54 protein-coding genes (1 of these 54 cut by a window edge) are annotated in these 56,851 nt (G+C 57.6%); 35 read left to right on the top strand and 19 right to left on the bottom strand.

The genetic code is table 11. The features are described 5' to 3' along the window. Positions 1-193: 193 nt before the first annotated feature. Positions 194-1,147: a nickel/cobalt transporter gene (locus AC27FC_RS18315; RefSeq protein ID WP_033144444.1), complete on the top strand. Its 954-nt coding sequence runs from the start codon at positions 194-196 to the stop codon at positions 1,145-1,147. Positions 1,148-1,180: 33 nt separating this feature from the next. Here the strand turns inward: AC27FC_RS18315 and proP are convergent, their stop codons facing one another. Further along, positions 1,181-2,683 carry a glycine betaine/L-proline transporter ProP gene (gene proP, locus AC27FC_RS18320; protein ID WP_029740241.1) on the bottom strand — a complete coding sequence of 501 codons (1,503 nt, stop codon included), beginning with the start codon at positions 2,681-2,683 and terminating at the stop codon, positions 1,181-1,183. A 648-nt stretch (positions 2,684-3,331) separates the two neighbouring features. Between proP and kdgT the strand changes: the two genes are divergently transcribed. Further along, entirely contained in the window at positions 3,332-4,324 is a 993-nt protein-coding gene (gene kdgT, locus AC27FC_RS18325; protein WP_033144443.1) for a 2-keto-3-deoxygluconate transporter, read from the top strand. Positions 4,325-4,368: 44 nt separating this feature from the next. Here the strand turns inward: kdgT and AC27FC_RS18330 are convergent, their stop codons facing one another. Together AC27FC_RS18330 and crfC are read right to left on the bottom strand one after the other, a co-directional pair. After that, positions 4,369-5,244, bottom strand: a complete 876-nt coding sequence (locus AC27FC_RS18330; protein WP_069303543.1) for a diguanylate cyclase regulator RdcB family protein — start codon at positions 5,242-5,244, stop codon at positions 4,369-4,371. Beyond that, positions 5,241-7,586, bottom strand: a complete 2,346-nt coding sequence (gene crfC / locus AC27FC_RS18335) for a clamp-binding protein CrfC (protein WP_033144441.1) — start codon at positions 7,584-7,586, stop codon at positions 5,241-5,243. The genes AC27FC_RS18330 and crfC overlap by 4 nt, the downstream gene beginning before the upstream one ends. Positions 7,587-8,181: 595 nt before the next feature. Here crfC and AC27FC_RS18340 point away from each other — a divergent pair. The 16 genes from AC27FC_RS18340 to phnP all read left to right on the top strand — a co-directional run bounded on the left by AC27FC_RS18340 (position 8,182) and on the right by phnP (position 19,941). After that, positions 8,182-8,517 (top strand): zinc ribbon domain-containing protein YjdM, encoded by a 336-nt coding sequence (locus AC27FC_RS18340; protein WP_023310096.1) that lies wholly within the window; start codon positions 8,182-8,184, stop codon positions 8,515-8,517. A gap of 80 nt (positions 8,518-8,597) precedes the next feature. Continuing rightward, entirely contained in the window at positions 8,598-9,041 is a 444-nt protein-coding gene (yjdN, locus tag AC27FC_RS18345) for a VOC family metalloprotein YjdN (RefSeq protein WP_045889388.1), read from the top strand. A 173-nt stretch (positions 9,042-9,214) separates the two neighbouring features. Continuing rightward, on the top strand, positions 9,215-10,003 hold the full coding sequence (gene phnC / locus AC27FC_RS18350) for a phosphonate ABC transporter ATP-binding protein (RefSeq protein WP_033144439.1): 789 nt from the start codon (positions 9,215-9,217) through the stop codon (positions 10,001-10,003). Positions 10,004-10,027: 24 nt separating this feature from the next. Further along, complete coding sequence (gene phnD / locus AC27FC_RS18355; RefSeq protein ID WP_196355189.1) at positions 10,028-11,044, top strand: phosphonate ABC transporter substrate-binding protein; 1,017 nt, start codon at positions 10,028-10,030, stop codon at positions 11,042-11,044. Positions 11,045-11,161: 117 nt separating this feature from the next. Beyond that, on the top strand, positions 11,162-11,941 hold the full coding sequence (phnE, locus tag AC27FC_RS18360; RefSeq protein ID WP_094935045.1) for a phosphonate ABC transporter, permease protein PhnE: 780 nt from the start codon (positions 11,162-11,164) through the stop codon (positions 11,939-11,941). A 20-nt stretch (positions 11,942-11,961) separates the two neighbouring features. Beyond that, the gene (gene phnF / locus AC27FC_RS18365) at positions 11,962-12,687 is read left to right on the top strand and encodes a phosphonate metabolism transcriptional regulator PhnF (protein ID WP_487160256.1); all 726 of its coding nucleotides are present in this window, start codon (positions 11,962-11,964) and stop codon (positions 12,685-12,687) included. Beyond that, a complete protein-coding gene (gene phnG / locus AC27FC_RS18370; protein WP_033144437.1) occupies positions 12,688-13,140 on the top strand; it encodes a phosphonate C-P lyase system protein PhnG in 453 nt (150 codons plus the stop codon). Continuing rightward, entirely contained in the window at positions 13,137-13,721 is a 585-nt protein-coding gene (gene phnH, locus AC27FC_RS18375; RefSeq protein WP_032662532.1) for a phosphonate C-P lyase system protein PhnH, read from the top strand. The genes phnG and phnH overlap by 4 nt, the downstream gene beginning before the upstream one ends. Then, positions 13,721-14,785 (top strand): carbon-phosphorus lyase complex subunit, encoded by a 1,065-nt coding sequence (locus tag AC27FC_RS18380; RefSeq protein ID WP_073001678.1) that lies wholly within the window; start codon positions 13,721-13,723, stop codon positions 14,783-14,785. Before phnH ends, AC27FC_RS18380 begins: the two co-directional genes overlap by 1 nt. Then, positions 14,778-15,623 carry an alpha-D-ribose 1-methylphosphonate 5-phosphate C-P-lyase PhnJ gene (gene phnJ, locus AC27FC_RS18385; protein ID WP_033144435.1) on the top strand — a complete coding sequence of 282 codons (846 nt, stop codon included), beginning with the start codon at positions 14,778-14,780 and terminating at the stop codon, positions 15,621-15,623. The genes AC27FC_RS18380 and phnJ overlap by 8 nt, the downstream gene beginning before the upstream one ends. Next, positions 15,620-16,375 carry a phosphonate C-P lyase system protein PhnK gene (phnK, locus tag AC27FC_RS18390; protein ID WP_196355186.1) on the top strand — a complete coding sequence of 252 codons (756 nt, stop codon included), beginning with the start codon at positions 15,620-15,622 and terminating at the stop codon, positions 16,373-16,375. The genes phnJ and phnK overlap by 4 nt, the downstream gene beginning before the upstream one ends. Before the next feature lie 9 nt (positions 16,376-16,384). Further along, on the top strand, positions 16,385-17,065 hold the full coding sequence (gene phnL, locus AC27FC_RS18395) for a phosphonate C-P lyase system protein PhnL (protein ID WP_196355185.1): 681 nt from the start codon (positions 16,385-16,387) through the stop codon (positions 17,063-17,065). Continuing rightward, complete coding sequence (phnM, locus tag AC27FC_RS18400) at positions 17,062-18,198, top strand: alpha-D-ribose 1-methylphosphonate 5-triphosphate diphosphatase (protein ID WP_069303539.1); 1,137 nt, start codon at positions 17,062-17,064, stop codon at positions 18,196-18,198. The genes phnL and phnM overlap by 4 nt, the downstream gene beginning before the upstream one ends. Continuing rightward, positions 18,195-18,746, top strand: a complete 552-nt coding sequence (gene phnN, locus AC27FC_RS18405) for a ribose 1,5-bisphosphokinase (RefSeq protein ID WP_143346412.1) — start codon at positions 18,195-18,197, stop codon at positions 18,744-18,746. The genes phnM and phnN overlap by 4 nt, the downstream gene beginning before the upstream one ends. Continuing rightward, positions 18,739-19,173 (top strand): aminoalkylphosphonate N-acetyltransferase, encoded by a 435-nt coding sequence (gene phnO, locus AC27FC_RS18410; protein ID WP_033144430.1) that lies wholly within the window; start codon positions 18,739-18,741, stop codon positions 19,171-19,173. The genes phnN and phnO overlap by 8 nt, the downstream gene beginning before the upstream one ends. A gap of 9 nt (positions 19,174-19,182) precedes the next feature. Beyond that, positions 19,183-19,941: a phosphonate metabolism protein PhnP gene (gene phnP / locus AC27FC_RS18415; protein ID WP_094935049.1), complete on the top strand. Its 759-nt coding sequence runs from the start codon at positions 19,183-19,185 to the stop codon at positions 19,939-19,941. 52 nt (positions 19,942-19,993) lie between these two features. On the opposite strand, the gene yjdP is transcribed toward phnP, so the two are convergent. Next, on the bottom strand, positions 19,994-20,317 hold the full coding sequence (gene yjdP, locus AC27FC_RS18420) for a DDRRRQL repeat protein YjdP (protein WP_033144428.1): 324 nt from the start codon (positions 20,315-20,317) through the stop codon (positions 19,994-19,996). Between the two features lie 69 nt (positions 20,318-20,386). Continuing rightward, positions 20,387-22,669 (bottom strand): ATP-binding protein, encoded by a 2,283-nt coding sequence (locus AC27FC_RS18425; RefSeq protein WP_033144427.1) that lies wholly within the window; start codon positions 22,667-22,669, stop codon positions 20,387-20,389. Positions 22,670-22,900: 231 nt separating this feature from the next. Between AC27FC_RS18425 and AC27FC_RS18430 the strand changes: the two genes are divergently transcribed. The 6 genes from AC27FC_RS18430 (at position 22,901) to AC27FC_RS18455 (ending at position 29,070) form a co-directional block, all read left to right on the top strand. Beyond that, entirely contained in the window at positions 22,901-24,421 is a 1,521-nt protein-coding gene (locus AC27FC_RS18430) for a sugar ABC transporter ATP-binding protein (protein ID WP_039262390.1), read from the top strand. After that, positions 24,418-25,413 carry an ABC transporter permease subunit gene (locus AC27FC_RS18435; protein ID WP_032662554.1) on the top strand — a complete coding sequence of 332 codons (996 nt, stop codon included), beginning with the start codon at positions 24,418-24,420 and terminating at the stop codon, positions 25,411-25,413. The genes AC27FC_RS18430 and AC27FC_RS18435 overlap by 4 nt, the downstream gene beginning before the upstream one ends. 32 nt (positions 25,414-25,445) lie before the next feature. Continuing rightward, positions 25,446-26,387: an ABC transporter substrate-binding protein gene (locus AC27FC_RS18440; RefSeq protein ID WP_021242935.1), complete on the top strand. Its 942-nt coding sequence runs from the start codon at positions 25,446-25,448 to the stop codon at positions 26,385-26,387. 121 nt (positions 26,388-26,508) lie between these two features. Further along, positions 26,509-27,195: a D-lyxose/D-mannose isomerase gene (locus tag AC27FC_RS18445; RefSeq protein ID WP_047059282.1), complete on the top strand. Its 687-nt coding sequence runs from the start codon at positions 26,509-26,511 to the stop codon at positions 27,193-27,195. A gap of 10 nt (positions 27,196-27,205) precedes the next feature. Further along, positions 27,206-28,066, top strand: coding sequence for a ketose 1,6-bisphosphate aldolase (locus AC27FC_RS18450; protein ID WP_033144425.1), 861 nt, complete (start codon positions 27,206-27,208; stop codon positions 28,064-28,066). Then, positions 28,066-29,070, top strand: a complete 1,005-nt coding sequence (locus AC27FC_RS18455) for a carbohydrate kinase family protein (RefSeq protein WP_039262394.1) — start codon at positions 28,066-28,068, stop codon at positions 29,068-29,070. The genes AC27FC_RS18450 and AC27FC_RS18455 overlap by 1 nt, the downstream gene beginning before the upstream one ends. On the opposite strand, the gene AC27FC_RS18460 is transcribed toward AC27FC_RS18455, so the two are convergent. Beyond that, positions 29,067-29,798, bottom strand: a complete 732-nt coding sequence (locus tag AC27FC_RS18460; RefSeq protein ID WP_487160257.1) for a response regulator — start codon at positions 29,796-29,798, stop codon at positions 29,067-29,069. The genes AC27FC_RS18455 and AC27FC_RS18460 overlap by 4 nt on opposite strands. Positions 29,799-30,054: 256 nt before the next feature. Between AC27FC_RS18460 and fdhF the strand changes: the two genes are divergently transcribed. From fdhF to AC27FC_RS18475, 3 genes are all read left to right on the top strand, one after another. Continuing rightward, positions 30,055-32,202: a formate dehydrogenase subunit alpha gene (gene fdhF / locus AC27FC_RS18465; protein ID WP_487160258.1), complete on the top strand. Its 2,148-nt coding sequence runs from the start codon at positions 30,055-30,057 to the stop codon at positions 32,200-32,202. Between the two features lie 323 nt (positions 32,203-32,525). Continuing rightward, positions 32,526-32,678, top strand: coding sequence for a Hok/Gef family protein (locus AC27FC_RS18470; protein WP_032644722.1), 153 nt, complete (start codon positions 32,526-32,528; stop codon positions 32,676-32,678). A 121-nt stretch (positions 32,679-32,799) separates the two neighbouring features. Beyond that, positions 32,800-33,474, top strand: a complete 675-nt coding sequence (locus AC27FC_RS18475) for a tetratricopeptide repeat protein (RefSeq protein ID WP_064672981.1) — start codon at positions 32,800-32,802, stop codon at positions 33,472-33,474. 83 nt (positions 33,475-33,557) lie between these two features. On the opposite strand, the gene gltP is transcribed toward AC27FC_RS18475, so the two are convergent. Then, entirely contained in the window at positions 33,558-34,871 is a 1,314-nt protein-coding gene (gene gltP / locus AC27FC_RS18480; protein WP_023310067.1) for a glutamate/aspartate:proton symporter GltP, read from the bottom strand. A gap of 423 nt (positions 34,872-35,294) precedes the next feature. On the opposite strand from gltP, the gene acs reads away from it, so the two are divergent. The 3 genes from acs to actP all read left to right on the top strand — a co-directional run bounded on the left by acs (position 35,295) and on the right by actP (position 39,349). Beyond that, positions 35,295-37,253 carry an acetate--CoA ligase gene (gene acs / locus AC27FC_RS18485; protein WP_048976116.1) on the top strand — a complete coding sequence of 653 codons (1,959 nt, stop codon included), beginning with the start codon at positions 35,295-35,297 and terminating at the stop codon, positions 37,251-37,253. A gap of 135 nt (positions 37,254-37,388) precedes the next feature. After that, on the top strand, positions 37,389-37,703 hold the full coding sequence (locus AC27FC_RS18490; protein ID WP_023310065.1) for a DUF485 domain-containing protein: 315 nt from the start codon (positions 37,389-37,391) through the stop codon (positions 37,701-37,703). Next, positions 37,700-39,349, top strand: coding sequence for a cation/acetate symporter ActP (actP, locus tag AC27FC_RS18495; protein ID WP_033144419.1), 1,650 nt, complete (start codon positions 37,700-37,702; stop codon positions 39,347-39,349). Before AC27FC_RS18490 ends, actP begins: the two co-directional genes overlap by 4 nt. A 32-nt stretch (positions 39,350-39,381) precedes the next feature. On the opposite strand, the gene AC27FC_RS18500 is transcribed toward actP, so the two are convergent. Both AC27FC_RS18500 and AC27FC_RS18505 read right to left on the bottom strand, forming a co-directional pair. Continuing rightward, the gene (locus tag AC27FC_RS18500) at positions 39,382-40,071 is read right to left on the bottom strand and encodes an LrgB family protein (RefSeq protein ID WP_023310063.1); all 690 of its coding nucleotides are present in this window, start codon (positions 40,069-40,071) and stop codon (positions 39,382-39,384) included. Further along, positions 40,064-40,474: a CidA/LrgA family protein gene (locus AC27FC_RS18505; RefSeq protein WP_021242769.1), complete on the bottom strand. Its 411-nt coding sequence runs from the start codon at positions 40,472-40,474 to the stop codon at positions 40,064-40,066. The genes AC27FC_RS18500 and AC27FC_RS18505 overlap by 8 nt, the downstream gene beginning before the upstream one ends. A gap of 102 nt (positions 40,475-40,576) precedes the next feature. Here AC27FC_RS18505 and AC27FC_RS18510 point away from each other — a divergent pair, with 102 nt between their 5' ends. Further along, positions 40,577-41,464: a LysR family transcriptional regulator gene (locus AC27FC_RS18510; RefSeq protein ID WP_023310061.1), complete on the top strand. Its 888-nt coding sequence runs from the start codon at positions 40,577-40,579 to the stop codon at positions 41,462-41,464. 502 nt (positions 41,465-41,966) lie between these two features. On the opposite strand, the gene AC27FC_RS18515 is transcribed toward AC27FC_RS18510, so the two are convergent. From AC27FC_RS18515 to soxR, 4 genes are all read right to left on the bottom strand, one after another. Further along, a complete protein-coding gene (locus tag AC27FC_RS18515) occupies positions 41,967-43,613 on the bottom strand; it encodes a Na+/H+ antiporter (protein WP_033144417.1) in 1,647 nt (548 codons plus the stop codon). Between the two features lie 150 nt (positions 43,614-43,763). Beyond that, positions 43,764-45,113 (bottom strand): guanine/hypoxanthine transporter GhxP, encoded by a 1,350-nt coding sequence (gene ghxP, locus AC27FC_RS18520; protein WP_023310059.1) that lies wholly within the window; start codon positions 45,111-45,113, stop codon positions 43,764-43,766. A 294-nt stretch (positions 45,114-45,407) separates the two neighbouring features. Next, the gene (locus AC27FC_RS18525) at positions 45,408-46,079 is read right to left on the bottom strand and encodes a glutathione S-transferase family protein (protein ID WP_069303531.1); all 672 of its coding nucleotides are present in this window, start codon (positions 46,077-46,079) and stop codon (positions 45,408-45,410) included. 368 nt (positions 46,080-46,447) lie between these two features. Further along, positions 46,448-46,906, bottom strand: a complete 459-nt coding sequence (soxR, locus tag AC27FC_RS18530) for a redox-sensitive transcriptional activator SoxR (protein ID WP_023331806.1) — start codon at positions 46,904-46,906, stop codon at positions 46,448-46,450. Between the two features lie 98 nt (positions 46,907-47,004). On the opposite strand from soxR, the gene soxS reads away from it, so the two are divergent. Then, positions 47,005-47,331 (top strand): superoxide response transcriptional regulator SoxS, encoded by a 327-nt coding sequence (gene soxS / locus AC27FC_RS18535; protein WP_013095071.1) that lies wholly within the window; start codon positions 47,005-47,007, stop codon positions 47,329-47,331. Between the two features lie 6 nt (positions 47,332-47,337). Here soxS and AC27FC_RS18540 read toward each other — a convergent pair whose 3' ends face one another. After that, entirely contained in the window at positions 47,338-48,903 is a 1,566-nt protein-coding gene (locus AC27FC_RS18540) for an EAL domain-containing protein (RefSeq protein WP_029740210.1), read from the bottom strand. A gap of 645 nt (positions 48,904-49,548) precedes the next feature. Between AC27FC_RS18540 and AC27FC_RS18545 the strand changes: the two genes are divergently transcribed. Continuing rightward, a complete protein-coding gene (locus AC27FC_RS18545) occupies positions 49,549-49,830 on the top strand; it encodes a YjcB family protein (RefSeq protein WP_008503385.1) in 282 nt (93 codons plus the stop codon). A gap of 62 nt (positions 49,831-49,892) precedes the next feature. Here AC27FC_RS18545 and ssb1 read toward each other — a convergent pair whose 3' ends face one another. Further along, on the bottom strand, positions 49,893-50,423 hold the full coding sequence (gene ssb1, locus AC27FC_RS18550) for a single-stranded DNA-binding protein SSB1 (protein ID WP_029740211.1): 531 nt from the start codon (positions 50,421-50,423) through the stop codon (positions 49,893-49,895). 251 nt (positions 50,424-50,674) lie between these two features. Between ssb1 and uvrA the strand changes: the two genes are divergently transcribed. After that, the gene (uvrA, locus tag AC27FC_RS18555; protein ID WP_042718374.1) at positions 50,675-53,497 is read left to right on the top strand and encodes an excinuclease ABC subunit UvrA; all 2,823 of its coding nucleotides are present in this window, start codon (positions 50,675-50,677) and stop codon (positions 53,495-53,497) included. A 3-nt stretch (positions 53,498-53,500) separates the two neighbouring features. Here the strand turns inward: uvrA and AC27FC_RS18560 are convergent, their stop codons facing one another. The 4 genes from AC27FC_RS18560 to tyrB all read right to left on the bottom strand — a co-directional run bounded on the left by AC27FC_RS18560 (position 53,501) and on the right by tyrB (position 56,511). Beyond that, positions 53,501-53,854 (bottom strand): MmcQ/YjbR family DNA-binding protein, encoded by a 354-nt coding sequence (locus AC27FC_RS18560; RefSeq protein ID WP_094935051.1) that lies wholly within the window; start codon positions 53,852-53,854, stop codon positions 53,501-53,503. A 2-nt stretch (positions 53,855-53,856) separates the two neighbouring features. Continuing rightward, on the bottom strand, positions 53,857-54,273 hold the full coding sequence (locus AC27FC_RS18565) for a secondary thiamine-phosphate synthase enzyme YjbQ (protein WP_094935052.1): 417 nt from the start codon (positions 54,271-54,273) through the stop codon (positions 53,857-53,859). Between the two features lie 113 nt (positions 54,274-54,386). Continuing rightward, positions 54,387-55,100 carry an acid phosphatase AphA gene (gene aphA, locus AC27FC_RS18570; protein ID WP_032662578.1) on the bottom strand — a complete coding sequence of 238 codons (714 nt, stop codon included), beginning with the start codon at positions 55,098-55,100 and terminating at the stop codon, positions 54,387-54,389. A gap of 217 nt (positions 55,101-55,317) precedes the next feature. Further along, positions 55,318-56,511, bottom strand: a complete 1,194-nt coding sequence (gene tyrB / locus AC27FC_RS18575) for an aromatic amino acid transaminase (protein ID WP_064672985.1) — start codon at positions 56,509-56,511, stop codon at positions 55,318-55,320. 206 nt (positions 56,512-56,717) lie between these two features. Between tyrB and AC27FC_RS18580 the strand changes: the two genes are divergently transcribed. Next, positions 56,718-56,851: the beginning of a DUF2589 domain-containing protein gene (locus AC27FC_RS18580; protein WP_023334176.1), read on the top strand. 424 nt of this gene lie beyond the right edge of the window; 134 of the gene's 558 nt are visible here — the first part of the coding sequence; its start codon is at positions 56,718-56,720; the stop codon falls past the right edge of the window.

The raw sequence follows: 56,851 nt of genomic DNA on the forward strand, positions 1-56,851 counted from the left end.
TCTCAGCAGGCCGCAACCGCTAAATGTCAGAAAAATGACTGACTGCTGCATTCCACAGCAAAACCCCGCCTTATACCCTTTTATGCACAAAGTTATCCACAATCATGAGCGGATCGCGATGCGATCCCACGAATTGAGCTAGAAGATCAACTATACTAGCGGCAAATATTCTCCTCAGTGCAGGCCCACCCTCATGACCACACAACGCCTCGCCCGCGACTGGCGTCTCCCTACAGCAGGGGTGATGCTGCTGGCACTCCTCTTTGCCGGTTTTACCCTGCATGCGCACTGGAACGCCTTTATCCAGTGGTGTCTCGCCACGCAAATTACGCTGCACCGCTATCTGGTGATGTATCTGCTGCAGCTTAATAACCACCAGTACAGCGGCGGATTATGGCTGTTAACGGGGGCTTTCCTTTATGGTGTCCTTCACGCCATTGGACCCGGACACGGAAAGTTCATCGTGACGACCTATCTGACCACCAATAAGGAAAGCGAACTGGCCGCCCGGGTTGTCCCCTTCCTGGGTAGCCTGATGCAGGGCGTCAGCGCCATTCTGTTTGTCTTTATTCTGGCGGTGGGGTTTAACCTCGCCTCAGGGGATATCAGTACCAGCCGCTGGTACGTGGAGAAGATAAGCGCAGTGCTTATTGGCGCATTCGGTGCTTTTGTCATTTACCAGGCGCTGAAGAGCCTGCGCCCGCGCAGGATGACTATCTCCGCCATCAAGCCGCTTCATCAGCACGATGAACACTGTGGCTGCGGACATCACGGCGTAGGTACAGATCTGACGCAGGGCGACTGGAAAACGCGCCTGGGCGTCATTCTGGCGATTGGCGCACGTCCGTGCAGCGGGGCGATCATGATTCTGATGTTTTCGAACGCGCTGGGCATTGTCACCTGGGGGGTAGCCGCGGTCATGACCATGTCTTTGGGCACCGCACTTTCTATTGTGGGGCTTTCCCTGGCTGTACGTTACGCCCGCGAGCGCACGGTGACCTGGTTCGGAGAGAGCGCCTCATTGAGATGGCTCGTACCGGCAGTCAAAATAGCCGGAGGGATAGTCCTGATCCTGTTTGCGACGGTGCTGTTCCTGACGGTGATCCCCGTCAGCGCCAATGGCGACTACATCGCTGCCGGATGCTAATAAAAGAAAACCCGCCGTTGGCGGGTTTCTTTATTACTCATTGATGCGTGGATGCTGGTCCACCAGTCGGGAGCGTTTTTTCTGCAGCTCTTCAATCTCTGCGTCAATATCCTCAATCTTCTGCTCTACGTTATCGTAGTGCTCGCGCAGGATCTCTTTCGCTTCCTGGATGTCAGACGCCGCAGGTGTTGCGCCTTTCAGAGGGCGATTCGCCGTCTCCTTCATGGTAAGACCTGTAATCAAACCAATCACCGCAATCACCATCAGGTAATAAGCCGGCATCATCAGGTTCTGCGTGCTCTCGACCAGCGAGGCGGCAAGCGTCGGGGTCAGACCGGCAATCAGCACCGAGATGTTAAAGGCCGCGGCCAGCGCGCTGTAGCGAATATGCGTCGGGAACATCGCGGGCAACGTGGAGGCCATCACCCCGATAAAGCAGTTAAGGATCACCGCCAGCATCAGCAGACCGGCAAAAATCAGCCCCAGCACATCACTGTTAATCAGAATGAATGCCGGAATTGCCAGAGCAAACAGCGCAACGCTTCCCAGGATAATGAACGGTCGACGACCAAAACGGTCACTCAACAGGCCCATAATCGGCTGCACAAACAGCATACCCACCATGATGGCGATAATAATCAGCACACCGTGATCTTCCGAGTAGTGCAGGTTATGCGACAGATAGCTCGGCATGTAGGTCAACAGCATGTAGTAGGTCACGTTGGTCGAAATCACCAGACCAATACAGGTCAGCAGGCTGCGCCAGTGCTTAGTGGCAATCTCTTTGAACGACACCTTCGGACCATCCTGCAGCCCTTCGCGGTCACCCTGTTCCAGTTTTTCGACGTGCTGCTGGAAAGCAGGCGTCTCTTCCAGCGCATGACGCAGGTAAAGACCAATAATCCCCAGCGGCAATGCCAGGAAGAACGGGATACGCCAGCCCCAGTCGAGGAAGTTATCTTCGCCAACCACGGTTGAAATCAGTACCACTACGCCCGCGCCCATGACAAACCCGGCAATCGAGCCGAAGTCCAGCCAGCTCCCCATAAATCCGCGCTTACGGTCCGGGGAATACTCGGCGACGAAGATCGAGGCACCGGTATATTCACCGCCGACGGAGAAGCCCTGCGCCATCTTACAAATCAGCAGGAGAATGGGTGCCCAAATGCCGATGGTGGCGTAAGACGGTATAAGGCCGATACAGAATGTACTGATCGACATAATGACGATGGTGATGGCCAGGATCTTCTGACGACCATATTTATCGCCGAGCATACCGAAGAACAGACCGCCCAGCGGGCGAATCAGGAAGGGAACGGAGAACGTACCCAGTGCGGCGATCATCTGCAGGCTGGGATCGGCCCCGGGGAAAAACACTTTACCTAACGCATAGGCCACAAAGCCGTAGACACCAAAATCGAACCATTCCATCGCATTACCGAGCGAGGCTGCGGTAATGGCTTTACGCAGCTTTGCGTCATCAATAATGGTGACGTCGCGAAGCGTGATGGGTTTAATCTTTTTCCTTCTCAGCATAGCTATCCTCGTTGACTCGGCCCTGTCTGTTTCACAGTTCAGTTAGCGTTCTGTGAACCATGGGATCCGCTCCATGCGAATCGCCTTATTCAAGCGTAGCAGGTTTACTTACATTGACGTTTTACGTCGATACAACCGAACCTGTTGACGCCTGCCTGGGCAGTTAATGACCTTTTTACCCTACCAGCGTTTATATTTGTGATCAACTTCACACATATTTTCGTGTCTGGTCAGCTCAGGCAAATTTTTGTCAAGGAGTGCCAATAAGTACTTCCTTATCCCACCTAAAGAACATCCTCCCGCACGTCATTATTTCTTTCGTAACAGAAAAACAAACCACATTAATTCACATCAGGTTTACATAAATTTTCATCAGCAGGAACCGGCCTCAGGTTTTACATTGAATATGTGATAAAGATAACTAAAACGATGTTTTATTTTCATTGAATCAATATTCCAATGATCGCATCATAAATCCGAATTCAGCGTTTTACGTGTTTAAGGAAAAGGTTAATTGAGAGCACGCATTTAATTTTGTTGCAGGGCTTTCGAAAAAACACCACAAGCAATACGAGCAATCAATTGAATTTATTGACTAATTTTTAACACCTATCCCCCGTACTGCGGGATCCGATGTGAGGTTTGTCTATGAAGATTAAAGCCACGATAGAACGTATACCCGGCGGCATGATGCTGGTTCCGCTGGTACTGGGCGCGATCCTGAATACCCTTGCTCCCAATACCGGAGCTTATTTTGGCGGTTTCACAAAAGGCATGATAACAGGCACGGTTCCCATTCTTGCCGTCTGGTTTTTTTGTATCGGCGCATCCATTAATTTACGGGCAACGGGGACAGTATTACGGAAATCCGGCACGCTGGTGATCACCAAAATAGCCGTAGCCTGGGCAGTGGCAATGATATGCGCGATGTTCATTCCGGAGAATGGAATTCAGACCGGGTTCTTTGCGGGTTTATCGGTCCTGGCGATTGTCTCGGCGATGGATATGACCAACGGCGGATTGTACGCCAGCCTGATGAATCAGTACGGGACGAAAGAAGAGTCCGGCGCATTTGTGTTGATGTCTCTGGAGTCCGGCCCATTGATGACGATGCTGATCCTGGGGTCTGCTGGCCTGGCCTCGTTTGAACCCCACCACTTTGTCGGCGCGATCCTGCCCTTCCTGGTCGGTTTCGCCCTTGGCAATCTCGACCGCGATCTGCGTGATTTCTTCAGCAAAGCCACGCCGGTGCTGATCCCGTTCTTCGGTTTCGCACTGGGGAACACCATCAACCTGAAGGTCATTCTCGATACCGGCCTGCTGGGCATTGTGCTGGGTGTCGCCGTGATCGTCATCACCGGTATTCCGCTGATTATTGCTGACCGCGTCATCGGAGGAGGAAACGGCACGGCCGGCGTCGCCGCCTCTTCAGCCGCCGGTGCTGCAGTCGCAAACCCGGTGATTATCGCCCAAATTAACCCGGCCTTCGAACCGGTCGCCGCTTCAGCGACGGCGCTGGTTGCCGCGAGCGTGATCGTCACCGCGATTCTGGTCCCCATCATCACGGCGCTGTATGCGAAACGCTACGGGAATATGCAAGAGACCCTGCCTGAACCGAAGCCGATAGAGATGAATCATTAACACACCGCACCGTTCCCTCTCCCAATGGGGAGAGGGGGAGAGATTTAGCCAAAAATCTCTTCCACCATCCCGTCCACCAGCCGTTTTGCCGAACAGAGTCTCGGCATGCCCAGCGCGACGGTCTGCCAGTTTTGCGTCACTGACCAGCTCACCGGATGTTGATCCGCCTGACACCAGTCCCCCAGCCACCCCAGCATGTCTTTATGATCGATTAACCCCGGAGAGGCTGGCGTTGTCAGCCACTGGTGATAGAAATGGCGGGTCGTGGGTGACGCATTGATGCCCTGTGCCAGATAGTTAGACGCCATGCTGCGCAGGTTATCCTTAAGCATTGCCGCCACATCTTCATTCGCGAGGCGGCATGCGTCACCAAATGCCCCCCAGCGCAGCTCTTCCAGGACGATAAAACAGCGCCCGGCCAGCGACCAGCCATCATAATGCCCGGCCCGCCAGCGGGTAAAAATCTGCTCGCTATGCTCACCCGCCTGCACCGTCAGCCCGCGCTGGGTTAGCGCCTTCTCTTTATAGGCGGCGCGTTGGGTAAAATGAGAAGCGAGTTCAGCGTACTGCTGCATCAGACCGGGGGACTGCTGGGCGCGCGGGTGCGTCTGCTGGCGCAAAGCAATCAGTTTCTCTGCCATCAGAGTCAGCGCGAGATGACCCGGGTCAAGCATGCCGGCCAGTTTTTCCGCCAGCCCCAGGCGCAGCGCCGCATTTTCATTGAGCATACCCGCCATCGCCCAGGGGCGCAGCCGGGTATGCGTCATGATTTCTTGAGTCAAACGCTCACGAAACTGAAGCTGTTGTGGTCCCAGGTGAGGATGACGCGCCGCGTCCACTCCCTGAACCAGATCGACCATAAATTTTGGATTAATACACTCCAGCGTTCGCCCGGGGCCGTCCAGTAGTGGTGTTGTCATGGTTGCTCTGCCGCGAATAGAGTTTGAATATCATCGCGTAACAGTCGGGTATCTTCCTGTATCCACGCCGCAGTCGTAATACTTTGCTTCAACAGCTGGCAGAGCGCTCGGGTTGAATGCTCATTCTGTTGACGCACTGCGAGGCTATCACGCAAGCTTTCCTGTAACCCGGTCAGGCACAGCGAGAATTCTGCAAAGAACGTCGCCATTCCTGCCGTAACAGAGACATCGACCTGCGCGGACAAAGCTTTACGTATTTGTTCACAAAACAGCTCAATATGTTGCTTAAATTTGTCATGTAGCTGCGCAATATCGATAACATATCGCGTGCGCGTTTCCACATACTCATCCCAGCCCCAGCCCGGATTATTGAGCCAGCGAGAGACCGTTTCTCGCATGCTGCTCCCGCCTGATGACGGGCCTGCCTGGCTGTCATCCTGCGCTATCGCGTCGTTAAACAGCGCCCGCGTATTGAAGTTGAGCTGGTGAGCCTGAAACGCCGGGAAACTGATTCGCGCCCGAAAACCCGCATGGCTCAGATGCTCTTTAATACGCGTTTCGATGGGGCGCATGGCTTCGTTCAGGGAACGCGCCAGCGTAGATTCAAGCTGGTCGAAGCGTAACGCCAGCTCCCGGCAGATTTTCGTCTGTGCATCCAGCATCACCAATTCGCAGGAGGAGCGAATTTTACTCAGCGCGATCTGCGCCTGCCCTTCATCGTCCAGAACCAGCTGCTTCAGCTCGTCACCGTGAGGGTTCTGCCGATCGATGCCTGCTAAATCAAGAATATGCTGAGCGCTGAACACCTCGCCAATCGCCTGGTTAAGCGCGGTTTTTTGCGCTCCCATAAAGTCCGCGGTGGCGTTCAGCGCCTCCTCAACTTCATGTTTCACCTCATCGCTCACCACGCTCTGACGCGTCTGGAGAAGCGCCATGTCCTCTTCCAGACGTGCGATATTCAGTTCCAGAGCCTCAAAGGCAACCGTCAGCCCCTGATAGCGGAAGTCGAGGTACTCCCGGGCATTTTGTGCGTAGTTGAGCAGCTTATGCGAGGCCGAACGCAGCGCGTAAAGCGAGGCATTGGCATAGGCGGCGTAAATCAGTTTGCGTATCGGTTGTTCGAAAAGCGAATCTTCCCAGAGCAAATCGGCAGCATGACGAATATGGTCGATATCGTCCAGGTCCGCCGTACGCCAGCGTCGCCCAAGCGCCGCTTCGGCAAAGTCCTGTACCCAGGGTTGCTCCTGATGATCCGGCAGTTGTCCGTGGGTACTCATCTCGTAGCGAGCGCGGTTCGCCAGATAGGCCCACATGGACGAAACGGGGTAGATCTGGCCAGGCGAAATATTGCCTTTCATTAAGGTGCCGGAGATCATCGCCCGGATCTGCTCTTCATCGTCGCTATTGCGATCTTTCTGATCGAATTTATTGACCAGCGCATACAGCGGCACGGATTTTCCCGCCGCGGAAATAGCCTGGCGGACTTCTTCATCAGAGATGGATTTAAGCTGGGTATAATCCATCACGGCCAGCACCGCCGACGCGCGGGACAACTGCTCGCTGAGCATTTTTTGCAGGTGCGGCTGTCCGGCCTCATTCGGCCCGGGCGTATCGAGCAGCGTCAGCTGTCCGAGGTGAGCATCCAGACCCGCAAGATGCACGAACTCCACTTCAATCACCGGAATATGTTCGATAGCCGCATACTCAGAGAACGGAAACTCCACCCCTAACGCCTGGGAAAGCCTCACCAGGTCGTTGAGGCTTTTCAGACAATGAAATATCGGCTGCGCGCCCAGGTGATGCTTCTCAAAAGCCTCTCCTTTTTCAATGCGCTCCAGCAGCGTATTCATGTCTTTATCAATTTCCAGATGCTGGGCGAGCTTTCCGCGATCGTAATCGCATAGCTTTTTCTGAAGCAGTTGAATCAATTCATCAATGGGCGAGGCATGTGAGAAATGCAGCACCGGCTCCTTCTGACCCGGCGTGTGGCGAATCAAGGTAGGAAGCGCCGTCATCGGACGATTGCGGTTCGGCAACACTTCGGTCCCCACAATCGCATTAATGGTGGTCGATTTCCCCGCTTTCATAGTGCCAACAATAGCCAGGACCATTTCCAGCCGGGTTATTTTTCGTAATTCATTATTCAGCATCGCCTGCTGCGCTTCGACACCGCGCGCGCTAAAATGCAAAGGTAAAACGTTGTTCTTTTCACCCGTAATAGCAGCCGCGGTGCTCTCCAGCATAGCAGTCGGCATTGATTTCAACGTATCAAGGTTTTGCCGGGCGAGCTGTAGCAAACGCTCAGCTTCCTGGCTTAATTCAAAAATGGTCTGTGTGTGCATGATAAAAGCCTTTCCTTAACGCAAATTTATTACTTTTATTAAGCCACTGGTATTAATTATGTTGTTCAGGCTTATATGATCACGTGTGGAAAACATGTCCGCCGAAATATAACTGATTGATGATAATCAGAAATAATTCGCTATCCTTGCATGGCGTGTATAGCTCCCCTCCTGGCCTGACGGCCAAAGGAAAAAAGCGTAGCCCAATTTTAAGAAACTTCAGGATATATCATCATTATTTACCCACCTAAAAAGAGAGGTAATACGCCCCTGCCAAAAGATATGGATGGCAGCGAAGTCAGGAGATAAATAACAATGTGTCGCTTCACCTTATCCGAAATGAAGGAGCGTAGCAATTTGCTGCAATAAAATATTCGATATATTTAGCGTCATTTCTTCCCAACGTGTTAATGAGGTAAGCATCGCTTAACTGACTGACAGGAAGTGTCACTCCCGATACGCTTTTTGCATTTTTTTAATTCACAATGTCACCGACAAACGTGTGGATTTGCGCTATACTTGCCGCCTTTTTCGGCACGCTGCCGTCATTTAGCTGGCACTTTCCAGCGCGTTTACACTTTTTGAGGATACCGATATGTCACTCCCACACTGCCCAAAATGCAATTCTGAATACACCTATGAAGATAATGGCATGTTCATCTGCCCGGAATGCGCTCACGAATGGAACGATGCCGAACCATCACACGATGCTGATGCACTTGTCGTAAAAGATGCGAACGGCAATTTGCTGGCGGACGGCGACAGCGTAACCGTGATTAAAGATCTGAAAGTGAAAGGCAGTTCTTCCATGCTGAAGATCGGCACCAAAGTGAAGAATATCCGTCTGGTTGAAGGCGATCATAATATCGACTGCAAAATTGACGGCTTCGGTCCGATGAAGCTGAAATCAGAGTTCGTGAAAAAGAACTGATTTACCCGCCCGGTGGCACTTCGCTTACCGGGTTTTCGGGAACTACACTTAACGGGCTTTTCTTACGTGAGGTAAAGATTATGCCGTTAAGTCCCTACATCTCTTTTGCCGGCAACTGTGCAGAAGCCACTTCTTTCTACCAGCAAGCCGTCGGCGCAGAGCTTCTCTATAAAATCACCTTCGGCGAAATGCCAAAAAGCGATAACAGCGAAGAAGGCTGTCCGTCCGGTATGCAATTTCCGGATTCGGCTATCGCTCACTCCAACGTCCGCATTGCGGGCAGCGATATCATGATGAGCGACGGGATGCCGCCGGGCAGCAACGCGCAGTACGCGGGCTTCACGCTGGTTCTCGACACCCAGGACGTTAATGAAGGCAAACGCTGGTTCGACAACCTCGCCGCGGGCGGGAATATCGACATGGCCTGGCAGGAAACCTTCTGGGCACACGGTTTCGGTAAAGTCACCGATAAATACGGCGTGCCGTGGATGATTAACGTCGTTAAGCAGCAGCAAACGTCTTAGGTCGGATAAGCGCAGCGCAGCCGGCAACAGCGCCCGGTGGCGCTGCGCTGACCGGGCCTACGGTGACTGTCATCGCTTTCACTTCAACTCTTCAAACTCCCGCAACCCAGACTTAACCCAAATGTCACATTGATGCGCCAGCATGAGGCCACATTTATCGTGAGGCCCAGCACATGCAAACCGTCATCCGCGTCGAGAAACTGAGCAAGACCTTCCATCACAATAAGGCTCTGCATGCCGTTGATCTGACCGTCCAGCAGGGCGAAATGGTGGCGCTGCTGGGGCCATCCGGTTCCGGTAAATCCACCCTTCTGCGTCATTTAAGCGGTCTTATCACCTGCGATAAAACGCCGGAAAGCCACGTCGAGCTGCTGGGCAATACCGTGCAGCGCGCGGGGCGTCTCGCCAGCGATATCCGCAAGAGCCGCGCCCAGACGGGCTACATCTTCCAGCAGTTCAACCTGGTGAACCGCCTGACGGTGCTGGAGAACGTGCTGATTGGCGCGCTCGGCAGCACCCCGTTCTGGCGCACCTGTCTGCGCTGGTTCTCTCCTTCACAGAAGCAGGAAGCCTTGCAGGCCCTGACCCGCGTCGGCATGGCGCATTTTGCCCACCAGCGCGTCTCCACCCTGTCCGGTGGGCAACAGCAGCGCGTGGCGATTGCGCGCGCGCTGATGCAGAAAGCGCAAATCATTCTTGCAGACGAACCCATTGCCTCGCTGGACCCGGAGTCCGCCCGCATCGTGATGGAAACCCTGCGCGACATTAACCAGAACGACGGCATCACCGTAGTGGTCACGCTGCATCAGGTGGATTACGCCCTGCGCTACTGCGAACGCATTGTCGCCCTGCGTCAGGGACATGTGTTCTTTGATGGCGCGAGCCATCAGTTTGATAACGAACGTTTTGACCATCTCTACCGCAGCATTAACCGCGTCGAAGAGAACGCGCAGGCTGCTTAATTAAACCCGATCCGAGGAAAGTACATGAGCTACAAAGCCGTTGCCGCGCTGGCCTTTACCAGCATGTTCAGCCTCAGCACCCTGTTAAGCCCGGCGTATGCACAAGAGCAGGAAAAAGCGCTGAACTTCGGCATTATTTCGACGGAATCACAGCAGAACCTGAAGCCTCAGTGGGAACCGTTCCTGAAAGATATGGAAAATAAGCTGGGGATCAAAGTGAACGCCTTCTTCGCCCCGGACTACGCGGGCATCATCCAGGGGATGCGCTTTAATAAAGTGGACATCGCCTGGTACGGCAACCTCTCCGCCATGGAAGCGGTGGACCGCGCGAACGGCCAGGTCTTTGCCCAGACCGTCGCGGCAGATGGCTCCCCGGGCTACTGGAGCGTGCTGATCGTCAACAAAGACAGCCCGATCAACAACCTCAACGACATGCTCGCCAAACGCAAAGAGCTGACCTTCGGCAACGGCGACCCGAACTCCACCTCCGGCTACCTTGTCCCCGGCTACTACGTCTTCGCCAAAAACAACGCCTCCGCCAGCGACTTCAAACGCACGGTGAACGCCAGCCACGAAACCAACGCCCTGGCCGTGGCCAACAAGCAGGTGGACGTTGCCACCAACAACACCGAGAACCTCGACAAGCTGAAAACTTCCGCGCCGGACAAGCTGAAAGAGATCAAGGTTATCTGGAAATCGCCGCTGATCCCGGGCGACCCGATCGTCTGGCGTAAAAATCTCTCCGAGAGCACCAAGGACAAGGTGTACGACTTCTTTATGACCTATGGCAAAACGCCGGAAGAGGAAGCGGTCCTGGCGCGTCTGGGCTGGGCACCGTTCCGCCCGTCAAGCGACCTGCAGCTGGTCCCGATTCGCCAGCTGGCGCTTTTTAAAGAGATGCAGAGCGTGAAGGACAACAAAGGGCTGAAGGACGAGGAGAAGACCAGCAAAGTGGCCGCAATTGAGGCCCAGCTGGAAGACCTCGACCGCCTGACCGCCGCGCTCGGTGCGATGACGAGCGTGAATAAAGCGGTGCAGTAGTGCCTTTCTCCCTCTCCCCGTGGGAGAGGGCCGGGGTGAGGGCATCAGCGCGCACATTTCCCCCTCACCCTAACCCTCTCCCTCAAGGGAGAGGGGACTAAACCCAAAGGAGCCAACATGCAAGCCATCACCCTCCCGCCGCCGAAGCGCAGCTGGTTCTCGCTCATAAGCTGGGCCATCCTGCTGGCGGTGCTGGTTATCTCCTGGAAGGGCGCGGAAATGGATCCGCTGCTGCTCTTCAAAGACGCGGGCAACATGGCGACCTTCGCCGCCGACTTCTTCCCGCCGGACTTCAGCCAGTGGCAGGATTACCTCAGCGAAATGGCGGTCACCCTGCAAATCGCCGTCTGGGGCACCGCCCTTGCCGTCGTTCTCTCCATTCCGTTTGGCCTGATGAGTGCCGAAAACATCGTGCCGTGGTGGGTATACCAGCCGATGCGTCGCCTGATGGACGCCTGTCGCGCCATCAATGAAATGGTCTTTGCGATGCTGTTCGTGGTCGCCGTTGGCCTGGGTCCGTTCGCCGGCGTGATGGCGCTGTTCATCCACACCACCGGCGTGCTCTCCAAGCTGCTCTCCGAAGCGGTCGAAGCCATCGAGCCCGGCCCGGTGGAAGGCATCCGCGCAACGGGCGCCAACAAAATCGAAGAGATCCTGTACGGCGTCCTGCCGCAGGTTATGCCGCTCCTGATCTCCTACTCCCTGTACCGCTTTGAGTCCAACGTCCGCTCCGCGACGGTGGTCGGCATGGTGGGCGCAGGCGGGATTGGCGTCACCCTGTGGGAAGCGATTCGCGGTTTCCAGTTCCAGCAAACCTGCGCCCTGATGGTGCTCATCATCGTCACCGTCAGCCTGCTGGATTTCCTCTCTCAACGTTTGCGTAAGCACTTCATCTGAGAAGCGAGGCTTTGTTTTCTATGCACTTATCCAGACATCCGACCAGTTATCCAACCCGCTGGCAAGAGATTGCGGCAAAGCTCGAAGTGGAGCTGCGCACGCACTACCGCTGCGGGGACTACCTGCCCGCCGAGCAGCAGCTTGCCGACCGCTATGAAGTGAACCGCCACACCCTGCGTCGCGCCATTGACCAGCTGGTCGAGCGCGGCTGGGTCCAGCGCCGTCAGGGCGTGGGAGTGCTGGTGCTGATGCGCCCGTTCGACTACCCGCTAAACGCCCAGGCGCGCTTTAGCCAGAACCTGCTGGATCAGGGCAGCCACCCGACCAGCGAAAAGCTGCTCTCGGTAGTGCGTCCGGCCTCCAGCCACGTGGCGGACGCGCTGGGCATTCAGGAGGGTGACGACGTCATTCACCTGCGCACCCTGCGTCGCGTTAACGGCGTGGCGGTATGCCAGATAGACCACTACTTTGCGGACCTCGCCCTCTGGCCCGTGCTCCAGCATTTCTCCAGCGGCTCGCTGCATGATTTTCTTCAGGATGCGACCGGCATTGCGCTCAAGCGCCCCCAGACCCGCATCAGCGCCCGTCGCGCGCAGGCGAAAGAGAGCAAAGTGCTCGAAATCCCCAATATGGCCCCGCTGCTCTGCGTGCGCACCCTCAACCACCGTGACGGCGAGATCAACGCGACGGAATACTCCGTCAGCCTGACCCGCGCCGACATGATCGAATTCACCATGGAGCACTGAATGCACTTCGACACCGCCACCCGACAGCGCTGGATGCGCGTGCTGGCCCACAGCCAGCCTGCTGCGCTGGCTGCCCGCATGAACGCGCTCAGCCTGACGCCAGACTACGACACCCTTCGCGCCCCGGAGATCGGCCTCGTTCAGATCCAGGCGCGCATGGGCGGCACCGGCGAGCGCTTTTTCGCCGGAGATGCCACCCTCACCCGCGCGGCAATCCGCCTGAACAGCGGCACGCTGGGCTACAGCTACGTGCTGGGGCGCGACAAAGCGCACGCCGAGCGCTGCGCGGTGATCGACGCGCTTTTACAGGAACAACCCTATTTCCAGACGTTAATGGAAACCCTTATTGCCCCGCTGGAAGCCGACCGCGCCGCGCGCATTGCCGCACGTCAGGCCGAAGTGAACACCAGCCGGGTCGACTTCTTTACGCTCGTTCGCGGAGACAACGCATGACGCTTCAACCTGCTTTTACCCTGGCCGTCCAGGATGCCCAACACAGTTTTCGTCGCCTGCTGAAAGCGATGAGCGAGCCGGGCGTGATCGTCTCGCTGCACCAGCTCTCCCAGGGCTGGCTGCCGCTGAATCTGGCGACCACCAGCGTGCTGCTGACGCTTGCCGACAACGACACCCCGGTGTGGCTTTCAGGCGCGCTGTCGAACGATATCGCCAGCCAGAACCTGCGTTTTCACACCAGCGCCCCGCTGGTCGATCAGCCCCAGCAGGCGGTTTTTGCCGTGGCTGACGAGCAAATCAGCCATGAGCAATTAAACGCCCTGAGCGAAGGCAGCGCCGTCGCCCCGGAGACCAGCGCCACGCTGATCCTGCAGGTCTCCAGCCTGAGCGGCGGCCGCATGCTGCGCCTTACGGGGGCAGGCATCGCCGACGAGCGCATGGTCGCGCCGCAGCTGCCGGAGTGCATCATTCACGAGCTGACCGAGCGCCCGCACCCGTTCCCGCTGGGCATTGACCTGATCCTGACCTGCGGCGAGCGCCTGCTGGCAATCCCGCGGACCACCCACGTGGAGGTGTGCTGATGTACGTTGCCGTCAAAGGGGGCGAGAAGGCCATCGCCGCCGCCCATGCGCTACAGGCGCACAGACGACGGGGCGATGAACGGCTTCCCGAGCTGAGCGTCGCCCAGATTGAGCAGCAGCTAAACCTCGCCGTCGACCGCGTGATGACCGAGGGCGGCATCGCCGATCGCGAGCTGGCGGCGCTGGCCCTGAAGCAGGCCAGCGGCGACAGCGTGGAAGCCATCTTCCTGCTGCGCGCCTACCGCACCACGCTCGCGAAACTGGCGGTCAGCGAGCCGGTGAATACGGCGGAGATGCGCCTGGAACGTCGCATTTCTGCCGTTTATAAAGACGTTCCCGGCGGCCAGCTGCTTGGCCCCACCTACGACTACACCCACCGCTTGCTGGATTTTACCCTGCTGGCGAACGGCGAATCGCCGCAGCTGAGCACCTCCGACGCCGAACAGGAACCGTCTCCGCACGTCTTCAGCCTGCTGGCAAAACAGGGTCTGGCGAAGACGGAAGAAGATTCAGGCGCGCAGCCGGATGACATCACCCGCACGCCGCCGGTTTACCCGTGCTCGCGCTCGTCCCGCCTGCAGCAGCTGATGCGCGGCGACGAAGGCTATCTGCTGGCGCTGGCCTACTCCACCCAGCGCGGCTACGGGCGCAACCACCCGTTTGCGGCCGAAATTCGCAGCGGCTATATCGACGTTGAAATCGTACCGGAAGAGCTGGGTTTTGCGGTGAACGTCGGCGAACTGCTGATGACCGAGTGTGAAATGGTTAACGGTTTCGTCGCCCCGGAAGACGAAGACCCGCACTTTACCCGCGGCTACGGGCTGGTGTTCGGCCTCGGCGAGCGCAAGGCCATGGCCATGGCGCTGGTCGACCGCGCCCTGCAGGCACCGGACTACGGCGAGCACGTTGCAGGCCCGGCGCAGGACGAAGAGTTTGTGCTGGCCCACGCGGATAACGTTGAGGCCGCTGGCTTCGTCTCGCACCTCAAGCTGCCGCACTACGTCGATTTCCAGGCCGAACTGGAACTGCTGAAACGCCTGCAACGGGAGCGCAAAAATGGCTAACTTAAGCGGCTACAACTTTGCCTATCTGGATGAGCAAACCAAACGCATGATCCGCCGCGCCATCTTAAAAGCGGTGGCCATTCCGGGCTATCAGGTGCCGTTCGGCGGCCGCGAAATGCCGATGCCCTACGGCTGGGGCACGGGCGGTATACAGATCACCGCCAGCGTGATCGGCGAGGCGGACGTGCTGAAGGTCATCGACCAGGGCGCCGACGACACCACCAACGCCGTCTCGATCCGCAGCTTCTTCCAGCGCGTAACCGGCGTCAATACCACCGAAAAAACCGAAGACGCAACGCTGATCCAGACCCGTCACCGCATCCCGGAAACCCCGCTCACTGAAGATCAGATTTTGATTTTCCAGGTGCCGATCCCGGAGCCGCTGCGTTTTATCGAGCCGCGCGAAACGGAAACCCGCACCATGCACGCGCTGGAAGAGTACGGCGTCATGCAGGTGAAGCTGTATGAGGATATCGCCCGCTTCGGCCATATCGCCACCACCTACGCCTACCCGGTGAAGGTGAACGGGCGCTACGTGATGGACCCGTCGCCAATCCCAAAATTCGATAACCCGAAGATGGACATGATGCCCGCCCTGCAGCTGTTCGGCGCCGGGCGCGAAAAGCGCATCTACGCCGTCCCGCCTTACACCCGCGTGGAAAGCCTGGATTTCGACGATCACCCGTTTACGGTGCAGGAGTGGGACGAGCCGTGCGCCATCTGCGGATCCAAACACAGCTATCTGGACGAAGTGGTGCTGGACGACACGGGCAAACGGATGTTTGTCTGCTCCGACACCGATTACTGCCGCCAACAGAGCGAGGCGAATAGCCAATGAAACCGCTGCTTTCGGTTAATAACCTGACTCACCTGTATGCGCCGGGCAAAGGCTTTAGCGACGTGTCGTTCGAGCTGTGGCCGGGCGAAGTGCTGGGGATCGTCGGCGAGTCCGGCTCCGGCAAAACCACCCTGCTGAAGTCCATCTCCGCGCGCCTGACGCCGCAGAAAGGCGACATTTTGTATGAGGGCGCCTCGCTGTACGGCATGAGCGAGGCCGGACGCCGCCGCCTGCTGCGCACCGAGTGGGGCGTGGTGCATCAGCACCCGATGGAAGGCCTGCGCCGTCAGGTCTCCGCCGGGGGCAACATCGGCGAACGCCTGATGGCCACCGGCGCGCGCCACTACGGCAACATCCGCGCCACCGCCCAGCACTGGCTGGAGGAAGTCGAAATCCCCGCCTCGCGCATCGACGACCTGCCGACGACCTTCTCCGGCGGGATGCAGCAGCGCCTGCAGATTGCCCGCAACCTGGTCACCCATCCGAAGCTGGTGTTTATGGATGAACCCACCGGCGGGCTGGACGTCTCCGTGCAGGCGCGCCTGCTCGACCTGCTGCGCGGTCTGGTGGTGGAGCTGAACCTCGCGGTGGTGATTGTCACCCACGATCTGGGCGTTGCGCGCCTGCTTGCGGACCGTCTGCTGGTGATGAAGCAGGGCCAGGTGGTGGAAAGTGGGTTAACCGACCGGGTGCTCGACGATCCACACCATCCGTACACTCAGCTGCTGGTGTCGTCCGTATTGCAGAATTAAGAGGCCAACATGATCCACGTACAAAACGTAAGTAAGACCTTTGTGCTCCACCAGCAAAACGGCGTGCGTCTGCCGGTGCTGCAAAATGCCTCGTTAGAGGTCCGCAGCGGCGAATGCGTGGTGCTGCACGGCCATTCCGGCAGCGGAAAATCCACCCTGCTACGCTCCCTGTACGCCAATTATCTCCCGGATGAAGGCCACATTCACATTCGCCACAACGATGAATGGGTCGATCTGGTGCAGGCCCCCGCGCGCAAAGTGCTGGAAGTGCGCCGCACGACGATCGGCTGGGTCAGCCAGTTTCTGCGAGTGATCCCGCGGATCTCCGCTCTGGACGTGGTGATGCAGCCGCTGCTGGATCTCGGCGTGCCGCGCGAAGCCTGCGCCGCCAAAGCCGCCAGCCTGCTGACGCGCCTCAACGTGCCGGAGCGCCTGTGGCATCTCGCCCCGTCGACCTTTTCCGGCGGTGAACAGCAGCGCGTCAATATCGCCCGCGGGTTTGTCGTCGACTACCCGATTTTACTTCTGGATGAACCCACCGCCTCGCTCGACGGCAAAAACAGCGCGGCCGTGGTGGAACTGATCGAACAGGCCAAAGCGCGCGGCGCGGCGATCGTCGGGATCTTCCACGACGACGCCGTACGCAGCCGCGTGGCGGACAGATTGCACCCGATGGGGGTCCACGCATGATTATCAATAACGTCAGGCTGGTGCTGGAAAATGAAGTCGTTAATGGCTCGGTTGAAGTTCATGAAGGCGTTATTCGCGCCTTTGCCGAAACCCAAAGCCGTACCCCTGAAGCGATGGACGGTGAAGGCGGCTGGCTGCTGCCGGGGCTGATTGAGCTGCATACCGATAATCTGGACAAATTCTTCACCCCGCGCCCGAAGGTCGACTGGCCCGCCCACTCGGCGATGAGCAGCCACGACGCGCTGATGGTCGCCAGCGGCATTACCACCGTGCTGGACGCGGTGGCGATTGGCGACGTGCGCGACGGCGGCGATCGCCTGGAGAATCTGGAGAAGATGATCAACGCCGTGGAGGAGACGCAAAAGCGCGGCCTCAACCGTGCCGAGCACCGTCTCCACCTGCGCTGCGAGCTGCCGCACCACACCACCCTGCCGCTGTTTGAAAAGCTGGTCGGGCGCGAGCCGGTCTCGCTGGTCTCCCTGATGGACCACTCGCCGGGGCAGCGCCAGTTCGCCAACATTGAAAAGTATCGCGAATACTATCAGGGCAAATATTCTCTCAGCGATGCGGAGATGGCCCGCTACGAGGAGGAGCAGCTGGCGCTTGCCGCGCAGTGGTCGCAGCCAAACCGTCTCAGGATTGCCGCGATGTGTCGTGACCGCAATATCGCGCTGGCCAGCCATGACGACGCCACGCACGATCACGTGCGCGAATCCCATCAGCTTGGCAGCGTGATCGCCGAATTTCCCACCACGTTTGAAGCGGCTGAAGCCTCCCGCAGGCACGGCATGAACGTGCTGATGGGCGCACCAAACATCGTGCGCGGCGGATCGCATTCCGGTAACGTCGCGGCAAGCAGGCTCGCCTCCCTGGGTCTGCTGGATATCCTCTCATCCGACTACTATCCCGCCAGCCTGCTGGATGCGGCGTTCCGGGTGGCCGACGACGAGAGCAACAGCTTTACGCTGCCGCAGGCGATTCGCCTGGTGACGAAAAACCCGGCCTCGGCGCTTAATCTTCAGGATCGCGGGGAAATCGCCGAGGGTAAACGCGCGGATCTGGTACTCGCCCACCGCAAGGGCGAGCACGTTCATATCGACCACGTCTGGCGTCAGGGAAAAAGGGTGTTCTGATGGGAAGGCTCATCTGGTTAATGGGGCCCTCCGGCTCCGGTAAGGACAGCCTGCTGTCCGCCTTACGGCAGCGGGAACATCCGCAGCTGCTGGTCGCGCATCGCTATATTACCCGCGCGGCCCATGCCGGGAGCGAAAATCATATCGCCCTGAGCGAGCAGGAGTTTTTCATCCGCGCCGGGCAAAACCTGCTGGCGCTGAGCTGGCACGCCAACGGTTATTACTATGGCGTGGGCATCGAAATCGACCTCTGGCTGCATGCGGGGTTCGACGTGCTGGTTAACGGCTCGCGTGCGCATCTGCCGCAAGCGCGCGCCCGCTATGAGGCGGCCCTGCTGCCGGTCTGCCTGCAGGTTTCGCCGGACGTTCTGCGCAGCCGGTTGCAGAGTCGGGGGCGTGAATCAGCCCGTGAGATCGATCTGCGGCTTGAGCGTGCGGCCCGCTATGCCCCGTCGGACTGCTACATCCTCAATAACGACGGAAGTTTGCTACAGTCAGTCGATACCTTTTTATCGCTTATCCGTCAGAAGGAGAAACAGCATGCCTGACTGCCAGCTTCGCCCCGCCACCGCCGACGATGCGCAGAGTGTTTACGCCCTGATCTGCGAGCTCAAGCAGGCAGAGTTCGACCATCAGGCGTTCCACGCCGGGTTTCTTGCCAACCTGCAGGATCGCAACATGCGCTACCAGCTTGCGGAGAGAGAGGGACAGGTCATCGGCATGATCGGCCTGCACATGCAGTTTCACCTGCACCATGCGCGCTGGATCGGCGAGATCCAGGAGCTGGTCGTAATGCCGCAGGCGCGAGGGTTAAAGGTCGGAAGTCAGCTGCTGGCCTGGGCGGAAGAGGTAGCGCGACAGGCTGGCGCTGAACTGACCGAACTTTCCACCAGCGTGAAGCGCACCGACGCGCACCGTTTTTACGTTCGTGAAGGATACACGCAGAGCCATTTCCGATTCACCAAACCGCTGTAGAGGTGCGCTATGAGTCTGACCATCACGTTGACGGGAACGGGTGGCGCCCAGCTGGTGCCGGTCTTTGGCTGCGACTGCGCGGCGTGTCGCCGGGCGCGCCTGCAGGATAACTATCGCCGTCGCCCGTGCAGCGCGGTGGTGAAATTCAACGATGCCGTCACCCTGCTGGATGCCGGTATTCCGCACCTGATGGACGACTGGCCGGCGGGCAGCTTCCAGCAGTTCTTGCTCACCCATTACCATATGGATCACGTTCAGGGGCTTTTCCCCCTGCGCTGGGGCGTGGGGGCGACGATCCCGGTTTACGGTCCGCCGGACGACGCCGGATGCGACGACCTGTTTAAGCACCCCGGCATTCTGGATTTCAGCCACACGGTCGAACCGTTTGTGATGTTTGAGCTTCAGGGTTTGCGGGTCACGCCGCTGCCGCTCAACCATTCGAAACTGACCTTCGGGTATTTGCTGGAATCGGCCCACAGCCGCGTGGCCTGGCTTTCCGACACCGCCGGACTGCCGGAGAAAACGGTGAAGTTCCTGCTCAACAACCAGCCGCAGGCGATGATTATCGACTGCAGCCATGAGCCGCGCGAGGAAACGCCGCGAAACCATTGCGACTTAAATACCGTGATTGCGTTAAACGAGATAATTGGCTGCCCGCAGGTGATCCTGACGCATATCAGCCATCAGTTTGACGTTTGGATGATGGATAACCCGCTGCCGCAGGGCATAGAAGCGGGCTATGACGGGATGGTGCTGGTGCTGGATTAGGTTTTCTCCCTCTCCCGTGGGAGAGGGTTGGGGTGAGGGCAACAGGCCGCACTTAGCCTCGATCGTAATCGTCTTCTAACCTGCGCTCATCCTCTTCCAGACGACGTCTGTCGTCATCCAGCTGACGCTGACGTTCATCTAAACGACGGCGTCTGTCTTCAAGCTGCCGACGACGATCGTCGTATTGTCGACTGTCGATTTGACGGCTGCGGTCATAACGATCGTCGTCGTCATTGCTGCGGCTGCTGCTGGGGTTATAGGCATCGTTGATCGCCTGCTGAATGTTGCCAATAGCATCATCAACAATATCGGCATGAGCCAGTTGGCTGGTGAGTGACAGCAGACCGAATAACAGAGCAGTTGAGTAACGTTTCATAAGGCCAGACTCGCAGGTGAACTGGCCTTACGATAATGAACGGCGGGAAGCCGGGGTAGCGGAGGAATCTCAAATTACCATAACCTTGCGCAGCGCCTGCGCCAGCTGCACCCGCGTAAACGGCTTACGCAGTAGCTGGACGTCCGGCAGCTGAGGGTTATGCGCGGGCCGTAGATCCTGGCCGCTGATCAGCAGCACAGGAAGCTGCGGATAATGGCTGCGCACATGGTTAATCACCTCAGCGCCGCTCAGGCTGCCGGGTAGCATCAGGTCGCTGATAAACATGCCAATATCCGGCGACGCCGCCAGCATATTCAGCGCCTGCTCGCCGTTGTCCGCTTCCAGCGTCAGGTAACCAAGCTGGTGCAGCTGCTCGCACAGGGTTTGCCGAACATCCGCCTCATCTTCCAGCACCAGGACCAGCCGCTCGCTATCGACGGAGGCGGTGGCTGACAGCGCTTCATCGTCTGCCGCAGCAGGCAGCACCGAGCGCGGGAGGTGAAGCCGAACGGTCGTTCCCTGCCCCGGCGCGCTTTCAATTTCCACGCGGCCGCCGGACTGGCGCACAAAGCCGTAGACCATCGACAGGCCTAATCCGCTCCCGCTTCCGGTCTGCTTGGTGGTGAAGAACGGTTCAAAGACCCGGGATTTCACCTCCTGCGACATGCCGCTGCCGCGGTCAATCACCTCCAGCGCCACCATATCCTGCCTGCGCCCGTCGCTGCGGGTGACGCGCTGATTCCAGGTCCGGATTTTAATCACCCCGCTTTGCCCTTCCATCGCATCGCGCGCGTTCATCACCAGGTTGATGATGGCGTTTTCCAGCTGGCTAACGTCAATCCACGCGGGCCACGCCGGGGTTTGCGCTTCAATCTCCAGGGTCAGGGTGGCAGGCAGGGAGTGGCGCATCAGTTCCCGGAGGTTCTCCAGCAGCGGCAGCATCTCTACCGCATGCGGCGTCAGGGACTGCTTGCGGGAAAACGCCAGCAGGCGCTGCGTCAGTAAGGCACCACGCTCGGCCGCCTTCAGCGCCCGGGTAATGCGCGGCGCGTCTTTCGATTCGGGGTCGGTGAGCTCAAGGCTGCCGATGATCACCGCCAGCAGGTTGTTAAAATCATGCGCCAGCCCGCCGGTCAGCTGTCCGACCGCCTTCATCTTCTGGCTGTGCAGCAGCGCCTCTTCCAGTCCCTGACGCTCAACGCGGTCGATCTCCATCTGCGTGGTTTTCTCTTTCAGCAGGCGCGTGGTGTGCTCAAGCGAGGCGGTATTGCGGGCAAAAACGTTAAACGCGCGCGCCAGCTCGCCCAGCTCATCGCGCCGCTGGAGGGCGGGAACGGAGACATCCTGCTCGCCGTGAGCAAGGCGCGACATCGCCCGGGAAATCGCCGTCAGGTTAGAGGCCAGATTGCGGTAGATATACCAGCAAGCGCACCCGGTGATGATCAGCGCCAGCACGGCGAAGAAGCTGATAAACACGCTGATGGACTGCAGCTCGTGATGGCTCTGGGCAGTGCGAAGTCGGGAGGCCTGCGCCACCTGCCCGACGTACTGATTAATATCGCTGTTGAGGATCGCCACCAGCGCCTTGATGTGGAACATATACCAGCTTATCGCCAGGTCGCTCTCTTCCAGCTGCTTCGACAGCGGGGCGAGCTTGCCTAACTCGGCATTAAAATCAGGCAGAACCCCCTTCACGACCGGCTGTACGGCACTCCGGGGCAGCGCTGCGGCCACGGCGTCCAGCTGCTGAACGGTCGCGCGCGGCGAAGGAGTGTCGATGGCGGCGGCGATCAGCCGGTCCATCTCCATCAGTTGCTGCGCATCCGGCACGTTGCTGTCGTAACGGCGGTTGATGTCCTGAAGATGACGCAGGTAGCTCTGGCTTTGGTACAGCGAGCTCAGCAGCGCGTTACGCTCCAGATGGCGGCGCTGTCCGCGCTCAAGCATCTCCGTCACGCTCTGCTGTAGCTCATTGCTTCGTTGAATAATACGCGCCACCAGCGCCGGCTCCTGCTGCGCCAGCGGCGCTTCCGCAAGCTGTTCCAGCGAGCGGCGCAGCGCCATTTGCGTCTGCTTCAGGCGCTCGGCTTCGCCTTTGTACTCCAGCGCCCCGACGACCTGCGAAAGCCGCACCGCCGCCGTCGCCACGTTGGCGGTATCGCGGGCCAGGTTCATGCTGCCGGTCATATCGTCCAGCGTTTGCTGCTGAACCTGCTCCTGGATTTGACTGGCGTGACGAAAGCCGAGCACCGCCACGCCGCTCACCATTAGCGTCACGGCGACCACCAGCAGATTAAAAATCAGCAGGCGGCCTCGGGCGCTGGCGAAAAAGGGCGGGCGGCGTGATGGCATGGGCTTGGGCTCCTGTGCGGTTTGGTGCCCTCACCCTGGCCCTCTCCCCAAAGGGGCGAGGGAATGATTTGCTCCCTCTCCCTTTCAGGGAGAGGGCCGGGGTGAGGGTAGTTCAATAACTGTGATCTACATTAGCTATTCATAACTATGACAAATATGAACAGCTTCTGACATTTTGCATTTACGCACCTGTGATGAAGTGCAGATATCGGCATTCGCAGGAGATCCGCCATGAGCAGAACCCCGGTATTAGAGATGCGCAGCATTGCCAAAACGTTTGGCAGTTTCCACGCGCTCAAGGGTGTGGATTTGACGGTCTTTCCCGGAGAGATCCACGCGCTGATGGGCGAAAACGGCGCGGGAAAAAGCACGCTGATGAAAATCCTCGCGGGAGCCTATACCGCCACCAGCGGTGAGATCCTGATCGACGGTCAGCCGTTTCACATTAAAGGGCCGAAAGATGCGCTGGCCGCAGGCATTACCCTGATTTATCAGGAGATGCAGCTCGCGCCCAACCTGACCGTTGCCGAAAATATTTTTCTTGGCAGCGAGCTGTCGCGCGGCGGGATGGTGCAGCGCAAAGAGATGGCCGCCCAGGCGCAGGCGGTGATTGAGCGCCTCGGGGCACAGTTCAATGCCACCGACCTGGTGATGAAGCTGACCATCGCCGAGCAGCAGCAGGTGGAAATCGCCCGCGCGCTGCACCGCAACAGCCGCATTCTGGTGATGGATGAGCCCACCGCCGCCCTCTCCTCGCGGGAAACGCATCGCCTGTTTGAACTGATTTTGCGCCTGCGCGATGAAGGGATGGCGATCATCTATATCAGCCACCGCATGGCGGAAGTGTATGAACTTTCTGACCGCGTCAGTGTTCTGCGCGACGGGCAGTACGTCGGCAGCCTGACGCGCGACAAGCTAAACGCCTCCGAGCTGGTGCGCATGATGGTGGGCCGCCCGTTAAGCGACCTGTTCAACAAAGAGCGTGATATTCCCCTCGGCAGCCCGCGCCTCAACGTCCACCACCTCACCGACGGTAAAAAGGTACAGCCGTGCAGCCTGCAGGTCCGTTCCGGCGAAATCGTCGGGCTGGCGGGCCTGGTGGGGGCCGGGCGCTCCGAGCTGGCGCAGCTGATTTTCGGCGTGCGTAAAGCCACCGGCGGCATGATTGAGGTCGACGGCGAGCCGGTGGTGATCCACTCCCCGCGTGCGGCCATCGAAAACGGCATCGGTTTTCTCACCGAGAACCGCAAGGAGCAGGGGCTGTTTCTGGAGCTGGCGGCGCAGGAGAACATCACCATGGCGACGCTGGAGCGCGACGCGACCTTCGGTATGTTAAACCGCAAAAAAGCGCAGGCCATTTCCGATGACGCCATTGCCCTGCTTAACATCCGCGTGCCCCATTCGCAGGTTCGCGCGGGCGGGCTGTCCGGCGGCAATCAGCAAAAGCTGCTGATCTCCCGCTGGGTGGCCATAGGTCCGCGCATTCTGATTCTGGACGAACCCACGCGCGGCGTGGACGTCGGCGCGAAAAGCGAGATCTACCGCATCATGAACCAGATGGCGCGCAAAGGGGTGGCGATTTTAATGATCTCCAGCGAACTGCCGGAAGTGGTGGGCATGAGCGACCGGGTGTACGTGATGCGGGAAGGCAGCATTGCGGGTGAACTCCACGGGCGCGACATCTCTCAGGAAAACATTATGACGCTGGCAACCGGCGTGAACGACACTCATCATCAGGCGGTGCAATCATGACAACTCCAACCCATCCGCAGCAGGTGGCGAAATCCGCCTCCGCCAAAAAAATGCTGATGAGCGATCTGATGCAAACGGTCGGCATCCTGCCGATTCTTATCCTGATTGTGGCGGTATTTGGCTTTATCGCCCCGAACTTCTTCACCGAGAGCAATCTGCTCAACATTACCCGTCAGGCGTCGATCAACATCGTGCTGGCGGCGGGAATGACCTTCATCATTTTAACCGGCGGGATTGACCTCTCCGTGGGCTCGATTCTGGGTACCACGGCGGTAGCGGCGATGGTGGTCTCGCTTATCCCTGAATTTGCGATGCTCTCCATTCCGGCCGCGCTGATGCTCGGCATGGTGCTGGGTCTGTTCAACGGCGCGCTGGTGGCCTTTGCCGGGCTGCCGCCCTTCATCGTGACGCTCGGCACCTATACGGCGCTGCGCGGCGCGGCGTATCTGCTGGCGGACGGCACGACGGTCATTAACTCCAACATCAGCTTCGAGTGGATCGGCAATAACTACCTCGGCCCGATCCCGTGGCTGGTAGTCATTGCCCTTGCGGTGATTGCTATCTGCTGGTTCATCCTGCGCCGCACCACGCTCGGCGTCCACATCTACGCGGTGGGCGGCAACATGCAGGCGGCGCGACTGACCGGCATCAAGGTCTGGCTGGTGCTGCTGTTTGTCTACGGCATGAGCGGCCTGCTCTCCGGGCTCGGCGGCGTGATGAGCGCCTCGCGCCTCTACAGCGCCAACGGCAACCTCGGCACGGGTTACGAGCTGGATGCGATTGCGGCGGTGATCCTCGGCGGCACCAGCTTCGTCGGCGGGATCGGCACGATCACCGGCACGCTGGTCGGCGCATTAATCATCGCCACCCTCAACAACGGCATGACGCTGATGGGCGTCTCCTACTTCTGGCAGCTGGTGATCAAAGGGGCGGTGATCATCATAGCGGTGCTGATCGACAAATACCGTACCCGACACCATCAAAGTGCATAACAACAAAACCCTACAGCTTCGAGGAAAACAACATGCGTTTGAAACCGTTAGTGACCGCGCTCTGTGCTGGCGCGCTGCTTGCCGCAACGCCGTTTGCGCAGGCAAAAGATCTGAAGTCCATCGGCGTGACGGTGGGCGACCTGGCCAACCCGTTCTTTGTGCAGATCACCAAAGGTGCCGAGCTGGAAGCGCGCAAGCTGGCTGGCGATAACGTCAAGGTGACGCTGGTCTCCAGCGGTTACGATCTGGGCCAGCAGGTGGCGCAGATCGATAACTTCATCGCCGCGAAGGTGGACATGATCATCCTCAACGCCGCGGATTCCAAAGGGATCGGCCCGGCGGTGAAGCGCGCGAAGGACGCCGGGATCGTGGTCGTTGCGGTTGACGTGGCGGCGGAAGGGGCGGATGCGACCATCACCTCCGATAACACCCAGGCGGGCGAAATGGCCTGTAAGTACATTACCGATCGCCTGAAAGGCAAAGGCAACGTGGTGATCATCAACGGACCGCCGGTCTCTGCGGTGCAAAACCGCGTGGAAGGTTGCCAGACGGAATTCAAAAAACATCCGGATATCAAGGTGCTCTCGGATAACCAGAACGCCAAGGGCAGTCGTGAAGGCGGTCTGGAAGTCATGACCTCCCTGCTGGCGGCCAATCCGAAGATCGACGGCGTGTTTGCGATTAACGATCCGACGGCGATCGGCGCCGATCTGGCCGCGAAACAGGCTCAACGCAACGAGTTCTTTATCGTCGGCGTGGATGGCAGCCCGGACGGTGAGGAAGCGCTGAAGCGCGAAAACTCCCTGTTTGTCGCAACCCCGGCGCAGGATCCGCAGGTGATGGCGGCAAAAGCGGTGGAGATCGGCTATGACATTCTACAGGGCAAACCTGCGCCGAAAGCGCCTGTGCTGATCCCGGTGACGATGATCGATAAAAAGAACGTCGGGACCTATAAGGGGTGGACGGTTAAGTAACCTCGTTGCGGCCTGATGCCCTCACCCTAACCCTCTCCCACAGGGAGAGGGAACTTATTTCCCCCTCTCCTTGAGGGAGAGGGCCGGGGTGAGGAGGTGGCATAAAATTCAAGGAGTCCCCATGAAACGCTCCGACATCAATGAAATTCTCGGCCACACGCGACAGTTTTTTTCCATGCACGACGTGCACCTCCCGCCGTTTGCCAGCTTTCCGCCCACAAAATGGCAGCAGCTTGACCAGGCCGCATGGCAGGAAGTGTTCGACCTCAAGCTCGGCTGGGACGTGACGGCGTTCGGCGGCAACAGCTTTGCCGCTGAGGGCCTGACGCTGTTTACCCTGCGCAACGGCTCGCCCAACGGCGTGCCTTATGAAAAGTGCTATGCCGAAAAAATTATGCACGTGCGCGACGGCCAGGTGACGCCGATGCATTTTCACTGGCGCAAGCGGGAAGACATCATCAACCGGGGCGGCGGGAATCTGATTATTGAGTTATGGAATGCCGGGGCGCATGAAGAGACGGAAAACACCGACGTGACGGTCACCGTCGACGGCTGCCGTCAGACCCACGCGCCCGGAAGCCAGCTGCGCCTCACACCAGGGGAAAGCATCTGCCTGACACCCACTCTGTACCACAGCTTCTGGGGCGAACGCGGCTTCGGCGACGTGCTGGTTGGGGAGGTGTCATCGGTAAACGACGACGAGCACGACAACCACTTTTTGCAGCCCGTTGCCCGCTATAACAACATCGAAGAAGACGAACCGGCGCTGCTGGTGCTGTGCAACGAGTACAACCTGTTCCGGATATAAGGAGTAAATGATGCCATTGATCTCTCTTGCCGACGGTCTGGAGCACGCCAGGGCGCATCGCTACGCGCTGGGCGCGTTTAACGTGCTCGACTCCCACTTCCTGCGCGCTCTGTTCGCCGCCGCAAAGCAGGAGCGCTCGCCGTTTATCATCAACATCGCCGAAGTGCACTTTAAGTACGTGTCGCTGGATTCGCTTGTCGAAGCGGTGAAGTTCGAAGCCGCCCGTCACGACATTCCCGTGGTGCTCAACCTCGATCACGGCCTGCATTTCGAGGCGGTGGTGCGCGCCCTGCGCTTAGGGTTCAGCTCGGTGATGTTCGACGGCTCTACGCTGAGCTACGAGGAAAATATTCGCCAGACGCGGGAAGTGGTGAAGATGTGCCACGCGGTGGGCGTATCGGTGGAGGCGGAGCTGGGCGCGGTCGGGGGCGATGAAGGCGGCGCGCTGTACGGGCATGCGGATGAAGCGTTCTTTACCGACCCGCAGCTGGCGCGCGAATTTGTCGATTCAACCGGCATTGACGCGCTGGCGGTTGCTATCGGCAACGCGCACGGCAAATACAAGGGCGAGCCGAAACTCGATTTCCCACGCCTGGACGCCATTCGCCAGCAGACGGGCCTGCCGCTGGTTTTACACGGTGGCTCCGGGATTAGCGATGCCGACTTCCGCCGCGCCATCGAGCTCGGCATTCATAAAATCAACTTCTACACCGGCATGTCGCAGGCCGCACTCGCCGCCGTTGAGCAGCGCATGGCGAACCGCCAGCCGCTGTACGATGAATTTGCCGAGCTGCTGCTGGGGATAGAAGAGGCGATTGCCGATACGGTCGCCGAACAGATGCGCATCTTCGGCAGCGCGGGGCAGGCATAATGGAACGCAAAGGCATCATCGCCGCAGGCAACATGCTGGTGGATCACGTCCACCAGATAGTGCAGTGGCCGGAGCGCGGCTGGCTGGCGGAAATTACCCACAGCGAACGCTCAACCGGCGGCGCGCCGCTCAACGTGCTGCTGACGCTGGCGAAAATGCACGTTGGCCTGCCGCTGCAGGCGGTGGGGCTGATTGGCGAAGATGCCGACGGGGATTACATTCTGGCGATGCTGGACCAGTACCACGTCAACCGCCAGCGCGTCCAGCGCACCACCTTTGCACCAACCTCCATGTCGCAGGTGATGACCGATCCCAGCGGACAGCGCACCTTTTTCCACTCGCCGGGCGCCAACCGCCTGCTGGATCTTCCCGCCTTCGATCGCTTAGACGGATCGATGAAGATCTTCCATCTCGGCTACCTGCTGCTGCTCGACAGCCTGGATATGCCCGATGACGAGTTTGGCACCCGCAGCGCGCGCCTGCTGGCGCAGATGCGCGACCAGGGGTATGAAACGTCGCTCGATCTGGTTTCCCGCAAGGGCGACCCGCGCTATCAGCCGCTGGTGCTCCCTGCCCTGCGCCACCTTGATTATCTGGTGATTAACGAGCTGGAAGCCGGGGAGTTTAGCGGACTGGAGATGCGCGACGCCGACGATGCGCTGAATATCGCCCATATCGCCGATGCCGCGACGCAGCTGCTGGCGGCAGGCGTTCGCCAGCGGGTGGTGATCCACTGCCCGGAAGGCGCGTGGGGTGAAGCACCGGGTGAGCAAGGCCGCTGGATCCCATCATGGTTGCTGGAGCAAAAAGAGATTGTCGGCAGCGTTGGCGCGGGCGATGCGTTTTGCGCGGGGTTTTTATACGGTTGCCACGAATCGCTCCCGCTCACGGAGAGCATTTATCTGGCGCACGCCTGCGCGCGGGCCAGCCTGCTGGCCGCCAATGCGATTGACGGCGCGAAAACGCTGGCCGAGCTGCAGCTGTTTATCAAAGAGAATACCTAGGCCGCTTTCTCGCTATGGGAAACATCGGTGGCAAACACATAGCCCAGCCCACGGATGGTTTTGATGAGCGCAGGCTGATGCGGATTAGCCTCGATCTTCCGGCGCAGGCGCATGATCAGCACGTCAATCGTGCGGTCTAACACGTCCGCGCTTTCGCTGTGGGTCAGCTCAAGCAGCCGGTCACGGCTCAGCACCCGACGGGCATTTTGCGTAAGCGCCAGCAGCAGGCCGTACTCGCCCTGGGTTAAGGGGACAGGGTTACGCTGCGGATCGCTCAGCTCACAGCGGGTGGTATCGAGCGTCCATCCGTTAAAAGCAATGCCCGCGACGGGCGCTGCGGGAACTTCCGCCGCCAGCACGCCGGTACGGCGCAATACCGCTTTTACGCGGGCGACCACCACGCGCGGGTTGAAAGGTTTGCCGATATAATCGTCAGCCCCCATCTCCAGCCCCACCACCACGTCTGACTCACTACCCAGCCCGGTTAACATGATCACCGGTAGCGCCGGGCGCTGCTTTTGCAGCTGCAGCAAAACCTGTAAGCCGTTGATATCCGGCAGCATCATATCCAGCAGCACCAGCGCGATATACGGCTCCTGCTGTACCTGCCGCAGTGCATCCTGGCCGTTATGGCAGACAAGCACGCTAAAGACGTGCTCGCTCAGCACGTCCTGAAGCAGTTCGCAGACTGCCGTATCGTCATCAACCACCAGGATCGCCGGTTTCATCGTATGCTTCCGTCAGGGGATTATGTTAAGTCTGAACCATTCTGCCGTCGGCTCCAGTCAAATGGTTTTTTCAGTGACGGAAATTCAACCCATGTCACATCCGCTGCCCTGTCGACACGTCAATTTTGACGATTGGCTGCTTTTTGTCAGGGTTTTCACCGCGAAGGGACCGTAAAGTCAGGGTATACCCATACAAAAAACATGGCATAGAAGCTGCATAGTGGGTGCGAATGATTCGATTAACTGGAGCAGACTGATGAAAAAAGTCGTCACGGTTTGCCCTTATTGTGCCTCAGGTTGCAAGATCCACCTGGTGGTCGATAACGGCAAAATCGTCCGGGCGGAGGCCGCACAGGGGAAAACCAACCAGGGCACGCTATGCCTGAAAGGTTACTACGGCTGGGATTTTATTAACGATACCCAAATCCTCACCCCGCGCCTGAAAACCCCTATGATCCGCCGCGAGCGCGGCGGCAAGCTGGAAGCCGTCTCCTGGAGCGAGGCGCTGGATTACGTCGCCACGCGTCTGAGCGCCATCAAGGCCAAGTATGGCCCGGATGCAATTCAGACCACCGGCTCCTCACGCGGGACGGGGAATGAAACCAACTATGTGATGCAAAAATTCGCGCGCGCCGTTATTGGAACCAATAACGTCGACTGCTGCGCTCGCGTCTGACACGGCCCATCGGTTGCAGGTCTGCACCAGTCGGTCGGTAACGGCGCAATGAGTAATGCCATCAACGAGATAGATAACACCGATCTCGTCTTCATCTTTGGTTATAACCCGGCGGATTCTCACCCTATCGTCGCGAACCACGTTATTCACGCTAAGCAGAACGGGGCGAAAATCATCGTCTGCGATCCGCGCAAAATTGAAACCGCGCGCATTGCGGATATGCACATCGCGTTGAAAAACGGCTCGAACATCGCGCTGTTGAACGCAATGGGGCACGTCATTATTGAGGAGAACCTGTACGACCAGGCGTTTGTCGCGACCCGTACGGAAGGTTTTGAAGAGTATCGGAAAATTGTCGAAGGCTATACGCCAGAGTCGGTGGAAACAATCACCGGCGTCAGCGCGCAGGAGATCCGCCAGGCGGCACGGATGTATGCCGGGGCGAAAACCGCCGCCATCCTGTGGGGAATGGGCGTGACCCAGTTCTATCAGGGCGTGGAAACCGTGCGTTCTCTGACGAGTCTCGCGATGCTGACCGGCAATCTGGGTAAAGCGCACGTCGGCGTTAACCCGGTACGTGGTCAGAATAACGTCCAGGGCGCCTGCGATATGGGCGCGCTGCCGGACACCTACCCGGGCTACCAGTACGTGAAGTTCCCGGAAAACCGCGCTAAGTTCGCGAAGGCCTGGGGCGTGGAAAGCCTGCCGGAACACACCGGGTATCGCATCAGCGAGCTGCCGCACCGCGCGGCGCACGGCGAAGTACGTGCGGCCTACATCATGGGTGAAGATCCGCTTCAGACCGACGCCGAGCTGTCTGCGGTGCGCAAGGGGTTTGAGGATCTGGAGCTGGTGATTGTCCAGGATATCTTCATGACCAAAACCGCGGCGGCGGCGGATGTGATTTTACCGTCGACCTCCTGGGGCGAGCATGAAGGCGTCTACACGGCGGCGGACCGCGGCTTCCAGCGCTTCTTTAAGGCGGTCGAGCCGAAGTGGGACCTGAAAACGGACTGGCAGATCATCAGCGAAATAGCCACCCGCATGGGCTACCCGATGCACTACAACAACACTCAGGAGATCTGGGACGAGCTGCGCAATCTGTGTCCGGACTTCTACGGGGCAACCTATGAAAAAATGGGTGAGCTGGGGTACATCCAGTGGCCGTGTCGCGATGAGTCAGAAGCCGATCAGGGGACGTCATACCTCTTTAAAGAGAAGTTCGACACCCCGAACGGGCTGGCGCAGTTCTTCACCTGCGACTGGGTCGCGCCAATCGATAAGCTCACCGACGAGTATCCGATGGTGCTCTCCACTGTGCGAGAAGTGGGCCACTACTCCTGCCGTTCGATGACGGGTAACTGCGCCGCGCTGGCGGCGCTGGCGGACGAACCGGGCTACGCGCAAATCAACACCGCCGACGCTGAGCGCCTCGGCATTGAGGATGAAGCGCTGGTGTGGATGAACTCGCGCAAAGGCCGGATCATTACCCGAGCGCAGGTCAGCGATCGTCCGAACAAAGGGGCGGTCTATATGACCTACCAGTGGTGGATTGGCGCCTGTAACGAGCTGGTGACGGAGAACTTAAGTCCGATAACCAAAACGCCGGAGTATAAATACTGCGCCGTACGCGTGGAGCCGATTGCGGATCAGCACGCTGCGGAACAGTATGTCATCGACGAATATAACAAGCTGAAAGCCCGACTGCGCGAAAGCGCAGTGGGCTGAAGCCGTTAATTAATCAGTGAATAAAGGGAGTGAGATATTCACTCCCTTTTTATTTCCGATTAACTCATCAAATATATGAATTATTATTCTGGAAAGCGGCTCGCAGAAATAATGTAATTTTCGCGAAAAAGAATTACATCTTTGCATTTTAATTCAGAGGGATAAGATGTGCGGCGGGTGCTTAAGACTTTCTGTCTTGAGCATTGTTGAGGGACAGAAAGTAGAAAGCCCCGGGAAATTTTCATTTACCCGAGGCTACTCTCCCTCAACTCCGACAAGTTGAGAGTAGCCTCTTATTCTTTTTTTGACAAGGAGTAAAAGGCATGACGCCATTAAAAACTGCGTTAGGCATTGTCTTTATTATTTGCCTGACGATAGTGATCTTTACCTTTATTACTCGAGGTAAGTTATGCGAGTTTTCAATAAAGGGTGAACATCAGGAGGTGGCGGCAAAATTAGCCTGTAACGCAGGCTAACCTCTACGGGCGGAACCACGGTTCCGCCCGGCTTGCAGGATGCTGAGGTCTTAATGCACCCATTTTTTTCTTCTGTCGCCGCGATTATACTGCGCGGCGTGTACCCCGATGATAAGAACCCATGAAACATATTTTTCTGTTGTTGTTACTTTTTACATCGCTTGTCCGTGCCGACGAGATTGGCAGTCAGTACAAAGAACAGGCTGAAGCGGGTGACGCCCGTGCCCAGTATTATTTGGCCGATACATACTTTAGCTCCGGTGACAGCAAGCAGGCCGCGCTGTGGGCCGAGAAAGCCGCTAAAGGTGGCGATGTCGACGCCATGGGGCTGCTCTCTCAAATCCTCTTTACCCAGGGAAATTATGCGCAAGCTAAGGCACTGGCGCAGCAGGCAACCATCGCGGGCAGCAAACGTGGCGCGATCATGCTGGCGCGCGTGCTGGTCAACACTCAGGCTGGTACAACCGACTATCCCCAGGCCATCAAACTGCTGCAAACGGCGACCGAAGATATCGATAACGACTCTGCGGTAGATGCGCAAATGCTGCTCGGGCTGATTTATGCCAACGGCGTTGAAGTGGTTCAGGACGACGTGCAGGCCGCCTCGTGGTTCAAGCGGAGCTCGGCACTTTCACGCACGGGCTACGCCGAGTACTGGGCGGGGATGTTGTTCAGGCAGGGTGAGAAAGGCTTTATCACGCCCAATAAACAGAAAGCGCTGTACTGGTTGAACCTGAGCTGCACTGAAGGGTTTGATACGGGATGCGAAGAGTTTGATGCGCTGAGCGGAGAGTAAAGCATTGCCCGGTGGCGCTGCGCTTACCGGGCCTACGGCTTGTGTAGGCCGGGTAAGGCGAAGCCGCCACCCGGCTTTTAACATTACTGGTCAGCCGTCTTATCAAAACGACCCAGCACCTCGCGTTCATACGCCAGCGCTTTTTTACGATCGAATTTGTGTTCCCACTTGGCGATAACCAGCACCGCCAGGGCATTCCCCACCACGTTCAGCGCGGTACGCGCCATGTCGAGGATACGGTCGACACCGGCGATAAACGCCAGACCTTCCAGCGGAATACCGACGCTGCCAAGCGTTGCCAGCAGCACCACGAAGGAGACGCCCGGAACGCCTGCAATACCTTTGGACGTCACCATCAGCGTCAGCACCAGTACGATCTCCTGCCACAGCGACAGGTCAATGCCGTACAGCTGCGCAATAAAGATGGCTGCGATGCTCTGGTACAGCGTCGAACCGTCCAGGTTAAAGGAGTAGCCGGTCGGTACCACGAAGCTGGTAATAGAGGCAGGCGCGCCGTAGGCTTCCATCTTCTCAATGATGCGCGGCAGCACGCTCTCAGAACTTGCCGTGGAGTACGCCAGAATCAGCTCATCTTTCAGGATGCGAATCAGGATCCAGATGCTCAGCCCGCACAGGCGCGCCACGATCCCCAGCACCACCAGCGCGAAGAACAAAATGGCGAAGTGCACCAGGAGCACCAGCTTCGCCAGCGGCCACAGGGAGGCAAAACCGAAGTTCGCCACGGTGACGGCGATAAGCGCAAACACCCCTACCGGCGCGTAACGCATCACCATGTGCGTCACTTTGAACATGGTTTCGGAGATAGAGCGGAACACGGTCACCAGCGGCTCACGGTGCGTCGCCGGCAGGGAAGAGAGCCCCAGACCAAACAGCACCGAGAAGAAGATGATAGGCAGCATCTCGCCCTTCGCCATCGACGCCACGATATTGGTCGGCACCAGCGACAGGATAGTGCCCATCAGGCCATGCGCATGGCTCTGCACGTCAGCGGTCGTACTTTGGTATTTCGAAATATCCACCGTGGCCAGCTGCGACATATCGATCCCGGACCCCGGCTGGAACACGTTCGCCAGCGTGATACCGAGGATAATCGCAACCGTAGTGATCACTTCGAAATAGATAATGGTTTTCGCACCAATACGGCCTAACTGCTTCGCATCGCCGACGCCCGCAATACCGACCACCAGCGTCGAGATCACAATCGGCACCACGATCATCTTGATCAGATGAATAAAGATATCCCCTGCCGGTGAAAGCAGGTTCGCAATCAGCCATTCGCGGCTGTCGCTATGATAGTGGAGGTAACTGCCCAGCAAGATGCCCAGCACAAGGGCGATTAAGATCTGCCAGGCAAGGCTGACTTTAACGTTTTTCATAGAAACTGACTTCCTCAATGAAGCGCCTTATTCACTCAAACTGCATGAACAGGGAGACATACTGAAAGGGTATGAATTGTGTTGCGTTGGTTTATGGGATTTTTTAACGCGGCGTATGAGTATCATTTGCGCGACCTGTTGCGCAAGCCTTAAAGAACGACGCGTTTCACTCACAAAAGCGACGATGACGGGAGTTTGTTCTAATTCTGATAAATAACCTTTTGTTATAAAAACGCTTTTTTAAACATAAATGTGAATAATCGTCAGCATCAATTATTTTCCTTCAAAGTTTCATTCGCTCAATTTTCATACTCTTCAAACAATGCGTGATCTGTAGCCCAAATAATAAACAAAGCTTGTAAAGCCCCTACAATTAACGTTTTTGCGACATATTATTAACATCTTACAAGGAGAAAAAAAGCCATGAGCCAAATACATAAACACGACATTCCCGCAAATATTGCGGACCGTTGCCTGATCACCCCGGAGCAGTACCACGAGAAATATCAGCAATCTATCACCGCCCCGGACACCTTCTGGGGTGAGCAGGGCCATATCCTTGACTGGATCAAACCTTATCAGAAGGTGAAGAACACCTCCTTTGCGCCCGGCAATGTCTCCATTAAATGGTATGAAGATGGCACCCTGAACCTGGCGGCGAACTGCCTCGATCGTCACCTCGCCGAGCGCGGGAACGAGACGGCCATCATCTGGGAAGGCGATGATGCCTCGCAAAGCAAACACATTACCTACAAAGAGCTTCACCGCGACGTGTGCCGCTTCGCCAACGTCCTGCTGGAAAAGGGCATTAAAAAAGGCGATGTGGTCGCTATCTATATGCCGATGGTGCCGGAAGCGGCGGTGGCCATGCTGGCCTGCGCGCGTATCGGCGCAATTCACTCGGTGATTTTTGGCGGATTCTCGCCGGAGGCGGTTGCGGGCCGTATTGTCGATTCCAGTTCAAAACTGGTGATCACCGCCGATGAAGGCGTGCGCGCCGGACGCGGTATCCCACTGAAGAAAAACGTCGACGAAGCGCTGAAAAACCCGAACGTCAAAACGGTCAGTAACGTCATCGTCCTTAAGCGTACCGGCGGCAAAATCGACTGGACCGAGGGGCGCGACCTGTGGTGGAGCGACCTGATTGAGAACGCGAGCGACCAGCATCAGCCGGAAGAGATGAACGCAGAAGATCCGCTGTTCATTCTTTACACCTCCGGCTCCACCGGTAAGCCGAAAGGCGTCCTGCACACCACCGGCGGCTATCTGGTCTATGCGGCCACCACCTTCAAATACGTCTTCGACTACCATCCGGGCGACATCTACTGGTGTACCGCCGACGTGGGCTGGGTTACCGGACACAGCTACCTGCTGTACGGACCGCTGGCCTGTGGCGCAACAACGCTGATGTTTGAGGGCGTACCAAACTGGCCGACCCCGGCGCGTATGTGTCAGGTGGTCGACAAACACCAGGTCAACATTCTCTACACCGCGCCAACGGCGATCCGCGCACTGATGGCGGAAGGCGATAAAGCCATCGAAGGCACTGACCGCTCTTCATTGCGCATCCTCGGTTCCGTGGGTGAGCCAATCAACCCGGAAGCCTGGGAGTGGTACTGGAAGAAAATCGGCAACGAGAAATGCCCGGTGATGGACACCTGGTGGCAGACCGAAACCGGCGGCTTTATGATCACTCCGATGCCGGGCGCCACGCAGCTGAAGGCCGGTTCCGCAACCCGTCCGTTCTTCGGTGTGCAGCCTGCGCTGGTGGATAACGAAGGCAACCCGCTGGAAGGCGCCACCGAAGGCAACCTGGTGATCACAGATTCCTGGCCGGGTCAGGCGCGTACCCTGTTCGGCGATCACGATCGCTTCGAGCAGACCTACTTCTCGACCTTTAAAAACATGTACTTCAGCGGCGACGGCGCGCGTCGTGACGAAGATGGCTATTACTGGATAACCGGGCGCGTGGACGACGTGCTGAACGTCTCCGGCCACCGTCTGGGCACCGCTGAGATTGAATCGGCGCTGGTGTCGCATCCGAAGATTGCCGAAGCCGCCGTGGTCGGTATTCCGCACAACATTAAAGGCCAGGCGATTTACGCCTATGTCACCCTGAACCACGGCGAAGAGCCGTCGCCTGAGCTCTACGCTGAGGTGCGCAACTGGGTGCGTAAAGAGATTGGCCCGCTGGCGACGCCGGACGTGCTGCACTGGACCGACTCGCTGCCGAAAACCCGTTCCGGCAAAATTATGCGTCGTATCTTGCGCAAAATCGCGGCTGGAGACACCAGCAACCTCGGTGATACCTCAACGCTTGCGGATCCTGGCGTGGTGGAAAAACTGCTCGAAGAGAAGCAGGCCATCGCGATGCCTTCCTAGTGTTTTCTCCCTCTCCCTGTGGGAGAGGGCTGGGGTGAGGGCATCAGACCGCACCTTCCTCCCCTCACCCTAACCCTCTCCCCAAAAGGGAGAGGGGACTAAAAACAAACCTACCTTACCTTTGGAGACTCTGTGATGAATAACGATATTTGTCAGCAGATAGAGAATAGTGCGCACTACAGGGAGCTCGTCGATAAGCGGCAACGGTTTGCCTTCATCCTTTCCATCATCATGCTGGTTATCTACGTCGGCTTTATTCTGCTGATCGCCTTTGCCCCGCACTGGCTGGGCACCCCGCTGCACGAGGGGACCAGCGTGACGCGCGGTATTCCGATTGGTATTGGCGTGATTGTGATTTCATTCTTGCTGACCGGCGTCTACGTCTGGCGCGCGAACGGTGAATTCGATCGACTTAATAAAGCGGTACTGCAAGAGGTAAAAGCATCATGAAGAGAGTTCTGACGGCGCTCGCCGCCACACTTCCCTTTGCCGCCCACGCGGCGGATGCCATTACCGGCGAGGTCCAGCGCCAGCCAACCAACTGGCAGGCCATTGTGATGTTCCTGATTTTCGTCCTGCTGACGCTGTACATCACCTACTGGGCGTCGAAACGCGTGCGCTCGCGTAACGATTACTACACCGCTGGCGGCAACATTACCGGCTTTCAGAACGGACTGGCGATCGCGGGTGACTTTATGTCCGCCGCCTCGTTCCTCGGGATCTCCGCGCTGGTGTACACCTCCGGCTATGACGGCCTGATTTATTCCCTCGGCTTCCTCGTCGGCTGGCCGATCATCCTGTTCCTGATTGCAGAACGCCTGCGTAACCTGGGCCGCTATACCTTCGCTGACGTGGCCTCCTATCGCCTGAAGCAGGGGCCGATTCGCACCCTCTCCGCCTGCGGTTCGCTGGTGGTGGTGGCGCTGTACCTGATTGCGCAGATGGTCGGCGCGGGTAAATTGATCGAACTGCTGTTCGGCCTGAACTACCACGTCGCGGTGGTGCTGGTTGGCGTGCTGATGGTGATGTACGTGCTGTTCGGCGGCATGCTGGCAACCACCTGGGTGCAGATCATCAAAGCCGTCCTGCTGCTGTTCGGCGCCAGCTTTATGGCCTTTATGGTGATGAAGCACGTCGGGTTCAGCTTCAATAACCTGTTCACCGAAGCGATGGCGGTCCACCCGAAAGGGGAAGCGATCATGAGCCCGGGCGGGCTGGTGAAAGACCCGATATCCGCGCTCTCGCTTGGTCTCGGCCTGATGTTCGGTACCGCGGGCCTGCCGCATATCCTGATGCGCTTCTTCACCGTGAGCGATGCGCGTGAAGCGCGCAAGAGCGTCTTCTACGCCACCGGTTTCATGGGTTACTTCTATATCCTGACCTTTATCATCGGCTTTGGCGCGATCATGCTGGTGGGGGCGAACCCGGCGTTTAAAGACGCGGCGGGCGCGCTGATTGGCGGTAACAACATGGCGGCGGTGCATCTGGCGGACGCGGTGGGCGGTAACCTGTTCCTCGGCTTTATCTCCGCCGTGGCCTTCGCCACCATTCTTGCGGTGGTTGCAGGGCTGACGCTCGCCGGCGCGTCTGCGGTGTCGCATGACCTCTACGCCAACGTTATCCGCAAAGGCGCGAGCGAGCGCGACGAGCTAAAGGTCTCGAAAATCACCGTGCTGGTGCTGGGCGTGGTCGCGATTCTGTTAGGCATTCTGTTTGAGAAGCAGAACATCGCGTTTATGGTGGGGCTTGCCTTCTCGATTGCGGCAAGCTGTAACTTCCCGATCATCCTGCTCTCCATGTACTGGTCGAAGCTGACCACGCGCGGCGCGATGATTGGCGGCTGGCTGGGGCTGCTGACGGCGGTGATCCTGATGATTCTGGGCCCGACCATCTGGGTGCAGATCCTCGGTCACGCAAGCGCTATCTTCCCGTATGAATACCCGGCGCTGTTCTCGATCGCCGTGGCGTTTATCGGCATCTGGTTCTTCTCGGCCACCGACAATTCGCCGGAGGGTAACCTGGAGCGTGAGAAATTCCGCGCCCAGTTCATCCGTTCTCAAACCGGCCTGGGCGTTGAGCAGGGCCGCGCGCACTAAGCCTTTCTCCCCGGTCGTTCTGGCCGGGGAGCTTAAAACATCACCCACGCCACCAGCGGCGCAATCAGCACCATCACTACGCCTGAGAGCATCATTACCAGGCTTGCGACAACGCCCTCCTGCTGCCCCAGCTCATACGAACGTGCCGTGCCAGCCCCGTGCGACGCCGCGCCAAACCCCGCGCCTTTCGCCATCCCTTCCCGGATCGACAAGCGCAGGAACAACATATCGCCGACCGCCATACCGAACACACCCGTCACGACAACAAACAGCGCCACCAGGTCCGGCTGCCCGCCGAGCGGTTTAGCGGCCGCCAGCGCAAACGGCGTGGTTACCGAACGCACCGCCAGGCTGCGCTGAATTTCATCGGGCAGCGTAAACAGCCGCGCCAGCCAGACGGAGCTGCACACCGCGACCACCGTGGCGGTGATCACGCCCGCGCTGAGCGACATCCAGTGGCGTTTGATAATCGCCAGATTGTCGTAAACGGGGACGGCAAAAGCGATGGTCGCCGGGCCGAGCAGCCACAGCAGCCAGTGGGATTCGCCAATGTAGTTTTGCCAGGAGATGTGGCCGAAGACCAGCATCAGCACCAGCAGGATCGGCGTAAAGACCAGCGGCATCAGCGGCAGGGCATGAAAGCGGCGATACAGCCGCTTGTTGGCAAAGTAGATCGCCAGCGTCGCAATCAGGCACAAGACGCTGATCTGAAAATTAGTCATGTTTGTGCCTGCTGATTTCAAAGCGATACACTTTATCCACCACCCAGGCGGTTGCCCCCAGCACCATCAACGTACTCAGCGCGATAACCGCAAAGATTCGCCAGCCGTCCACCATCAGCAGCTGCGCATAGTTCACCACCGCCACCACCGCCGGAACAAAGAACAGCAGCATCTCCGCCAGCAGCCAGCGCGCCCCGGCGCGCACCCAGTTAAGGGGGATCACGCGGCACAGAATAAGCGTCAGCATTAGCAGCATCCCGACAAGATTGGCGGGCAGCGGCAGATGCAGCCAGCCGACAAGATATTCCGCGAAAACAAACAGTCCCGCGTAGAGCAGTACCTGCACCGGGACCTGGAGTCGTTGCACAACGGCAGGCGTAACACGGCTTAACGCCACGGCCATGGGGGTTTTCCTCAAAAATGAGACGAGGCGCCAGTATAGAGAGCGCACGGTATGGACTGAAATGAATTAAAATCATCAAAGGTATAGTTGCGAGGAATAATCATGGACATAAGAACGCTGCGCTATTTTGTCGAAGTGGTTCGTCAGCAAAGTTTTACCCGCGCAGCGGAGAAGTTGTTTGTTACCCAGCCCACCATCAGCAAGATGCTGAAAAACCTCGAAGATGAACTGAACTGTACCCTGCTGATCCGCGACGGGCGCAAGCTGTTGCTGACCGACACCGGACGCGTGGTATTCGAACGCGGGCTGGCGATTCTGGCGGAGTTTCGCCAGCTGGAAGCAGAGCTGGGCGATATCAATCATCTGAAGAAAGGAGTGCTTCGCCTCGGCATTCCGCCCATGGTGGGGATGATGATGGCCGGGCCGATTAGCCTGTTTCGCCAGCGTTATCCCGGCGTTGAGCTGAAGATTTCGGAGTTTGGTGGGTTAACCGTCCAGCAGGCCGTCACCAACGGCGAGCTCGACGTGGCAATGACCGCCCTTCCCGTTGAGGAAGAGAGCGGTCTGGCGACGCTTCCGCTCTTTAGCCACCCGCTGTGCGTGCTGGTTCCCCGCTCCGGCGACTGGCTGAAGTTAGACTCGGTGAGACCTGAACTGCTCGGCGAGCACCCTCTGCTGATCTATAACGAAGACTTCGCCCTCAGCCGCCAGCTGATGACGCTGTTTAACCAGCATAACGTCAAGCCGCGCATAGCGGTGCGCAGCGGACAGTGGGATTTCCTGGCGGCGATGGTGCAGGCCGGCGTGGGGATTGCCATTCTGCCGCAGCCTATCTGCGAGCGTCTGGATAAAAACACGCTGCGCTGGATCCCGCTGGAGAGCGACCTGCACTGGCAGCTGGGGATGATCTGGCGCGAAGGGGTGTATTTATCGCAGAGCGCGCAGGCGTGGCTGCAGTGTTGTGAGGGTTTTTGGGTGCCCTCACCCTAACCCTCTCCCACAGGGCTGAGGAATCCCCAGTAATTTTTCACCTGAAGCGATGAACACTTCTTCTGCAAAATTAATGACTTACAGCGACACCCTGGTCCGGCTGTAAATCGCCGAAGCGTTTCCGTAAGGCCGGGGCGAGGCGCAGGGATGCGCCGAGAGGGCGTGGCCTGCAGGGATGCAGGCTCATGCCCGACCCGATAGCCTGAAGGAATAAGCTGAGGGCACCGCGAAGCGGCGATTTACCGCCGGGAGCCCGGGTCGCCAGGGTGGTGGCGATTGAGCCACCCTGGCACGTTCACCGGTCATGTCGTTACAGAGTAGCAAGGAACATAAAGTGAACGGAATGACCTCCACAGCCGTATGTTCCCCCTCTCCCTCAAGGGAGAGGGGGAACATACGGCTGTGGAGGCATTATTTTGTGGGAAACCCTCAGCCCACAAGGAGAGGGAACCGATCGAGCACGCAGGCCCGGTAAGCGCAGCGACACCAGGCAAAAACAGCGCTACTGATTCTCTATCAACAGCGCTTCCAGCAGGTCCAGATCGTGCAGCAGCTTTTGCAGCGTTTCGTTGCTGATCTGGCGCGTGGCGCGCAGATGGTACAGCTCGGCGCGCTCTGAGCGCAGCGCCGCCAGGCGGAACCGGCGCTCCAGGTTTTCCTCCTGCAGCGAGCTTTCCACATCGTTACGCCCGTCCGCGCGGCGGCGAAGGTTACCAATCACGCGGGAACTGACTTCCGTCAGCAGCTGATTGTCGATGTTCTCTTCCGCATCCGCGGCCAGACGCTCTTCCATCTTCTGAATCGCGACAATTGCCACTTCGGCGGTGGCCGCCCGGGCAATACGCTCCTCTTTATGCTGCTGAGTCGAATCACCGGCATCAATATGCTGGAGTAAAATCGGCAGCATAATCACGCCGACAAACAGGGAGAACAGAATCACGCCCGCCGCCAGGAAGACCAGCTCGTAGCGCGCCGGGAAGACGTCGCCCGTGGGCAGCAGCAGCGGAATGGAGAGCACACCGGCAAGGGTGATCGCCCCGCGTACGCCCGCAAAAGAGGCGATCAGCAGCTCACGCGTTGTCCACGAGCCGAACTCCATCGGCTTTTTCTTCAGGAAACGTACGCTGAAGTTTTTCATCGTCCACAGCCAGCCGAAACGCACCAGCATCAGCGCCATGTAGATCAGCACGATGTCGGTAAACAGCATCCAGACCTCAACGTTCGGATCGGCCTCCGCCGCCACCAGCGAGGATTCCATAATGCCCGGCAGCTGCAGGCCCAACAGCAGGAACACCATGCCGTTAAAGACAAATTCCAGCATGGCCCAGGTGCTGTTGGCACGCAGACGCATGGCCAGCGGCGCGCGACGCATTACGCCGGAACGGGTGATGGTCATCCCCGCCGCAACCGCAGCCAGAATGCCCGACACGCCGATATGTTCGGCAATCAGATAAGAGGCAAACGGCAGCAGGAACAGCAGTACGATCTGCGTTGCGGGCTCATCGCCGCCCCAGCGGCTGAGGAAGCGCAATGAGCGGCCGTACAGCCAGCTCACCACGAAGCCCGCCAGAATACCGCCAATCGCCACCTTGAAGAATTCCAGGGTTGCGCCGCCGATGGTAAAGACCATCGTGCCCATCGCAACGGCCACGGCAAACTTCAGGGCGACCAGGCCGGAGGCGTCGTTCATCAGCGCCTCACCCTGTAAAATCCCCATGATTTTCTTCGGAATACGGCCTTCACCCACAATGCCGGACAGCGCCACGGCATCGGTTGGCGACAGCACGGCGGCCAGCGCAAAAGCCGGTATTAATGGAATACCCGGTACCGCCCAGTAGATCAGAAAACCAATCCCGACGACGGTGACCACCACCAGCGCCAGCGCCAGGCCGAAGATCTCGCGCCCGTGCTCAAGGAATTCTCGCGTGGGCGTTTTCCAGCCATCGGCAAACAGCAGCGGCGGGATAAACAGCACGAGGAACAGTTCGGGGTCAAATTCCACGTGCAGGCCAAACGTCGGCCACGCCAGCAGCGCGCCGATGGCAATTTGCATTAATGGCAGGGGGACCTGAAAGGGCAGTACGCGTGTAACCACCCCGGATAGCGAGACCACAAGGGTCATGATGAGTATTGTGAAGAAGATTTCCATGCGTTCCCTGTTTGCTGTGTTGCTTATGTACTCCGGAAGGCGTCGTGCCTTTTATTCTATCTTCTCCAGAGTAACGCAAAAGGCAACAGGATGAGTCCTGAAAATAAAAATGGGCGGCCTGAGCCACCCGTTTTCGCATCAATGGACAACTTAGATTGCCCAGCCGCCCGCGTAGAACGCTACCAGCGCAACGGCGATAATCACGGTGCCGACGTTCAGCTTGCGCCATTCACCGGAGACCAGACGACCAATCACCAGCGACGCGAAGCCGATCATAATGCCGGTCACGATGTTACAGGTCAGGACGATGAAGACCGCGGTAATCAGGCCAGACATCGCGTCCACGAAGTCCGCAAAATCGATTTTCGCTACGTTGCTCAGCATCAGCAGGCCAACGTACATCAGCGCTGGCGCGGTCGCATACGCCGGAACCAGATAGGAGAGCGGAGAGAGGAACAGGATCAGCATGAACAGCACGCCGACGGTGATCGCCGTCAGGCCGGTTTTACCACCTGCCGCCGTACCCGCTGCGGATTCGATGTACACCGCCGCAGGCGCCGCGCCCACCAGGCCGGAGAAGACGCTGCTCAGGGAGTCGGTAGTCAGCGCTTTGCCGCCGTCAATAATCTGACCGTCTTTATCCAGCAGGTTCGCCTGACCGGCCACCGCACGAATGGTACCGGTCGCGTCAAACACGGCGGTCATGACCAGCGCCAGCACGCTTGGCAGGATCACCGGGTTCAGCGCGCCAACGATATCCAGGCTGCCAATCAGGGAGTTGCCTTTGTCATCGCTCAGCGACGGCATGGCGAAGATACCGGAGAAGTGTACGGTTGGATCGAAAATCAGGCCGACAATAGAAACGCCGATAATGGTCAGCAGAATGCCGCCAGGCACCTTCAGTTTTTCCAGACCGATAATCACCGCCAGACCGATCAGCGACATGATCACCGGGAAGCTGGCGAAGTGGCCCAGAGCTACCGGCAGACCGTCCAGCGGGTTCTTGATGACCAGACCGACGCCGTTGGCGGCGATCAGCAACAGGAACAGGCCGATACCGATGCCGGTACCGTGCGCCACGCCCTGCGGCAGGTTGCGCAAAATCCAGCTACGGATGCCGGTCGCTGAAATCACGGTAAACAGCACACCCATCAGGAACACGGCACCCAGCGCAACCGGTACGCTGATGTGCTGACCCAGCACCAGGCTGAACGCGGTAAACGCGGTCAGAGAGATGGCGCAACCAATCGCCAGCGGCAGGTTCGCCCACAGACCCATCACGATGGAGCCCACGCCGGCCACAAGACAGGTCGCCACAAAGACAGCCGCTGGCGGGAAGCCTGCTTTGCCCAGCATGCCCGGCACAACGATGACGGAATAAACCATCGCCAGAAACGTTGTCAAACCGGCAACAATTTCCTGGCGCACGGTGCTGCCGCGGGCCGAAATTTTAAACATGGCGTCAAGTGAACCGCCAGTACGCGCAGATGGCGTAGACATAGAAAACATCCCCTGAGAGTTTTTTAGGAAGTCCGTAAGCGAGGTGGAGACGCCACTGCCAGCTGAACGTCAAATCCTTGTGTTGCGTTTGTGACGAAAGGGCGTCACAAAAAAAGCAAACGTTTAGCTCCGCGCTTACAAACGGGTGGTCAAATTAAGGCAAACGATTATCTAGCGTAATCCCCGCCCTTTTCAACTGAACTTTCTCGTTTTTCGCTAAAATTCACTTATGACGCTGAAGAAATAAACAGAGGATGCGCAAACGTTATCGTCTATGCGCAATTTGTTTACATTTCAGTCCTCGCCCGGGATAGATAATGGGCCCCCCTGTTCCAGGGTTCTTTGCCAGCCTGGGGTGTTCTCAACTTTTGTCTTCCACGCCAGAATATGCGGCAGATTAGCGATACCGCCTCGCGCCAGCAGGGCAAAGATCGGGAAGCTCATCTGGATATCGGCCATGCTGAGCGAATCCCCGGCAAACCAGCTGTTTTCGGCAAGATGTGACTCAATAAAGCGCGCATGGGTTTCCAGCTGACGGTTGAGATACGCTTTCTGCACCCCCTGCCCCAGCGCTTTGCCCAGGGTTCTGATACCAAACGGCACCGGCGGCTTGCCGAGGCTGTTGAAGACAAGCTTCATTAACAGCAGCGGCATCAGCGATCCTTCGGCGTAATGCAGCCAGAAGCGGTATTGCACCTTATGCGCCGGATCTAAAGGTTTAAGGCGTGACTCGGGATCGTACGTTTCCTGCAGGTACTCCAGGATGGCGCCCGACTCTGCAAGGATCAGTCCGTTATCTTCGATAACCGGCGATTTGCCCAACGGATGCACCTTTTTGAGAGCCTCCGGCGCCAGCATATTCTTTTCGCGCTGGTAGTGGACGATCTCATAAGGCAGGCCGAGTTCTTCCAGCGCCCAGATCGCGCGGTGCGAGCGCGACTGGTTAAGGTGGTGTACCGTGAGCATGGTTTTCTCCTGTTATTCATACTTTTTAACTATAGAAAATTGAACAACACCGCGAAAAAAATTCGTCTAAAAAACGGTCGGTGAGGCTGGCGAAAAAACGGGTCTTGCATAGAATTAAAGTGTCAGCACAATCCGGAACCTCCCCAACCAGCTCGACACTGAGGGGTGCTGATGTCGGGGGAAACCCTCCCGTGAACCAGCGGGATAGAGTGAAAGACAAAGACCGGGAAAAACTAAAGCGCCCTTATGTGGCGCTTTAGTTCTTTATAATGCTTTTGCCGGGTGGCGCTTCGCTTACCCGGCCTACGTTCCCGGTTTTGTAGGCCGGGTAAGGCGCAGCCGCCACCCGGCAAACCGGCCGCACAATCTCAATCCTCTTCCAGCAGCCGCGCCCCCGTCCCCTGCTCGCCCAGCCTGTCGCCGGGGTTACGCAACGGACAATCGCTACGCGACAGGCAGCCGCAGCCGATGCAGCCATCCAGCTCGTCACGCAGCGCGACCAGCGTATGAATACGCCTGTCCAGCTCTTCACGCCACTGGGACGACAGCTCTTTCCACTCTTTCGGGCTAAGCGTATGCCCTTCCGGCAGCACGCCAAACGCCTCGCCGATCGTGGCCAGGGGAATTCCGATTCGTTGCGCAATTTTGATAATCGCCACGTAGCGGAGCACGTCGCGAGTATAGCGACGCTGGTTGCCCCCGTTGCGGATGCTTTTAATTAACCCTTTGCTTTCATAGAAGTGGAGCGCGGATACCGCAACGCCGCTTCGCTTCGCCACTTCACCGGGAGTTAACAGCGCTTTAATTCGCGGCAATCTCTTTTCCATAAAACCTCTTTACCTCAAGTTAACTTGAGGAATTATACTCGCCCGCAGAGAAAACGACGAATTAACCGAGATAGTTGTATCTACAGAGGGGCAACCTTATGTCGCATCAGCAGATTATTCAGACGCTTATTGAATGGATTGATGAACATATCGACCAACCGTTGAACATTGATGTGGTCGCTAAAAAGTCGGGCTATTCGAAATGGTATTTACAGAGAATGTTCCGCACGGTCATGCATCAGACGCTGGGTGAGTACATTCGCCAGCGCAGACTGCTGCTGGCGGCGCAGGCGCTACGCTCAACGCAGCGGCCCATTTTTGATATCGCGATGGACCTTGGCTATGTGTCGCAACAAACCTTTTCCCGCGTGTTTCGCCGCGAGTTTGACCGCACGCCGAGCGACTATCGCCACCAGTTGAATTAATCGCCCTCAGTGCAAAGGCTGCTGCTGCCAGGTCATAAATTCCTGGGGCGGCATCGCTTTCGCGAAGTGCCATCCCTGACAAAACTGGACGCCGCGCTTCAACAGCCAGCTTACCTGCTCTGCCGTCTCTACCCCTTCCGCAATGGTTTTCAGCCGCAGGCTTTGCGCCATCTCGATAATATGCTCGGCGATCAGGTGACTGGTACTGTTGGTCGTTAAGGTATCGATAAACGATTTATCGATTTTCAGAATATCCACGTTCAGCGAGTAGAGGTTGTGCAGGTTCGAGTAGCCGGTACCAAAATCATCGATCGCGACTTCATAACCCGCCTGACGGAAAGCCTGAATCACCGGGGTGGTTTTTGGCACATCGATAAAACCGCGTTCCGTCACTTCTATTTTGATTTGCTGCGCACGGACGGCGTAGTGGCGGGCCTTGTCGGAAATCATGGCGATCAGCCGCGAGGAGTGGAAATCCGTGGCCGACAGGTTAATCGAAATATAGAGATGCGGATGCTCGGCCAGGAAATGGCCCAGATCGTTGAACACCTCCTCAACGACATAGTCCGTAATCCGCTCGCTCATCCCCTCATTTTCCGCCAGCGGGATAAACTCAGCCGGGCTCATCACCTGCCCATTAAAGCCAGGCCAGCGCAACAGCGCCTCCGCACCCACACACTGGTTATTCTTAATATCAATAATCGGCTGATAGTGGACGCAAAGCTGTCGTTTGTTCAGCGCGCGGTGCAGTAAGCGCCCCGGCGAATTAAGCTCACGATGGGTACGCGACCATACCAGCAAAATAATAATGCTGCAGATCATGCCCAGCGGTAGCGTCAACGTCGCCTGGTGATAAAGCGTTTCATAAAAGCGTTTATTTGATGTCGAGACAATGGCCGCAATCGGTCTTTTGGGAGATGTTACGATCGTATAAAAGCGGTTATCTTTTTGAAATACCGATTCCTTATCCCGAATCATCGAATTTAATAAAGAAACATTGGCTTTCTGGCTGACGGAAAAGAAAGCATTGGTTACCGTGTCGTACACACCCCAGGAGAGAGAATGATCCGCGGACATGACTTCGCTGTATGAAAGCGGATTGACGACCACCACATAATTTCCGCGCTGCATATATGTCATTTTATAGCCAGTATAAAATGGGGTATCGCGATAATAATAGATAGCGACGTCAGGTTTGCGCGTGTAATTAGCGACAGGAATGGCGTAGGGGTGATCCGGTGTAAAAACGGTCGAACAAAGAAAATTCTGACCTTCAGCGTAAATTAAATCGGCGACAAACAGGCGGCCACGAACAACGTTCAGCATATATTGACGGTGTCCCGGCGTGCAAAGCTCGCCCTGATATTTTACCGCCTCGTCCCTGGCAAGCTCAACCTGTTGAATAACCAGCTCTGTTTTGTCTAAAGCCAGTTCAGCAAATGTGCGTAGCTGGGCGCTTGTTTCAGACACGGCACGCAGTTGGGCAAACCATAGCGCAAGCATCACCGGCAGCATAACTACCATGATGATCCCTACCACCCTGAGCATTTTGCGCCGCGCGCTACGATTCATTTCCCGCCCTATATCCCTGCATGTTGTACGCCTGTAGTACTTAAGGCCGGATGCTTTGTTAAACAGGTGATTACGTTGCATGAATCATGCGAAGTTAGCAACTGACTTTTAGTATTAAAAATCTTAAATTTCGTTATGCCGATAATATTTTCCCGTAAGTTAAACTGTAAGTATTCGTTCCGTTTCAATTAAGGAAAATAATTATCCAGCCCGTCAGGCAGACGGGAAGATAACACAACAGACAATCGTTGATTAAGCCAAACGTCTGACAGCATGAAAAAAGTACAATTTCATCATGACGTTTTATGCTATTTGCTCTGAGGCATTGTGTCCGTTGATTTATAAATAGTCAGCCTACACCACAATATTTTGAGTATTGGCGGAGAATAATGCCCCTCTTATAAAAAACGAATTTGCGCTATCCCCACTTGCCCGAAGCGCGTTTTCGGCACGCTGTGGGTCCGCCTCCTCATGCGCCGAAGGCAGGACCAGCCCGCACAATCGCCTTTTCTGAGGAATAAAATCCTCTTTTTTGATCGCACAGATACTGGCGAATAAATCAACAAATGTGATATAGTTCACACATATTTTGTAACGAGAAACACCGTTTCATTCAGTTCGTCTGTTTTATAGAGGATGGGTTTTATGGCAACCATTACTACCAGCATGGTTCTCCTGCGCTGGCCTTTGTTGAGTGCGGTACTGATGTTTCTAGCCAGCACGCTGAACATTCAGTTTCGTAAATCTGACTATGCGGGCCTTGCTGTCATCAGCACCCTGCTGGGGCTGGGTGCGGCCTGCTGGTTTGCAACGGGCCTGCTTGGCATCACCCTGCTGGATATCGCTGCCGTCTGGGAAAACATTAAAGTGGTGATGGTTGAGGCGATGAGCCATACGCCGCCAGACTGGCCGATGGTGATTACCTGATCCCTTCCGGAATAAAAAAACCCAGACGCTAGTCTGGGTTTTTTGTTTTCAGCACGCGGAAATCAGAACGGAATGTCGTCGTCGAAATCCATTGGCGGTTCGTTAGACGGCGCCGGAGCAGACTGCTGCTGCGGACGAGACTGTGCGCCGCCGCTGAACTGGTTGCCGCCCTGCGGCTGCTGAGGCTGACCCCAACCGCCCTGCTGCTGGCTCTGACCGCCACCTGCCGGTGCACCACCGCCCTGACGGCCACCCAGCATCTGCATGGTGCCGCCCACGTTGACCACGACTTCTGTGGTGTACTTCTCAGCGCCGGCCTGATCGGTCCATTTGCGGGTACGCAGCTGGCCTTCGATATAGACCTGAGAACCTTTACGCAGATACTCACCGGCCACTTCGGCCAGTTTGCCAAACAGCACTACACGGTGCCATTCGGTCTGCTCTTTCATCTCACCGGTCGCTTTATCACGCCAGGATTCGGAAGTAGCCAGCGTAATGTTGGCAACTGCGCCACCACTCGGCATGTAGCGTACTTCCGGGTCCTGGCCCAGATTACCGACGAGAATCACCTTGTTTACGCCTCTGCTGGCCATGTTCGTGTCTCCTGAATACGTTTCTTAATAGTGTAAACGCGCGAGTGTACCATTTCCACGCGGCAATTTGCATAGTTGCGTAGTCGGTTCAGAAATCTCTCGCGGACTCTACATTGTTACACAGCCAATCAGAAAATGCATTCCAATACTGTATATTCAAACAGGTCAAATTGTGTCATAATTAGCCGTTTCTGACAGCCGTTTGTCCTTCAAACAAATCAGGCAATCCGTGTTCCAACCGGGAAAGGTGAATGGATAAGATCGAAGTTCGGGGCGCCCGCACCCACAATCTCAAGAATATCAACCTCATAATCCCTCGCGACAAACTCATTGTCGTGACCGGGCTTTCGGGGTCTGGCAAATCCTCACTGGCTTTCGACACTTTGTATGCCGAAGGACAGCGTCGTTACGTTGAATCGCTCTCTGCGTACGCGCGTCAGTTCCTGTCGCTGATGGAAAAACCGGATGTCGACCACATTGAAGGGTTGTCCCCTGCTATCTCTATTGAGCAGAAGTCCACCTCGCATAACCCGCGTTCAACGGTCGGTACCATTACCGAAATTCATGACTACCTGCGTCTGCTGTATGCCCGCGTGGGTGAGCCGCGCTGCCCGGACCACGACGTCCCGCTGGCGGCCCAGACCGTAAGCCAGATGGTGGATAACGTGCTGTCGCAGCCGGAAGGCAAACGCCTGATGCTGCTGGCGCCGATCATTAAAGAGCGAAAAGGCGAACACACCAAAACGCTGGAAAACCTGGCAAGCCAGGGCTATATCCGCGCCCGTATCGACGGCGAGGTGTGTGACCTGTCCGACCCGCCAAAGCTGGAGCTGCAGAAGAAGCACACCATCGAAGTGGTGATTGACCGCTTTAAGGTACGCGACGATCTCGCCACGCGCCTGGCGGAATCTTTTGAAACGGCGCTGGAACTCTCTGGCGGCACGGCCGTGGTCTCCGACATGGACGACCCAAAAGCGGAAGAGCTGCTCTTCTCCGCCAACTTCGCCTGCCCGATTTGCGGCTACAGCATGCGCGAGCTCGAGCCGCGCCTGTTCTCATTCAACAACCCGGCGGGCGCGTGCCCGACGTGTGACGGCCTGGGCGTCCAGCAGTATTTCGACCCGGACCGCGTGATCCAGAACCCGGAGCTGTCGCTGGCGGGCGGGGCCATTCGCGGCTGGGACAAGCGTAACTTCTACTACTTCCAGATGCTGAAATCGCTGGCAGAGCACTACAAGTTTGACGTCGAAGCACCGTGGGCGAGCCTGAGCCCGAACGTGCATAAAGTGATCCTGTTCGGTTCCGGCAAAGAGAACATCGAGTTCAAGTATATGAACGATCGCGGCGATACCTCCGTGCGCCGCCACCCGTTCGAAGGGGTGCTGCACAACATGGAGCGCCGCTACAAAGAGACCGAATCCAGCGCGGTGCGCGAGGAGCTGGCGAAGTTCATCAGCAACCGCTCCTGCGCCACCTGTGAAGGAACGCGTCTGCGTCGCGAAGCGCGCCACGTGTTTGTGGAAAACACCGCGCTGCCGACCATCTCAGACATGAGCATCGGCCATGCGATGGACTTCTTCAACAATCTGAAGCTCTCCGGCCAGCGCGCGAAAATCGCCGAAAAAGTGCTGAAAGAGATTGGCGATCGCCTGAAATTCCTGGTGAACGTCGGCCTGAACTACCTGACACTTTCCCGCTCGGCAGAAACGCTCTCCGGCGGTGAAGCCCAGCGTATCCGTCTGGCGAGCCAGATTGGCGCGGGCTTAGTCGGCGTGATGTACGTGCTGGATGAGCCGTCCATCGGCCTGCACCAGCGCGACAACGAGCGCCTGCTCGGGACGCTGGTTCACCTGCGCAACCTCGGCAACACGGTAATTGTGGTCGAGCACGATGAAGATGCGATCCGCGCGGCCGACCACGTCATCGACATTGGCCCAGGCGCTGGCGTGCACGGCGGCCAGGTGGTCGCGGAGGGAACGCTGAAGGACATCATGGCGGTACCCGAATCGCTGACCGGCCAGTACATGAGCGGCAAGCGTAAGATTGAGGTGCCAAAACAGCGCGTAGCGGCAGATCCGGAAAAAGTGCTGAAGCTGACCGGCGCGCGCGGCAACAACCTGAAAGACGTCACCCTGACGCTGCCGGTTGGCCTGTTTACCTGCATCACCGGCGTGTCCGGTTCCGGTAAATCGACGCTGATCAACGATACGCTGTTCCCGATTGCGCAGACGGCGCTGAACGGCGCGACGCTGGCCGAGCCTGCACCGTACCGCGACATCCAGGGTCTGGAGCATTTCGATAAAGTTATCGACATCGACCAGAGCCCGATTGGCCGTACCCCGCGCTCTAACCCGGCAACCTATACCGGCGTCTTCACGCCCGTACGTGAACTCTTTGCCGGCGTGCCGGAAGCGCGCTCCCGCGGCTATACGCCAGGACGTTTCAGCTTTAACGTTCGCGGCGGCCGCTGCGAAGCGTGCCAGGGCGACGGCGTGATCAAGGTTGAGATGCACTTCCTGCCGGATATCTACGTGCCGTGCGACCAGTGCAAAGGCAAACGCTATAACCGCGAAACGCTGGAGATTAAGTACAAAGGCAAGACCATCCACGAAGTGCTGGACATGACCATTGAAGAGGCGCGCGAGTTCTTTGACGCTGTGCCTGCACTGGCGCGTAAGCTGCAGACGCTGATGGACGTAGGCCTGACCTACATTCGTCTTGGGCAGTCGGCAACCACGCTGTCCGGCGGTGAAGCGCAGCGCGTGAAGCTGGCGCGTGAGCTGTCAAAACGCGGCACCGGTCAGACGCTCTACATTCTGGACGAGCCGACCACCGGCCTGCACTTTGCCGACATCCAGCAGCTGCTCGAGGTTCTGCATCAGCTCAGAGACCAGGGCAACACCATCGTGGTCATCGAGCATAACCTGGACGTGATTAAAACCGCGGACTGGATTGTCGATCTCGGTCCGGAAGGCGGCAGCGGCGGCGGTGAAATTCTCGTCTCCGGTACGCCAGAGACCGTTGCAGAGTGCGAAGCCTCGCACACCGCGCGCTTCCTTAAACCGTTGCTGTAATTGTCACACGGAGAGTTGCTGTCGGGTGGTTTCCGGCAGCAGCTCAACCGCCTGCTGATAGGACGCGTCCACCAGGTAGTAAATCTGCGAGCCTGGAATCGACCCATCCAGATAGACGGTACTCCAGTGCGCCTTATTGAGGTGCTTGCTCGGCCTCACGTCATCATGCTGCTGGCGTAGCAAATCCGCCAGTTCAGGGCTGGTTTTCAGCGACGCCGCCGGACGGCCTTCCACCTCTTTCACCATCGCAAACAGGACATCTCCCACCTTAATCTGCGTGGCTTTCCAGTCGCTGTGGACGCTCTGCGCCGCGCCGGGCTTGCTCATGCAGTACTGAAGTATCTCCGAAATTGTCATCTTTATTCCCCTTGTAGCGTGGCGATAATTTTACGCGAACCACCGTGAATGCGATGCTCTCCCAGCCAGATCCCCTGCCACGTTCCCAACATCAGCCGCCCGTTGTGAACCGGCAGTATCAACGATACGCCCAGCAGGGAGGATTTAATATGCGAAGGCATATCGTCCGCCCCCTCATAGTCATGCTCGTAAGGCGCGTTGTCCGGGACGCTCTTCAGAAAATGGTGCTCCATGTCGGACCGGACGGTGGGATCGCAATTTTCATTAAGCGTGAGAGAGGCGGACGTGTGCTGAAGCAGCAGATGCAGCAAACCCGTTTTCACCCGCGACAGGTCGCGGAGTTGCCCGATGACTTCATCCGTCACCAGGTGAAATCCGCGTGGTTTAGCGCTTAAGGTCAGGGTCTGTTGGTACCACATGTGCTGCTCCGTGATGAAAGATGAATCTTTCTAAGTGTGCAGCAAGAAGACGAAAGGTAAAACCCGCAGCAGCGAGATTTGATTAAAAAAGAGTCAAACACGCTGCTGGGTACTTAATACTCCGAGTTGACGATCACCTCTTCGCCAAACTTTCCGGCCATCGGCAGCGGTCGATAGGTCGAGTTAGAAGCACGTAACACCCTGATCCCTCTGGCTCCCACGTCATGCGCGGCGGTGATGTCGTTATCCGAATCGCCGTAGAATACTTTGATATTTTTCTTTTCCAGCCACTGGGTTTTGGTGTTTTGCCCTTCTTTGTCACCGGCAAAAATGACCGGATTCATGCTGGTCGCCGGGATCTGGAAATCATCCTGCAGCGTTTTCGAGACGGTTTCCGTTTTGGTCTGACTGCGGCCGGTGACAAAGTAAATGCTATCACCGCGCTTCACGTGCATGGCAATAAGCGCACGGGCAACTTCTTTCGGGATGCTGAATTCGTCCCAGCCGTTATTCATTTTTTCCCAGAATTCCGGGTTCTTCAGATACGCTTCGCTGTCGGGTGAATACGTTTTCTTCCCGCGCCAGAAGCCGGGGCTTGAGAACAGCACGGTATCGTCAATGTCAAAGCCCACGGCCATTGGCGCGCGGCCAATCAGGCTGTTTTCGATTTGGGCCACGGAAACCCAGTGAATGGGCGCCTGCTCGGCGAGAATGGCGGCGGTGGTGCCGGTGTAAAGCGGCGTCGGGGCAGAAGCTCGCGCGACGACGGCGCTGTTAAGCGAGAACAATAAGCAGGCGGCGCTGAGCGCCAGTGTGATCTTGCGCATATTTTCCCCTGAATATTCAGTTTGTTATCGTTTTAATTTGAGCGGATGGTCAAAAAACTATCCGACCATAACCCCAGCGGGAGGTGAAGGGAAGGAGTTTTTGCTTATGAAGCGGAATAAAAAGAAGACGATCACAGAATGCCGGGCAACGTATTTGTGCGGCCTGATGCCCTCACCCCGGCCCTCTCCCACGGGGAGAGGGCCGGTTGGTAAGCGCTTACATCACAGCAGCAAATGCCTGCGCCACGCGATGAACGTTGCTGGCATTCAGGCCCGCCACGCACATACGGCCGCTGGCGATCAGGTAGACGCCGAACTCTTCCCGCAGGCGATCGACCTGCGCCGCGCTCAGACCGGTATAGCTGAACATCCCACGCTGCTTGAGCAGATAGTCGAAGTTATGTCCCGGCACGGCCTCTTTCAGCACGTTAACCAGCTCCTGACGCATGGACAGGATGCGCTTACGCATCGCTTCCACTTCGGCAAGCCAGGACGCTTTCAGCTGTTCGTCACCGAGAACCGTCGCCACCACCTGCGCACCAAAGTTTGGCGGGCTGGAGTAAATACGGCGCACCGTCGCCTTCAGCTGGCCCAGGACGCGACCCGCCGCTTCGGCGTCTTCACAGACCACGGACAGACCGCCAACGCGTTCACCGTACAGGGAGAAGATTTTAGAGAAGGAGTTGCTGACCAGCGCTGGCAGCCCGGCGCTGGCCACGGCGCGGATGGCGTAAGCATCTTCTTCCATACCTGCGCCAAAGCCCTGGTAGGCGATGTCGAGGAACGGAATCAGGTCGCGGGCCTTCAGTACCTCAATCACCGCATCCCACTGGGCGTTGGTGAGATCTGCCCCGGTCGGGTTATGGCAGCATGGGTGCAGCAGCACAATGCTGCGCGCCGGCAGGGTGTTCAGTTTTTCCAGCAGCGCTTCAACGCGTACGCCGTTCGTTTTACCGTCGAACCACGGATAGGTCGCCACGTTGAAACCTGCGCCCTCGAAGATCGCAACGTGGTTTTCCCACGTCGGGTCACTGACCCATATGCCTGAATCCGGGAAGTATTTTTTCAGGAAGTCTGCACCCACTTTCAGCGCACCCGAGCCGCCCAGCGTCTGGATGGTCGCCACGCGTTTTTGCGCGAGCACCGCGTGATCGGCACCGAATAACAGCGGAGCGATGGTGTTGCGGTAGGCGTTTAACCCTTCCATCGGCAGATAAAGAGAAGCACCGTGTGGAACAGCGTTCAGACGCGCTTCGGCTTCGGCAACGGCTTTTAATTGAGGAATGATGCCATCCTCGTTGTAATACAGACCGATGCTGAGGTTCACTTTGTCGCTGCGAGGATCTTCTTTGAAACGCTCCATTAAGGAGAGGATAGGGTCGCCGGCATAGGCGTCAACTTTCTGAAACACGCGATGGTTCTCCGGAATTCGATGAGGCAGGGATTTCAACAATAAACCGGAATATCACTCAACACCACCCCTTAAGATTATCCTGCGATCGGCATAGGTTTTTTGCGTCCTCTCGCCATGACATTTACCCAATATTTTCCCCTTCTCGCTTTTCGTAATGTGGCTCCTGCGCAACCGCGCATTCACTGATTCAAGGAGTTCACATCATGGATTCACAATTTATTGGTTCAGTTATTAACGCCCTGCCGCTGGAACATATGATCGGCGGTCCGCTGCAGGCGATGATCAAAGCACAGGTCCAGGCGAGTAAGGCCTATACCGACTTCCTGCTCTCCGTCTG

Source organism: Enterobacter sp. C3_dUdeg (assembly GCF_057536195.1).

Excerpts from the sequence above, each read along its gene's own strand:
- AC27FC_RS18440 (WP_021242935.1), top strand. The coding sequence starts at position 25,446 with ATGCGTTTGAAACCGTTAGTGACCGCGCTCTGTGCTGGCGCGCTGCTT.
- AC27FC_RS18315 (WP_033144444.1), top strand. The coding sequence starts at position 194 with ATGACCACACAACGCCTCGCCCGCGACTGGCGTCTCCCTACAGCAGGG.
- AC27FC_RS18330 (WP_069303543.1), bottom strand. The coding sequence starts at position 5,244 with ATGACAACACCACTACTGGACGGCCCCGGGCGAACGCTGGAGTGTATT.
- phnD (WP_196355189.1), top strand. The coding sequence starts at position 10,028 with ATGAGCTACAAAGCCGTTGCCGCGCTGGCCTTTACCAGCATGTTCAGC.
- AC27FC_RS18475 (WP_064672981.1), top strand. The coding sequence starts at position 32,800 with ATGAAACATATTTTTCTGTTGTTGTTACTTTTTACATCGCTTGTCCGT.
- phnJ (WP_033144435.1), top strand. The coding sequence starts at position 14,778 with ATGGCTAACTTAAGCGGCTACAACTTTGCCTATCTGGATGAGCAAACC.
- AC27FC_RS18425 (WP_033144427.1), bottom strand. The coding sequence starts at position 22,669 with ATGCCATCACGCCGCCCGCCCTTTTTCGCCAGCGCCCGAGGCCGCCTG.
- AC27FC_RS18515 (WP_033144417.1), bottom strand. The coding sequence starts at position 43,613 with ATGGAAATCTTCTTCACAATACTCATCATGACCCTTGTGGTCTCGCTA.
- AC27FC_RS18460 (WP_487160257.1), bottom strand. The coding sequence starts at position 29,798 with ATGAAACCGGCGATCCTGGTGGTTGATGACGATACGGCAGTCTGCGAA.
- AC27FC_RS18500 (WP_023310063.1), bottom strand. The coding sequence starts at position 40,071 with ATGACTAATTTTCAGATCAGCGTCTTGTGCCTGATTGCGACGCTGGCG.
- AC27FC_RS18545 (WP_008503385.1), top strand. The coding sequence starts at position 49,549 with ATGGCAACCATTACTACCAGCATGGTTCTCCTGCGCTGGCCTTTGTTG.
- AC27FC_RS18380 (WP_073001678.1), top strand. The coding sequence starts at position 13,721 with ATGTACGTTGCCGTCAAAGGGGGCGAGAAGGCCATCGCCGCCGCCCAT.
- AC27FC_RS18435 (WP_032662554.1), top strand. The coding sequence starts at position 24,418 with ATGACAACTCCAACCCATCCGCAGCAGGTGGCGAAATCCGCCTCCGCC.
- AC27FC_RS18490 (WP_023310065.1), top strand. The coding sequence starts at position 37,389 with ATGAATAACGATATTTGTCAGCAGATAGAGAATAGTGCGCACTACAGG.
- crfC (WP_033144441.1), bottom strand. The coding sequence starts at position 7,586 with ATGCACACACAGACCATTTTTGAATTAAGCCAGGAAGCTGAGCGTTTG.
- acs (WP_048976116.1), top strand. The coding sequence starts at position 35,295 with ATGAGCCAAATACATAAACACGACATTCCCGCAAATATTGCGGACCGT.
- actP (WP_033144419.1), top strand. The coding sequence starts at position 37,700 with ATGAAGAGAGTTCTGACGGCGCTCGCCGCCACACTTCCCTTTGCCGCC.
- AC27FC_RS18565 (WP_094935052.1), bottom strand. The coding sequence starts at position 54,273 with ATGTGGTACCAACAGACCCTGACCTTAAGCGCTAAACCACGCGGATTT.
- AC27FC_RS18505 (WP_021242769.1), bottom strand. The coding sequence starts at position 40,474 with ATGGCCGTGGCGTTAAGCCGTGTTACGCCTGCCGTTGTGCAACGACTC.
- phnO (WP_033144430.1), top strand. The coding sequence starts at position 18,739 with ATGCCTGACTGCCAGCTTCGCCCCGCCACCGCCGACGATGCGCAGAGT.
- soxS (WP_013095071.1), top strand. The coding sequence starts at position 47,005 with ATGTCGCATCAGCAGATTATTCAGACGCTTATTGAATGGATTGATGAA.
- uvrA (WP_042718374.1), top strand. The coding sequence starts at position 50,675 with ATGGATAAGATCGAAGTTCGGGGCGCCCGCACCCACAATCTCAAGAAT.
- AC27FC_RS18430 (WP_039262390.1), top strand. The coding sequence starts at position 22,901 with ATGAGCAGAACCCCGGTATTAGAGATGCGCAGCATTGCCAAAACGTTT.
- AC27FC_RS18450 (WP_033144425.1), top strand. The coding sequence starts at position 27,206 with ATGCCATTGATCTCTCTTGCCGACGGTCTGGAGCACGCCAGGGCGCAT.
- phnH (WP_032662532.1), top strand. The coding sequence starts at position 13,137 with ATGACGCTTCAACCTGCTTTTACCCTGGCCGTCCAGGATGCCCAACAC.
- phnG (WP_033144437.1), top strand. The coding sequence starts at position 12,688 with ATGCACTTCGACACCGCCACCCGACAGCGCTGGATGCGCGTGCTGGCC.
- AC27FC_RS18470 (WP_032644722.1), top strand. The coding sequence starts at position 32,526 with ATGACGCCATTAAAAACTGCGTTAGGCATTGTCTTTATTATTTGCCTG.
- yjdN (WP_045889388.1), top strand. The coding sequence starts at position 8,598 with ATGCCGTTAAGTCCCTACATCTCTTTTGCCGGCAACTGTGCAGAAGCC.
- ghxP (WP_023310059.1), bottom strand. The coding sequence starts at position 45,113 with ATGTCTACGCCATCTGCGCGTACTGGCGGTTCACTTGACGCCATGTTT.
- phnC (WP_033144439.1), top strand. The coding sequence starts at position 9,215 with ATGCAAACCGTCATCCGCGTCGAGAAACTGAGCAAGACCTTCCATCAC.
- phnL (WP_196355185.1), top strand. The coding sequence starts at position 16,385 with ATGATCCACGTACAAAACGTAAGTAAGACCTTTGTGCTCCACCAGCAA.
- AC27FC_RS18340 (WP_023310096.1), top strand. The coding sequence starts at position 8,182 with ATGTCACTCCCACACTGCCCAAAATGCAATTCTGAATACACCTATGAA.
- gltP (WP_023310067.1), bottom strand. The coding sequence starts at position 34,871 with ATGAAAAACGTTAAAGTCAGCCTTGCCTGGCAGATCTTAATCGCCCTT.
- proP (WP_029740241.1), bottom strand. The coding sequence starts at position 2,683 with ATGCTGAGAAGGAAAAAGATTAAACCCATCACGCTTCGCGACGTCACC.
- phnK (WP_196355186.1), top strand. The coding sequence starts at position 15,620 with ATGAAACCGCTGCTTTCGGTTAATAACCTGACTCACCTGTATGCGCCG.
- kdgT (WP_033144443.1), top strand. The coding sequence starts at position 3,332 with ATGAAGATTAAAGCCACGATAGAACGTATACCCGGCGGCATGATGCTG.
- soxR (WP_023331806.1), bottom strand. The coding sequence starts at position 46,906 with ATGGAAAAGAGATTGCCGCGAATTAAAGCGCTGTTAACTCCCGGTGAA.
- AC27FC_RS18445 (WP_047059282.1), top strand. The coding sequence starts at position 26,509 with ATGAAACGCTCCGACATCAATGAAATTCTCGGCCACACGCGACAGTTT.
- AC27FC_RS18560 (WP_094935051.1), bottom strand. The coding sequence starts at position 53,854 with ATGACAATTTCGGAGATACTTCAGTACTGCATGAGCAAGCCCGGCGCG.
- phnF (WP_487160256.1), top strand. The coding sequence starts at position 11,962 with ATGCACTTATCCAGACATCCGACCAGTTATCCAACCCGCTGGCAAGAG.
- AC27FC_RS18510 (WP_023310061.1), top strand. The coding sequence starts at position 40,577 with ATGGACATAAGAACGCTGCGCTATTTTGTCGAAGTGGTTCGTCAGCAA.
- aphA (WP_032662578.1), bottom strand. The coding sequence starts at position 55,100 with ATGCGCAAGATCACACTGGCGCTCAGCGCCGCCTGCTTATTGTTCTCG.
- AC27FC_RS18525 (WP_069303531.1), bottom strand. The coding sequence starts at position 46,079 with ATGCTCACGGTACACCACCTTAACCAGTCGCGCTCGCACCGCGCGATC.
- ssb1 (WP_029740211.1), bottom strand. The coding sequence starts at position 50,423 with ATGGCCAGCAGAGGCGTAAACAAGGTGATTCTCGTCGGTAATCTGGGC.
- phnM (WP_069303539.1), top strand. The coding sequence starts at position 17,062 with ATGATTATCAATAACGTCAGGCTGGTGCTGGAAAATGAAGTCGTTAAT.
- phnE (WP_094935045.1), top strand. The coding sequence starts at position 11,162 with ATGCAAGCCATCACCCTCCCGCCGCCGAAGCGCAGCTGGTTCTCGCTC.
- phnP (WP_094935049.1), top strand. The coding sequence starts at position 19,183 with ATGAGTCTGACCATCACGTTGACGGGAACGGGTGGCGCCCAGCTGGTG.
- AC27FC_RS18540 (WP_029740210.1), bottom strand. The coding sequence starts at position 48,903 with ATGAATCGTAGCGCGCGGCGCAAAATGCTCAGGGTGGTAGGGATCATC.
- yjdP (WP_033144428.1), bottom strand. The coding sequence starts at position 20,317 with ATGAAACGTTACTCAACTGCTCTGTTATTCGGTCTGCTGTCACTCACC.
- AC27FC_RS18455 (WP_039262394.1), top strand. The coding sequence starts at position 28,066 with ATGGAACGCAAAGGCATCATCGCCGCAGGCAACATGCTGGTGGATCAC.